This window comes from Streptomyces changchenzhani, from assembly GCF_039766235.1.
Classification (GTDB): domain Bacteria; phylum Actinomycetota; class Actinomycetes; order Streptomycetales; family Streptomycetaceae; genus Streptomyces.
On record NZ_JBDHNH010000003.1, the window covers coordinates 1 to 57,671 of the forward strand.

Below are 57,671 nucleotides of genomic sequence, written 5' to 3' on the forward strand. Positions count from 1 at the left end.
GAAAAGATCGACGCGAAGAAGGAATCGGACGACGCCAAGGCCGAGGCGAAGAAGGAGAGGGACGAGGCCAAGGCCGAAGCCGACAAGGAGAAGGCGGAAGCCAAGGCGGAACAGGCCGAGGAGAAGGCTGCCGCGAAGGAGGAGCAGGCCGCGGCGAAGGCTGAGGCCGAGAAGGAGAAGGAGGAGGCGAAGGCGGAGCAGGCCGCGGCGAAGGCGGAGGCGAACAAGGAGAAGGACGAGGCCAAGGCCGAGGCCACGAAGGAGAAGCAGGAAGCTAAATCTGAGGGCGCCGCGCAGCAGGCGTTGGCTCTCTCGCAGGCGGAACAGCAGCGGGCCGAGGCCAAGAAGGCTCAGGACGCGGCCAAGAAGGAGCAGGACGCGGAGAAGGCCGCCGCGAAGGAGGAGCAGGCCGCAGCGAAGGCCGAGGCCGGGCAGGAGAAGGCCGCGGCGAAGGAGGAGCAGGCAGCGGAGAAGGCTGCCGCGAAGGAGGAGCAGGCCGCGGCGAAGGCCGAGGCGGAGAAGGCGCAAGAGGCCGCGAAGGCGGAGGCCACGGCAGAGAAGGCCGCGGCGAAGGAGGAGCAGACAGCGGAGAAGTCCGCTGCGAAGGAGGAGCAGACCGCGGCGAAGGCCGAGGCCGACAAGGAGAGGGAAACCGCACTCGCCCGTAACGAAGAGGACCGGACCGAGGCCAAGCAGCAGCAGGAAGAGGCCCGGCGCGAGTCTGTACAGGAACAGCAGCGGGGCAGGCTGGAGGCCGAGCAGGCGAAGGCTGAAGCGCAGTCGGACTACGAGCAGCAGCAGGCCGATGCCCGGGCGGAGCGCGAAAGCGCCGTGCAGGATGCCGACCGCCAGGAGGCGGAGGCGAAGAAGGAGTTCCAGCAGGAGAAGGCCGCAGCCCAGGAGCAGCGGGAGCAGGCGCAGGAGCAGGCTAAAGAGGACCGTGCGGAAGCACGGCAGGAGTACGACCGTGAGGTTGCCGGCGGTGGCGACGAGGAGAAGGCTCGCGAGAGCTACGACCGTCGGATCGCCGAGATCGACGCCACCGAGCGGGACGCCGTAAAAGAGGCCGACGCTGCCGAGGCGAAGGCCAAGGACGAGTACAACCAGGAGAAGTCCGCTGCCCAGGAAGAGCGGGAGCAGGCTCGTACGGAAGCGGATCAGGCGCGGCGGGACGCCAGGGCCGAGTACAACCAGCGCATGGGCGACATCCAGGCTGAGAGCGACCGGCTGGGGGGCGGCGACAAGGACATCGACGAGCAGATTCGCCAGCGCATCGCAGACCTCCCGGTGCCGCCCGATCTGTCGTCCATGCCGAACGGCGACTCGCAGTATTCCTCCGCGTTCAATGACAACCTCTACAACTCGGACGATCTGGCATCTGCGCTGGGGCGTCCCGAGGGTGGCGGCGGCGGCGCGTCCTCCGGTGGCTCCGGGGCCCCCGGCGGGGGAGGGGGGTCTCCGATGCAGCCGATGATGCGCGGCGGGGGCGGCGGTGAGGGCGGAGGAACCGGCGAGCGCGTCCGAAACGTCATCGAGCCTGGTGTCAACCGTGCCGGCCGAGGGGGCAGCGGCGCGTCGACGGTTGAGGGCCAGGAACACAGCGTGGCTCCGAGGGGCTCGCAGCAGACCGCCAGCAATTCGCCCTTCATGCCACCGATGGGAGGAGGCCAACCCGGCGGCGGGGGCGGGCAGCAGACGGAGAGCAGCGACCGGGAGCGGACCACGTGGCTGCCTGAGGATGAGGATGTCTGGGGCACTGATGACGGTGGTGCGCCCCAGGCTCTGGGGCGATGAGAGCGTGACAGAACGTCATAGTCGACGGGCCGCCGCGATACGTGTTCATTGATCCAATTGGCGGCTCGCGCCGAGATGACACGTCGGGTCGTTGCCACGCTCGACCCTCTCACCAGGATGTCCGCCCGCGGCCCCGCCCGTCGATCGTGGCAGCACGAACAAGCGACAGGGGAGTGCGTAGCCATGGCTGGTAACTACTCGGCTGAAATTCAGGCAATTCTGGCTAGTGCGTTGGCCACGAACGTGTGCCGGGTCTGGTCATGCGGCCTTGGGGCGTGGGTGGCCCCAGCGTTGCTGGCGTTCGCTGCGGACCTTGGCGCGTTCGCGGCGCTGGGCGGCCAGGACGTCGGGGTGCCGCGCGTTGGCGTTGCGCCACCGCAGGTAGTCCTGGAGCTTGCGGGCGAGGACTGTGTGGTTGGGGTGGTTCGAGTTGGCCATGACGAAGTTGCGCAGGGGCCCGAACTGCGCCTCGATCGGGTTGGCCCACGACGCGCTCGTCGGCGTCAGGCACAACTCGACCTTGTTCTTCTTCGCCCAGGTCCGGATGGTCGGGGTCTTGTTCGCCGACAGGTTGTCCATGATCACGTAGACAGGGGCGCCGTCGGGGCGAGCGGCCCGGATCGACTTCAGCGCCGAGAGGCTGTGGTCACCGCCCTTGCGGCGGCGGGTCACTCCCCACAGCTGGTCGTCGCCCAGGGAATAGCAGCCGTGGAAGTACCGGATGCCGTGGGTGCGGTGATAGGTGGCCGGCAGCCGGTCCGGTTTCTTCTCCTGGGCCCAGCCGGAGCCGTGGCAGGGCGGATCGACAGCGGGCCGAACTGGTCGAAGGCGAAACACCGGTCCGGGAAACGACTGGTCACGTGCTCGATGCGGTCGAGTTTGGTGTCCTTGTCGGGATCCTTGGACTCCTTCCAGGTGCGGGTCCGCTGGAAGGAGATCCCGTTCTCGCGCAAGATCTGCCGCAGCCGTTCCCGGCCGATCTTCACCGTCCTCACCCGGTTGCGGGCCAGGTAGTCGGTGAGCTTGCGAAGGCTCCAGTGCGTGAAGGGACGTCCCAGCGTGACCGGGCGGGTCCGGGCCGTCGCGATGATGAACTCGCGTTCGTCATCGCTGATCAGGCGGGGACGGCCTCCCGCCCACCGAGGGTCCAGCGCGGCCAGGCCCTCCTCGTTGAACGCGTGGATCACGTCCCGGACTGTGTCCTCGTGCGCGGCGACCAACTGCGCGATCGCCGTCACGGTGGTCCCCGACGCCGACGCCATGATGATCAGTGCCCGACGCACCCGCACGGACTCGTGGCGGCCCCGCCGAACGATCTGCTGCAGCCTCTGCCCCTCTTGATCAGTCAACCGTCGCGCCCTGACCGGCTCTGCCATCTGCGACCTCACTCATCCTCAACAACAACTACGTTGCATCCAGAGTGAAGCCGACCGACCCCAGCACCCTAAACATCGATCAGCGTGTCGCCAGACCCGGCGAACGTTCGTGGCCAACGCACTAGCTCGGGTCATCTCTCCAACGCCGTCGGATACAGCGAGAAGCTCGTGCCCAACTTCGAGCGCGACAACGCCGAGTACGACGGCTGGTGGGGCGAGGAGGGCAGCGACGACCTCTTCGCCAACCAGGTCGGCGAGCAGGTCAGGAAAGAGCAGGAGGACGTGATCGCGACGACGAATGCCATCACCATGGGTTTCATGGCATTGGTCGACGCGGTGGCCGGTGAGGCCGCGAACGTACAGAAGCCGCAGGATCTGGCGATGGAAGACATCCAGACACACAGCGCGGAAAGCGAATCAAAGCGGTAAATGGCGATCATGTTCTCTCCCGCTCTGCGGGAGTTCATCGAGGTGTGGGTAGGCGCCAACGTCGCCACCGGCAATGAGGACAGAGGCTACGGCAGCCGTAATCCTTATCGTCGGCTGGCCGACGACGTCGGGGCGCTCTCCGACGCGATGAAGGCTGCGATCGACACAGCGGGACAGTCGCTTCCGCCGGAGATCGGCCGTGAGTTCGTCGCCGCGATGAAGACCTTCGTCGACGACGCCGGCCACAACCATCTTGATGACTTTTCCAAGGAGCTTCGAGACATAGGCCGCCGGCAGGTGGACCGCTCGATACAGCTCGCGGAGAGCAAGTACCAGATCCTCCTTGAGTTCATTTTCATGAACCTCGAACTTGCTCTGATCGCCGCGCTCGCCATCTTCACCGGCGGTACCTCCATGACCCAGATAGCTGTGGTCAGGTCGCGTACCGCGCTCTCCATCCTGTTGATCCTCCAGCGGATGGGACACGCTGTCCCGACGCCGATCTCGGCGCTGCTCGAAGCGATCCAGGAAGCATTCATCACGTTCGCCGCCCAGGTCATCTCGATGACCGCGCCGGACGAGGGCCGGCGCCGTACCGATTTCGACTGGACGGACATCGGTAAGTCGGCGGTCGTGGGGGCACTTGCGGGGGCCTTCGGCGGCATCTTCTCCCAGGTGACCGCGCCGCTCTTCAAGAACTTCTTCAAGAGGCACCCGGTGTGGAAGGAGGTGTATGAACTTCCCCATACCTTCATCAACGAGGGCCAGGCCGAAACCTTCGCGGAGACGTTCACCAACCTCTTCTTCCTGGGCACGTTCGCCATCAACCCCGCCACGTTCGTGAGCGCCGGACTCAGCGGGGCCCTGTTCGAGGGCGCTTCCGACGTTGCGGAGTACGGCGGGAAGTGGGCCCACAAGAGGTTCTTCCCGGAACTCAACTTCGGTCAGAACGACATCAATTACCAGACGGGCGGCGGTAGGAGCGGGAGTGTGAGCGGGGCCGACAACAGTCCGCCGACCCCCTGGAAGCCCAGCAATGCCGGTCCCGATGCAAACGCCGGTCTCTACCGCGCCCCGGCCGACTACTACTCCGACCCTCCGCCCCGCCCCAACACGGTTTCCACGTACGAGAACTGGGACGCTCCCGATCCCAGCAACTCCGTCGTCGATGATGTCGACGGCAATGGTTACGCTCCCATCCAGACGGCGAACGGACCCGGTGCGGGCCCCTATGTCCCGCCGTATCGGCCCGACCTGGACGACTCCGCATCGCCTATCAGCGATGTCTCATCCGAGTCCGGTTCCGGTTCAGATGCGGACTTCGACTACGACTCCCGCAGCGATACTTCGTCCGTAACGGATTACGACTCCGACTACCCGGGTGCGGCGGCCGGAGTCGGTGCGGGCGGTGGGGTCAAGTACTCCTCCTCCCCGACGAATTACGACGGGGAAGACTCGAATTACACCGGGGGAGACGCCACCACCGGGGACATATCGGGGAATTCGAGCCGCGAGTCCGTCATCTCCGCGCTCAACCCTCTGGATGCTGGGGGCCCCGGGAACAACCCGTCCGCCGACGCGCTGTCGAACCTCCCCACCACTGCGGGCTCTTCGGCTCCTTCGTCGGTGCCGACCCACTCGTCGGGCACCTCCGATTATCAGGAGCCCGACAGCCTCCTCGGCGACAACGAGGGCATCGCCGCTGCGGACGGCGCACTGTCCGCCGGCCAGCAGTCGGCCTCACCGGGTTCGGACACCGTCGAGTCGGCTTCGGGTCGGCCTGCCGGCGCCGGCGGCAACAGCTCCACTGCAGAGGAGTTCGTGCGGGAGCGGACAGCGGACGGCGAGGCTCTCGCACCGTTGGCCGGTGACATGGACATGGGCGAGGACGCGGATGCGCTGTCCTCACTCCCCGCCCGTGCGGAAAACTTGGTCCCGGACTCGGCGGCCCAGCGGTCGCCGGACCTCAACACGCAGGCGGCGAGGGGCCACCAGGCCGGCGACGGCACCGCCCCTGCCCCGCGGACAGGGTCGAGCCCCGGTCCGGGGGAGCAGGCTGAATCGGACCTCGCCGCCGAGGTAGTGGCCCCGGCCGACACCGTGGTGGCTCCGGCGGCTCACGCAGTGGCGACCGACGTCGCCTCCGCCCCTCACCGCCCCGCGGCCGGGGCGCACCAGCCGGCGCCCGGCCCGGTCACCACGCCTGAGAGCGACACGGTCGTGGAGAAGACTTCGTACGTCCCCCAGCAATCGGAGGAGTCGGCCACCGCAACGCCGGTCCCGGCCCCCGTCGGCACCACCGCAGGCATACCCGGCGGCGGCGCCCGCGCGGGCGACTCGCAGGCCGCGGCACCGCAGCACCGGCTCTCGGCCTCTCCCGGCGATGCTGACGGCCCGCCGCAGGTCCGAGAGGAAACGCCGCCGCCGTACCGAGCTGTGCGGACCGAGTCCGAAGCGCCCCCGACCGTATCGACCATATCCACGGGCTCAACCGGCGAGACCCTGATGCAGTCGGAACAGCCCGCCGCAGCCCAGGAGACGGCCTCGGACACGTCCGTGAGGCGTGTCACCAGCGCCCCCGCATCGGATCCGGGGGAGTTGTCGGACGAGCCGGACTCCGCTCCTGCACCGATGTCCGCGACGGTGCCTCCGCCGACTGCCCGGCAGGGGATCGGAGTTGGTCGAGGAGCCGGTCTCGGTGGCAACAAGGTGTGGCGTTCGCCGACGTCGGTCGTCTTCGGGGCCTCGCTCGTTCCCGGGCCGGCTGTCGGCGCCGGCCCGGTGCTGCCCAAGCTGGTGTCCGACAGTGCGGCGGACCGGAGCATGATCGTACTGACGGCGGACCCGGCGCAGTCGAGCGCCGAGGACGACTGGGCACGTACCACTCCTCCGACGCTGGCGGCGGGACGGCCCGTCGCGCACGTCATCACACAGGAGGGCACGGCCGCCCCGTCCGGGAAGGGCCGGGAGACCGGGGCGGTTAGGACCATCGTCGAGTCGAGCGACACCAGCAGCAGCGGCAACGTCCGGAGCCTCCCGTTCGCCTACGGGCGGACCTGGCTGCTCCAGGACTCCAAGAACCCGGCAGCCGCATCGCAGACCTTCACCCCGAAGTTCACGCTGACGCACAACCAGGAAACCGTCGTCGTGACCATCCCGGAAAACTTCACCGCGATGTCCACGCTGGCCTTCTCCTCGGAGCCCTCACGCGCCTACGACTACGGGATGCGGTGGGAGTTCATGGCCGTGCCCGTCGACGGCACCCCATCCACGGACCCGGACAACGACTGGAGCGACGCCGAACCCTCGCCGGGCAGGCTCGCCACGTGGTTCCCCCACTACCTCACCGAGAACGTCCCGGCGCGCCCGTTCGGACCTGTGTCGCCGCACGACATTCCGGCGGACCCGCGGACCTTGATGCATGAATTCCCGCTCTACCGGGTGGACACCGTCCGCGATCCGGACGCGATCCTCGACGCTATCCTCGCGGCCGACCAACTCCGCCCCCACCTGCGCCGACTGTCGAAGGAATCCGCCGACGAACTCCGCGTCTTTCTCGACGAGAACAACCAGCGCACCGGCCTGCCGCTGATGGTGGCCGGGGCGTATCTCTCACCCATACTCCTGGACCGCAGCGGCGAGCCGATCGGCTTCCTGGAGCTCTCGGCAGAACTGCTGGCTCTGTACGCCGACCTGCTGGCGAAGTCGAACAATGTGCTGCTGGAGAGCAGCCTGCTGCACCAGATCGGTGCCAAGAACGCGCTGTCGGTCTCCAACGCCGCCAAGGGCGGATTCACCCTCACCACCAACTTCCTGGGCGACGCGAACCCGGACGGGAAGTTCGTCTTCGGCGGCGGCTACAAATTCCAGCAGACCCGCAGCCTCAACTCCGGCGGGACGGCGTACGACTGGTTCAGCCTGCTCAGCGAAAACCACCTCCTGGTGGACTCGGACATCGTCTTCCGGGCGACGCTCGTGCTCGCCAACGGCGGCAGGACCGAGCCGTTCGAGCTGCCGAGGCCCAAGGGCCAGACCATGCGGGTGCCCAGCCAGGCCGACGCGCAGGGAGTCCCGCCGCGCCCCGGCGAGGAGCTTCACCTCCCGCCGGAACTGGTGGCCCTGCGCTCGCTCGGCATCTCGGCCACCCCGCTCAGGGTCACCGGCACCGAGCCGCTGTTCGACCAGCTGACGACCCTGCTGCGCCGCAACGGATTCCTGGCACCCTCCGAGCCTCAGCGTCTTGACTGGCTCAACGACAGCGCCATCCAGTACGCGTGGCTGGCCAACGCCCGCAAACTCACCATGGCCCGCTCGCAGATCGGACTGCGTGGCGCACTCGGCCAGATCATGGACGGCGGCCACCCCCTCTACTTCGACCTGCCGTTCAAGTACGACACCTGGCGGATCAGCGCGCACCTGACCGTGGCGCCGCAGGCGGGCACCTACCCCACCCACCGGAAGAATCTGCCGGGCCTGTTCTCGATGAACGCGAACGGCATGTCCGTCGCGGGCAGCGAAGGACACAGCTCCAACCACTCGCTCTACGGTGACATCTCCGCCGGGCTCGGCGGCGAGGCCCCCGACGACTGGACCGTGACAGGCGGTATCCCCTACAGCGCGAGCGGCACGCAGCAGATCATCGGCAACACCGCGGGGTCGTCGTCCGGGTTCAGCCTCGACATGCTCACGGTCTCCGCCGCCGGGCTGGCCCTGTTCGACATGCCGGCCACCTTCGCCATGGGGGTGTTCCAGGGCAACGGCGACACCCCGCTGACGACTTTCGATCCGACACACGGAAACATCTCCCTCACCGTTCCCCCGGCCCGGACCCTCGATACGCGGCCCGCCCCGCTCGCCCCGGCCAGCAGCCGACCGGCGACCGATGAAGACTTCCGCAAGGCACGGATGCTGCCGGACGCGGGCGGCGCCCGGCCGCAGGATCTGCTGCTGCTCCCCGCCTCGGCCCATGTGAATCTGGTGGCGGGCAGCGCCGCGCTGACCACGGCGTTCAAGCAGCTCGTGGCGGGCACCCAGCCGGGGCATCCGGAGCCCGGCGCGTTCGCCCAGATCGTCCAACGGGCGGCCGAGCGGGGCTCCAGCCTGGCCGACGTACTGCCGATGGCCGTCACCTGGCCCGCGGGGATGCTCAAGGAGGGCGCGGGGTGGCTGAAGGACCTGACCGTCGGCAAGCCCATGTCGGACGCGGAGAGCACGGCGCAGGAGGTGGCGCAGAACGTACTGTCGTCGACCGGCCTGCTCTCCCGCGGCCCCCAGATCTTCCGCGGCGTCTACATCTTCGACGCCGAGGCCGCGGGCTCCCTGGTGGGCACCGACATTCAAGGAGAGGTACGCGGTTACCTGCACGGGGCGGTCTACGAGGGGCCGGGCCACCCGCACGAGGACCCCAAGGCCACCACATACATCGAGAACGACCTCACCACGACGGACTCCGCCTCGCGCGGGACCACCTTCAGCCGCTCGGGGCAGGCGGCCTTCAGCGTGACCGGCACCCACGCCGGCGACGGGAGCGTCACCCTCCTGGGGAGCGGCGGCCGGAGCTCGACACGGTCGGGGGGCGCGTCGGACACCGACTACGCGTTCACCGACCGGATGCACTCCGAGGCCCATCCCGAGAACAGGCTCCACGGGTTCCGGGCCGACGCCACGTACGTCATCGTCCTGAACAAGGGCCACCGCAACGCGGTGGCGAACAGCGTCGGGCTCGGCCCGCACAACACGGTGGCGACCGCCGTGCACGTACCGGGCGCCGTGGTCTTCTGGGTCAGCGAGACGGCGGTCAGGAGTGATCCGCAGCTCGCCCGCCTCGCGGGGATCGCACCGGCCCAGCTGCCCATGGACCGGCTCCTGCCGCCGTACTTCGCCCGGTCGGGCGGCAGGTCGCTGGGGTTCGGGACCGTGCCCGACGCACTCCCCACAGGCGGGCTTGACGACTTCACCCGGGCCATCCGGGCGGCGGTGGAGCGGGAGGCGCCCGGCTCCCTCACACCGGGCAGCGGCGCCCACGTGCGCGGGCTCGGGCAGCGCATCGCGGACGTCAGTGGCGTGACCGGCCTGCGCTCACTCGCGTCGGCCGGCGCGAACCACTGGCAGCGTTTCCATATCCCCTACCGAGGCCGTACGGGCCTGCACCTGGTGGAGGTGGCGCTCAACGCCCGCCCTGCGCCGGGCACCGATCTGCGGGGGGTACACGGCCAGCTGCTGCAGTGGTCGGGCCAGGAGAACATGTTCTCCGTCGCACCCAGCGCGGTCACGCGGATCGCCTCACAGTCAACGGCGTTCACCCTCAACCTCGAAGGGGACGGCGGATATACGTCCCTCCCTGGCGTAGGCAGGACGGGCAGCGCGGGGGCCGCGCCCTCCTTCTCCACCGCGAGCACCCGGAGCACCTCCGAAACCAAAACCCGGCACAGCCAGACCTGGCCGCGCACCTTCCGGCGCGCCGCGGACTTCCAGCTCACGTACGAGTACCAGGTGGACGTCTCCTCGGTGCGCCTGAACGACTCGGCCCTCGGCTTTCTGGCCAACCGGGTCGCATCGCTGGGCAAGCTGACGGAACTGCTGGCCGACGGCGTGGTCTCGGCGAGCGACACCGTCGGCCTGACGAGCTGGATGGACAGGAACCTCGGCCGGACAGGGGACGGGCAGAACACGCCTGCGCTCCCCGTCCCTGTCACCAACTCCGGGCAGCCCCCTGCGCCGCTCCCCGCACCCAGCCCCGCCCCCGCAGCCGCCACCCCGGTCACCGTCACCCTCAGGTTCCCCGGCAGCGAAGCCCCGGTGGTGCGCGAGGACGGCACCGTGGAGCTCCCCGCCCCGCCGCCGGTCCTGATCACCCTGCATGTCCACCCGGCCGACCCCCGCGACCCCCGGTACTCCGCCTCACCGGCAGGCGTCGCGGCCGGCTCGGGCTCCGACCCGCGCGCGCACCTGGACCGGCTGGGCGAAACCGCGCGGTGGACGCCGACCCAGCCGCTCGCCGTGTACGACTTCGACGCGCTGGACGAACTCACCGCCGCGCTGAACACCGTCGACCCCGGCCTGCGCGGCAAGGGCCTGCCGAAGACCTCGCTCTCCGCCGAGGCCACCATGCGCCGAATCGCCCACCTCATCCGGCGCGGCAAGGTCACCCTGACCCCGGCCCAGGCGTCCAGGTTCACCGGCAGGGAATCCTCCGGTGGCTCCGCGCACCTCGTGACGACGCTGTACCGGCCCCAGCTCGAAAGCCTCAGCAGGGACGTCGTCTCCCAGGGACTCCGCACGACGACCCACAACATTGCCACCAGCTCCAGCCGTCCCTGAACGCCGTCCGGCAGGTGCTGAAGGACGGCGGCACCCTCGGCGGCGCCCTGGACGCTCAACAGGCTGCGCTTCCCACCGACATCGTGCTTGCGCTGCACGCGGCGGACCGCGCGGCCGACCTCTCCTATCGGCCCGTCGAACTTGTCCTGCGCACCGTCGGCGGACGGGTCCATCTCCCCTTCACACCGGCGGTCCCGGTTCCGACGGTGCTGGTGATGCCTCCGGACGACGAGCCGTCGTCGGACGCGGCGCGTGACACGGGGACGACTGCACCGCCGGTGCTCGACGGGACCCGACTGAGCGTGCCGGAGGGTTCTGAGGCGCCCGCGCGAGGTGCCCCGCCGGCCATGGCAGGGTCTGGCGCGAGCTTCGCCGAGGCCTTGGCGGACGTACTGCGCCGGGGCGAGCCCCAGCTGTTCGACCAGATCCCGGCCCTACATCCGTTGAGCGGCGCTGATACCGTCCACGAATGGCTCGGCAGCCAGATCGCCGAGGACGACATTCCGGAGGACGCGCCTCTGCCGAACGCGCGGGACAGCGCGACGGTTGACGAACTGGTCCGCATAGGAATGGAAATGACGACCAGCCGACGCACCCAGGCCGAGATGCTCGGCGGCTCGCTCCAGATCGCCGATGCCGGACGCACCCGGCTTCAGCGGTTCCTGCTGCTGCTCGATCGGTCCTCGGCCCGTAATGACTACCTCTTCGAGGTGTACGCGGCCGTGGCGGCACGGGTGCTCGGCGTCCATCTCGTGATCCACCACCCGGACGGGGACATCACCCACTTCGGTACCGGGAACGAGCCCACCCTCGCCGTGTCCATCGGGGTGCCCGACCGGAGCGTGGGTGGCTTGTAACCAACGAAGTGCCCGCAGGCACATCAAGCACCCCCCAGTACATCGAGCGCGCCGGACAGACCAAGCAGTGAGCCGGTCGGTGAGTGAGGAGGACAGAATGACTGAGCCCAGCGGTGCAGCCCCCGCCATGGTCGACGAGTCCGAAATGCCGGAGCCGCCGAAGGAGTTCGTCGACGCGGCCAAGCTCGCGCCGGACCACTGGCTGTATTCGATCGACCCCGCCTGGCAGGGCGAAGGCCCGCCACCGGACTGGGCCGTGGTGGGCCAGTGGCGCTCCGACCTCGACGGCGTGATCGTGGAGTGGGAGGACAACGAGAACTACCAGCCTTCTCCGGAGGCGCTCGGCTGGCCGGAGCCCGCCGACGACGTGGACGCGGCCATCCAGCTCGCCACCACGGGCTACGGCCCCGCGGAAGGCGTCACTTCGGACCTGGTCAAGGCCGAAGTGGCCGTGTTGGTCACGGCGAGCGGCGAACCGGTGAGTGCGTCGGCGCCCGACGGCACCCCGATAGTCCCGGTCTTCACCTCGCCGCGTTACCTCCACCTCGCCGGGCGACTGGGATACGAGCAGGTGTACGTTCCCGCGCTCCTCGGGCGCATTCCGGAGGGGCACAGCCTCTGCATCAACAGCTCGGCGCCGGTGAGCATGATCATGACGGCCGAAGGTCTGGCGGAGATCGCCGCCGCGGCTGCGAAGGCAGCCGAGGAGGAGACTGCCGGTGGAGAGACATCCGGAAGAGATACACCCAAGGTCGAATGGCCCACGACGGTCAATGCCGGAGAGCACGCGACACTCCGGGACGCCCTGGCCGCGGAGGTTGACGGCGAATCCGACGGCGAATCGGACGGCAAGTCGGACGGCGACCCGGACCGTGAACCGGATGACGAACCGGACCGTGAAGCGGGAGTCGTCGACCTCCCCCTGCCGGAGCCCGACGCCAGAGACGCCCGGTGAGCTGCGGCACCGGAGAGTGGACGAACATGCCCTGGTGGACGGCGTGTTCAGGCGCGAGATGGACGATCCGGCCGTCGTCCATGTGAACCCGCCCTGCCACTACGGCCGGATCCGGCTCACGGCCGGACAGCCGGTGGCCGTCGTGGCACGCCGGAAGTTCGCGGACGACACGGGCTGCGCCGTCCTGGCCGCGGCCTCGGCTACACGACCTGGCAGTAAGAGGAACTGGCAGCCCCCGCCCAGGTGTTGGAAAGCGGTGCCTTCGCCGTGGCCGTCCAGGTGCGCAACACCGGTGGTCGGCGCGGCCGGGAGGTGGTCCAGGTGTACCTGGCGAACCCGGCGTCCAAGGTGGAGCGCCCACAGCGGTGGCTCGCCGGGTACGCGTCGGTCGAGGCGGATCCCGGCGAACAGGTCACGGCGACGGTACGGATCCCGGCTCGGCTGCTGCGCCACTGGTCGGGGAGCGACCGCGGCTGGTGCGTGGAGCCCGGTCCGTACAGCGTGCTCGCAGGCCCGTCGGCCGATTGGGGGGAGAGAAGTGGGGGAGAGTGCTCTCCAGCAAAGTGATGCTTGTCTGCCCGCGCCGGGAGGGTCAAGGGGGAGGGCATGGCTTTCTGGTTCCGGAACGCCGGCCGCGCACCGCTCGTAGCCGGACGGCCGACAGCCTCAAAGCCGTTCTACACAAACGCTGGTGATGGAGTGTCAGGAGTGAAAGCCCTCTGCCCACCCGTGGGGGCCGGTCCGGGCGGCGCGGATCAGGTCCGCGCGCTCTGCCCTTCGGCGGGCGGGTCGACCCGCCTGTCCCGACTGAGCGATCCGGGCCACCAGGCGAGGCGCCCGATGTCACGCACCAGGGCCGGCACCAGCAAGGACCGTACGACAAGAGTGTCCAGCAGTACGCCGAAGGCGACGATGAACGCGATCTGGAGCAGGAAGGCCAGAGGGATCACCCCGAGCGCGGCGAACGTCGCCGCGAGCACCACGCCCGCTGAGGTGATGACCCCGCCCGTCGCGGTGAGCCCACGCAGCACACCCTGGCGGGGGCCGTGGAGCAGGGACTCCTCACGGACCCTGGACATCAGGAAGATGTTGTAGTCCACGCCCAGGGCGACGAGGAAGACGAAACCGTACAGCGGCACGGAGGAGTCGGTTCCGCCGAATCCGAGTACGTGCTCGAAGACGAGTGAGGAAACCCCCAGGGTGGCCAGGAAGTTGAGGGCGACCGTGGCCACCAGCAGCACCGGCATCAGCAGCGAGCGGAGCAGGCCGATCAGGATGACGAGGATGATCGCGAGGACGACCGGCACGATGAGCAGGCGGTCGTGTTCCGCGGTGATCCGGGTGTCGTACTGCTGCGCGGTGTACCCGCCGACCAGCGCGTCGGCGCCGGGCACCGCGCCCACCGCAGAGCGCAGCCGTTCGACGGTGTCCTTGGCTTCGTCGCTGTCGGCGGCGTCCAGGAGAGTCGCGTCGATGCGGGCGCGACCGTCGACGACGAGGGGCGCGCCCGAGCCCGGCCGGCCCGAACCGGTGACGGGGGAGGCCGTGGCCACGCCGTCCGTCCGCTTCGCCGCCGCTGTCACCTGGGGCAGCCGCCCGGCCCGCGTGATGATCACCGCGGGGTTTCCGGAACCACCCGGGAAATGCTCGCCCAGCGTCTGCTGGGCGGCCACCGAAGGGGCGTCGTTGACGAAGATCTCGTCGAGCGGAACACCCTTCGCCGTCAGCGTCGGTGCGAAGGCCGCGCAGGCGAGAAGTCCCGCCAGGGTGATGGCCCACACCTTCCGCGGGGCCCGGTCGACCAGTTGGGCGACCCGGTTCCAGATGGTGTGTCCGGATGCCTTCTGGGCGGCGGACTTGGGCCGGGCGGGCCAGTACGCCGCCCGGCCGAGCAGAACCAGGACCGCCGGCAGGAAGGTCAGGGCGCTGAGTACGGCGCAGACGATACCGATGGCGCCGACCGGCCCCAGGGCCCGGTTGTTGGTGAGATCGCTCAGCAGCAGGGCGAGCAGGCCGAGGGCGACCGTGGCGGCGCTCGCGGTGATGGGCCCGAAGGACTGCCGCATCGCGGCGCGCATGGCCGCCGTCCGGTCGCCGCGGGACGCCAGTTCCTCACGGAAGCGAGCGGTCAGCAGCAGCGCGTAGTCCGTGGCGGCGCCGATGACGAGGATGGACAGGATGCCCTGGACCTGGCCATCGACGCGGACGATGCCGTGATCGGCGAGCGCGTACACGATCGCGCAAGCCAGACCGAGGGCGAGGACCGCGCCCAGGATGATGACCAGGGGCAGCAGGACGCTGCGGTAGACCAGCAGCAGAATCAGCAGGACGGCCGCGAGTGCGACACCGAGCAGCAGGCCGTCGATGCCGGCGAACGCCTCCGACAGGTCGGCCTGGCTCGCCGCTGGACCCGCCGTCTCCACGACGGTGCCGGGTACCGTTTCCGCGGCCTTTTTGATCTCTTGGAGTGTGCTGGGCAGATTCTCGCCCAGGTCCGGCCGCAGTTGTACGACGCCTTGCAGGGCCAGCCCGTCCTTGGAGGGCAGCGCGGGGGAGACCTCACCCACCACGCCGGGACCGCCGGCCAGCGAAGCCAGCGCACGGGTCGCGGAGGTCTGCTGCTCCGGTCCGAGCCGACGGCCCCGGCTGTCACCCTGACCACTGGCCCCGCTGCCGCTGCCGTCGTCCGCTGTCCAGATCACGATCGCCGGGAGCGTCTCCTCCTGGCGGAAGTCCTGCTGGGCGTCGATGACTTGGGTCGACTCCGCGTTGCGCGGCAGGAAGGCCGCCTGGTCGTTGGTCGCGACGTCGCCGAGTTTCCCGGCGTAGGGGCCGAGCATCCCGCCGATACCGATCCAGGCAATGAGCAGAACGACCGGGACCAGCAGGCGTGCCGACCGAAGGGCGGTGAACATCGGACTCCCAGGGGTGCGGAAAGTAGCTCGCGGAAAGTAGCTCAATGAATAGTAATCTCAATGATTGAGAGAGTGTAGGGCGCCGGACACTAACAGGCAGGAGAAGGGCGGACGAGGGGAGGCCGATCGGCTCCACAACACCCCTACCGCGCAAGCCGGCGGTTCGGATGCGCCAGCACCCGGAGAATTCAGCGGCGGAGCACGCGCAGCCCGGCCATCTCGTCGTTCATCGCCGCGAGGAAGCGCAGGATCACCGACTGCTCGTCCTCGCTGAACCGGCTGCGGGCACCCTCGGTCGCCTCGGCCAGCGGCAGGAAGTAGGCGCGCGCAGCCGACCTTGCGCCTTCCACATAGTGCAGATGGATCACGCGCCGGTCCGTGCTCTCCCGTGACCGGCGGATGTGCCCGGCCCGCTCCAGACGGTCGAGGCACGCGGTCACGGCGCCCGAGGTCAGCCCCAGATGCTCCCGGAGCCGGCCCGGCGTCAGCGGCGCGTCGGCATCGAGGATCGCCGCGAGCGCCTGGACGTCGGTGGGGTGCAGGCCCTGACCGAGTGCGAAACCGTGGACCAGCCGGTTGATCTCAGCGTTCATTCGGCGCAGTTCCACCGCGAATCGCTGAAGATCCGCTGCCGGACGGACCGGGGCTGCGCCCTGGGACTCGGGATCGTCTGTGCTGGCCACACGCTCAGCCTATAGAAGCCCGGAGCGTTGTCTCCAGCGCCAGGTGGGCCCGTCAGCTCTGCGCTCGGCGCGTCATCCCGATGGGTGAACATGCTTCGTCCCCACACGGGCACCCGATGGCGATGGGAATCCTGGGCAACTTCGAACGGATGATGGAGCGTCGGGTCACTGCCCTGTGGGCCTCGCTGGCCCGGTCGGAGCGGGAACGGGAACCGGTCGAGGTCATGGTGATACTGCGCCGGGAGTGCGACGTAAACGCCATGATCCTGGGCTTGGGGCGCACCCTTGTGCCCAACGCGTTCACTATCGAGCTGCCCGAGGAAAGGTACCGGCAGCTCGATGTGCACGCGGCGCAGCTGGGCCGGAGGCTGTCGGTCACGGTCCGCAAGCACGCCGCCGAGCAGTGCTACAGCTTCGCCGGGCCTGTGACCGTGAGCTTCCGGACGGCCCCCGAGTCCGACGTCACGCGCTACCGCATCCGCAGCCGCGTTGTTCCGGCCCCACGCAGAGAGCGTTGAGCGACCCCGTCCCGGCGCGGCCCGCCGGCCCCACCTCGGCCCGGCCGCTCATCCTCGCCCGCACAATGCCCACCGGCCCGACCAATCCGATCGACTCCGCGCTTCGAATAGTCACTGATCGGCGCGCGCGCCAAGAGCGCGGTGCCCGGCAGGACTCAAAGGGCGGGAGACCCATGAAGCGGCGGAGCGTAGCAGTGGTGGGCGGGGGTGTGGCCGGCCTCACCGCTGCCTACGTACTGCAGCGGGCCCACGACGTCACCCTGTACGAAGCGGACAACCGGCTCGGGGGGCACGCGCACACACACGATCTGTCCACCGCCGACGGACGGCCGCTGCGGGTCGACAGCGGTTTCATCGTGCACAACGAGCGGACCTACCCCCTGCTGCTCCGGCTGTTCGCCGAGCTCGGCGTCGCCACCCAGGACTCCGACATGAGCATGTCGGTACGGTGCGACGGCTGCGGCCTGGAGTACGCGGGCGCCCGCGGCCCCGGAGGCCTGTTCACCGGGCGCAGGACGGGGCGTGCCGCGTACCTGCGGATGCTCGCGGAGGTGCCCGCGTTTCACCGTGCCGCCCGCCGCGTCCTCGGCTCCGCGACCTCCGGGGGAGAGGCGACGTACACCCTCGGACAATTCCTGGCGGACGGTGGCTACTCCCGCTACTTCGTCGCACACTTCGCCGTCCCGCTCGTCTCGTCGGTCTGGTCCTGCGCGGCCGACACCGCCATGCGCTATCCCGCCCGCTACCTGTTCCGCTTCCTGGACCACCACGGTCTTCTGTCCATCAGCGGCTCGCCCCAGTGGCGGACAGTGACCGGCGGCTCGGTGGAGTACGTCGAGCGGATCGCCAAGGAGCTCAGCACCGTGCGTACCGGCACCCCCGTACGCGCGGTGCACCGGTTCGACGACGGGGTTCGCGTGGTGACCGACGACGGTGTCGGCCAGGACCACGCGGCGGTTGTCATGGCCGTCCACCCGGATCAGGCGCTGCGTGTTCTGGCCGCCCCCACGGACGATGAGCGAGACCTGCTCGGCGCGTTCACCTACTCCCGCAATCCGACGATCCTGCACACCGACACCACGCTGCTGCCCCGCGCCACGAGGGCACGCGCGTCGTGGAACTACTTCATGCCCTCCTGCGAGGCACCGGCCGACGCCGTGCACGTCAGTTACGACATGAACCGTCTGCAACGCCTGGGAGCGGGCAACGACCATGTCGTCACCCTCAACGCGGACGGGCGCGTGGACCCGGCCAAGGTGCTGGCCCGCATGGTGTACGAACACCCCGTCTACACACCGGAATCCGTCACCGCGCAGCAGCGACTGCCGGAACTGAACACCGGGGTGACCGCGTTCGCCGGTGCCTACCACGGCTGGGGATTCCACGAGGACGGCTGCCGGTCGGGCGTCGAGGCCGCCGCCGCGCTCGGTGTCCGGTGGTGACGGCCGTGAACGGCGCGAAGGCCAGGCAGTCGGTGCCCGCCCTCTACGACTGCGTCATCTCCCACGCCCGCACCGCCCCCCTGCGCCACAGCTTCCGGTCCCGTACCTACCTGTGGCTGGTCGACCTCGACCACATACCCGTGCTGCCCCGCGCCCTGCGCCCGCTGGCACGCTTCGACCCGGCCGATCACTTCGGTGGCACGGCCCCGTCCATCCGCGCGGGACTCGACGCCTTCCTGGCCGCCAACGGTGTGCGGCTGGACGGGGGACGCGTGCTCATGCTGGCGCACGCCCGGGTGCTCGGCTATGTCTTCAACCCGATCACCGTGTACTGGTGCCACGACCGCGCCGGATCCCTCGTCCGGGTCGTCGCCGAGGTCCACAACACCTACGGCGAGCGCCACTGCTACCTGTTGCGGACCGACGAGGACGGCAGGGCCGAGGTGCCGAAGGATTTTTACGTATCGCCCTTCTTCCCCGTCGACGGCAGCTACCGCATGCTCCTGCCCGAACCGCGTGAGGATCTGGGCCTGACCGTCCAGCTGCGGCGCGCCGAACAACGGCCGTTCACCGCCACCGTCCGCGGAATCCACCGACCGGCCACGATCCGGCGACTCCTGGGCGCGGCGTTGCGACGCCCCTGGTCCACGGCGGTGGTCGCCGCCGGCATTCGCCACCACGGCATCCGTCTGTTCCTCCGCGGGCTCCCCGTACAACCCCGCCCCCCGCACCGAACACAAGAAGGCATGAAGTGACTGTCTCAGCAGAGCGCGCCACCGACCGGGATCTGTTCGCGCCGACGCACAGAGCGGCGACGGATGCGGACAGGTGGCCGGACGTCGCCCGGCTGCCGCCCGGCTCCCGCGCGCGGACCGCCGCCACCGCTCGCATTCTGCGCCGCGCCTTCGCCCGGCTGCCACTGCGCGTGCAGTGGGGCGAGACACCTGCGGCAGGCAGCGGCCCGGTGCTGCGCGTGCGGGATCCCGACGCGTTCTTCCGGCGCATCGGGACCACCGGGCTTGTTGGATTCGGCGAGTCGTACATGGCCGGTGAGTGGGACGCGGACGACGCCGTCGGCGTACTGACCGTGCTGGCCACCCACGTCGACGACCTGGTCCCCGGACCCCTGCGACGGCTGCGCGCACTGTGGGTGCGCCGACGGCCGGCCGAACAACGCAACACCGTCACCGGCGCGCGGGACAACATCCGCCGCCACTACGACCTTTCGAACGACCTGTTCGCGCTGTTCCTCGACCCGACGATGTCGTACTCCTCCGCGATGTTCCCCACACTCCCCGCGAGCGGGGCGGACTTCGCGGCCGCCCAGCACCACAAGATCGACCGGTTGCTCGACCTGGCCGAGGTGGGGCCGGGAACGCGCCTGCTGGAGATCGGTACGGGATGGGGCGAGCTGGCGCTGCGGGCCGCGAAGCGCGGCGCCACTGTGGTGACGGTGACCCTGTCCGCCGAACAGCGACACCTCGCCATGAGCCGCCTGCGGGACGCCGGTGTCGCCGACCGGGTCACCGTCGAACTGTGCGACTACCGGCACGTCCAAGGAACGTACGACGCGGTGGTGAGCGTCGAGATGATCGAGGCCGTCGGCGCCGACTACTGGCCGGTCTACTTCTCCACCCTCCGGGAGCGCCTGGCCCCCGGCGGCCGGATAGCTCTCCAGACGATCACGATGCCGCACGAGCGGATGCTGGCCACCGGCCGCACCCACACCTGGATCAGCAAATACATCTTCCCCGGCGGCCTGATCCCCTCGATGACGGCCGTCGAACGGGAGTCGGCCGCCGCGGGCCTGACCATCGGATCGGACCACGGCTACGGCGAGCACTACGCCGAGACGCTGCGGCTGTGGCGTGAGCGGTTCTCCCAGCAGGAGCTGAGCGTCGACGCGCTGGGCTTCGACGGCACCTTCCGCCGCATGTGGGACCTGTACCTGGCGTACTCCGAGGCAGGGTTCCGCGCCAAGTATCTGGACGTACGGCAGCTGCTGCTGACCGCGAGCACCACAACCCGAGGAGCTGCCCGATGACGCCCGTCGCCACGCAGCCGGGCGAACTCGGCCTCGCCGAGGCCTATATCGCCGGTGACATCGACGTGGAGGGAGACCTGGCGGCCGGCCTGAGCGCCGTGTGGGGGCAGCTACGCGACCGCGGGCCGGGCGCTCCACGCCCGCGCCCGGCCGACCTGGCCGAATTCGCCGCCACCGCGTTCCGGCTCAAGGCCGTGGGCCCGCGCCCACCCGCACCGGGAGCGGCACGCGCCCGGCTCCGGGGCACCCTGCACAGCTCGTCGCGCGACCGGGCCGCCATCAGCCACCACTACGACATGTCCAACGAGTTCTACGCGATGCTCCTCGACGAGACCATGGCGTACTCCTGCGGCTACTGGACCCGGCCCGAAGACCCCACGTATGGCCTCGCCGACGCCCAGCGCGACAAGCTCGATCTGATCTGCCGCAAGCTCGGTCTCACAGCCGGCGCCCAGTTTCTCGATGTGGGCTGCGGGTGGGGTGCGCTGAGCCTGCATGCGGCGCGCGAGTACAAGGCCCAGGTCACCGCGGTGACCCTGTCCGCCGAGCAGCGCGACTTCATGGCCGCGCGGATCGAGGAGCAGGGCCTTGGCGGTCTTGTGGAGGTGGAACTGCGGCACTACCGCGACATCGAGGGCGGCGGCTACGACGCGGTGAGCGCGATCGAGATGGGCGAACACGTGGGTGACGCGGAGTACCCGGCGTTCACCGCGCGCCTGCACGGGCTGCTGCGCCCGCGCGGCCGACTGCTGGTTCAGCAGATGTCCCGCGGAGCCAACGCGCCGGGAGGCGGAGCCTTCATCGAAACGTACATCGCTCCCGACATGCACATGCGGCCCGTCGGCCGCACGGTCGACCTCCTGGAATCAGCGGGTCTGGAAGTCCGCTCGGTGGAGTCGCTGCGCGAGCACTACGCCCGCACCATCACCGCCTGGTACCGGACACTCGAAGACCGCTGGGAGGACTTCGTCGCCCTGGTCGGCGAGCCCACCGCGCGGGTCTGGCGGCTGTACCTCGCGGGCAGCGCACTGGCCTTCACCGAACGCCGGATGGGCGTCGACCAGATCCTGGCGGTACGCCCCACCCGGGACGGGGTCGCGGACCTGCCCGCCACCCCGCAGGCCTGGTACGGACAGGACGCGGCGCGATGAGCGGCTTCCCGTGGGCGGCGTTCGCCGCCAACCTGGCGGCGGCCGCGGGCGCCGCACTCGCCGTCATGCTCGTCGTGTTCGCCGTCGCCACCCGCAAAGGCATGCACCGGCTCGTGGACGTCGCCTGGGGCCTGGCCTTCACCGCGGTGGCCGTCGTCTCGTACGCCATGTCCGCCGGACACGGGGACGACGTCGGGCGCCTGCTGATCACCGTGGCGACGGCCGCGTGGGGCGTGCGGCTCGCCGCCCACATCGCCCGGCGCGGACGCGGCCACGGCGAGGACCCCCGCTACGAACGCATGCTGGCCAAGGCGTCCGGCAACCGGACCCTGTACGCACTGCGCACGGTGTACCTCCTCCAGGGCGCACTGGTATGGCTGATCTCGCTGCCCGTCCAGGCCGCGCAGTACGTTCCCGTACCCGTCGGCCCCCTGGCTGTCGTGGGCATCGTGATCTGGGCCATGGGTCTCACCTTCGAGGCGGTCGGTGACCATCAGCTCGCCCGGTTCAAGGCCGACCCGGCGAACCGGGGGCGCATCATGGACCGCGGACTGTGGAGCTGGACCCGCCACCCGAACTATTTCGGTGACTTCCTGATCTGGTGGGGCCTGTTCCTCATGGCCTGCGGCAGCTGGCAGGCCGCGGCCGTGTCCGTGGTCTCGCCGCTGGTGATGACGTACCTGCTGACCCGCGGCAGCGGCAAGCGACTGCTGGAGGACCATATGGCCGACCGCCCCGGTTTCGCGGCGTACGTGGCAAGGACGAGCGGATTCTTCCCGCGCCCGCCCCGCCGCCCTGCCGCACACGGACAGCGGGGACCTCGATGACCCTGCCCGGCGAGCAGCACGTCGAGACCCGCGAGGACGGCCACAGTGCCCTGCGGCTCCACTCGGCCCCGTACTCGCCCCAGGGGGCCGTCCTGCTGCTGCACGGAGGCCGCGCGGACGCCCTGGGGCCGCCACCGCTGCTCAACCTGCCCGCCGCCCGCCTGCGGCCGTTTCGCGGCGCGATCCGGCGGGCGACACGCGACCACGAGGTGCTGCTCGCGGCGGTGCGCTACCGCCACCGCGGATGGAACGGCTCGCGCCAGGACCCGGTGCGGGAGGCGCGTGAGGCACTCGACGAGCTGGCACGGCTTGCGCCGCTCAAGCCGGTCGTCCTCGTGGGCCACTCCATGGGCGCCCGCGCGGCGCTCCGCGTGGCCGAGCACCCCCAGGTGAACGGGATCGTGGCGCTGGCCCCGTGGTGCCCGCCGGGAGCGCCCGTCTCCCAGCTCCGCGACAAGCACGTGATCGTCCTGCACGACAACCAGGACCGCGTCACCGACGCCCGCGAGTCCTGGGACTTCCTGCGCAGGGCCCGGCGCGCGGGCGCACACGCCTGCGGTATCGCCATGCCGCACGGCGGGCACGCGATGCTGCGTGACGCGGGCGCCTGGCACCGCCTCGCGGCCTCCCTGACCGAGGGCGTTCTGGGGACGGCGCCTCTGCCGCCCGGCGTGATCGCCGCGCAGCTGAGCACCGACAGCGCGGTGCTCAGCGCCGAGAGCGTCCTTGAGGAGCTGTCCCGCCTTTAGGGGGAGTCCAGGGTGTGTCCAGGGGGCGGCCAGTAGGGCGGCCAGTGGGGCGGCCAGTGGGGTGCCGACGACCAATCCGGGGTCCGTTCCGCAACGAATCACAAGTGAAGGGCTCCTCAATCAGCACCTGTCGGACCGTTTCGGCACCAGCGCTGCCACCGGGGCCATCGTGACCCAGGGAGCTCGTCGCGCAAGGGACTGATTCGGATGACCGACCAGGAGTTCGACGAGATCATGGCGGAGGCCGCCGAGTGCCGACGCCGCGTATCGTTCCCGGCGTCCTCGTCCGCGGACGACGACCCGTACGCGCAGCATGCCCAGCACGCCGAGTACGGAGGCTCCGCCCACTGACGACGGCCACCGGGGCCGAAAGGCAACGGTCGAAACTGCCGCCCCACGGTCTGTAAGGGGATGGGGAGACGGTGCGTCAGTTCAGAACGCACGGCAAGACCGGGGGCATCCGGAGCACAACGGAGCGGAATATCAAGTGCGGTGGCGCTGATCGGCGCCACCGCACTCGTCGTTCCGGGGCAGCCCGCCGAGGCGACGACGGGAGCGCCGCCGCCGAGCCCGGGAGAGGTGATCCCGGGACAGAACACGGCAACACCCGCACTGGTGACGGGTGTTCATGAGCAGGCCCCGGCCACGGGGAGCGCGGCGGGCGCCGCGCGTACGTCGTACGCATGGAAAAGAAGGGTGGCAGCCGCACCGTCACCGGAACCTCGGGCAAGTACTTCACCGGGCTGACGACGGCCACAACGGCCGAGGCCGGCTCACCCAAGGACGACGCCACGCGCAAGGGCCGGGTCTCCTGTAACCGGGGTGAACAGCTCTCGGCCGCGGCGGCCGGCAGTCAGGTGCTGTGGATCGACGCGACCACCGGCTCCAGCGAGATGGTGACGCGCACCCGGCCCACCGGCAAGTGCGCCTGACCTGACCCCGCAGTGAGCGAAGCGGCCCGCCGGACAACAGTCCGGCGGGCCGTCGGCTTTGTCCGCCCCGGACTCCGACGGTGACCTCGGCGGAGACTTCGGCGAGTGCCCGGCGAGAACACGAATGAGAATCCGACGGGCCGCACTCGAATGGCTGTAGGAATCGGCTGCCCCCGACTCGGGAAAGAATTCGAAGCATATCGGCATTCAGATGACCCTGCGGGCGAGTCTGGCATGATTCCCGACGGCTGTCTGAGAAGGTTCACTCCTGTTTTATTGCTTGAACAAACATGGAGAGCCAAACATGTCGAAGTCGGCGGGCTTCGCTGCGCGCGGCGTCCCGGGAGTGCCGTTCCACCTGGTGCCTCCGTTCACTCCGCTTCGCAGCGCAGCTTCCTCGGACCTACGGGAATTGGTCGGAGATTCGCTCAGACTTTTTGAAGTTCACCCGTATACCCCAGTTCGACGCCGAAAGGCGCGGGTGATTTCCGGCGTACTCAGGGTGCAGGCAGAATGTCGCTGATTTCCCTTCCGGCGTTACTCGGCCGGGTCAGTTCGAACTTCCACGTACGAAGAGAGCCGCACGTGCTGCAGAGAAGTTGGACCGGGAAGAGCCAACTGACGGTTTTCCACCTGGTTCAGCCGGTGGAGGGGGGAGTCGCACGCGTGGTCACCGACCTAATCCGGGCACAGGTCGGTGAAGGTCTGCGGACCTTCGTGGCCTGCCCGCCCGACGGCGAGTTGGCAGCACGGGCCGCCGAAGCCGGAGCGCGCGTGCACACCTGGCCCGCCGAGCGGGGTCCCGGACCCCGGCTGGCCCGTGAGGTCCTGACCGCCGCCCGGCTGATTCGCGAGAGCGGAGCCCATGTCGTGCACGCCCACAGCGCCAAGGCCGGGCTAGCCGGCCGGCTCGCCGTGCGCGGTCGCGTGCCCACGGTCTTCCAGCCGCACGCCTGGTCCTTCGACGCCGTCGAGGGGCGCGCCGCAGTAATGGCCCGGAAATGGGAGCGGTACGGAGCTCGTTGGAGCGACCGCACCCTGTGCGTCAGTGAGGCCGAACGCCGGGCGGGGGAGGAGGCCGGCATCGCCGCCCACTGGTCGGTCATCCGCAACGGCATCGACCTCGGACACTTCCACCCCGACGACGGCACGAGCCGCACACCGGCCCGCGCCTCCCTGCCCCTGCTGTCCGAGGTGCCGACGGGCGCCCCGCTGGTGGTCTGCGTCGGCCGGCTGTGCCGGCAGAAGGGGCAGGACGTCCTGCTGCGAGCCTGGCAACAGGTGACCGCAGCCGTCGCCGGGGCCAGGCTGGTCCTGGTCGGCGACGGGCCGGACCGGGAGCGGCTGAAGGACCTCGCCCCGCCGGGCGTGCTGTTCGCCGGTGCGAGCGGCGACACCCGGCCGTGGTTCCACGCGGCGGACGTCGTTGTGCTCCCCTCCCGCTGGGAAGGCATGGCCCTGGCTCCACTCGAAGCCATGGCCTGCGGCAGGCCCGTCGTGATGTCCGACGTCAGCGGGGCCAGGGAAAGCCTGCCCCCCGGCCACGCGGCCCAGTGCCTCGTACCCCCCGAAGATCCGTCGGCGCTCGCGACGGCACTCGCCACCCTGCTGACCGACCCGAAGCTGCGGGAGGCCCTGGGCCGACAGGCCCAGACCCACACCCGATCGGTCTTCGACGTGCGAAACACCGCCGCAGCAGTCTCCGGCGTTTACCAGGAACTCCTCAACTCGCCCCGACCCATGACGAGGAAGTGCGCTCAGCGATGACCATGGAGAGTGCGCACGCGCCCCAGCCCGCCGCTCAGGCAACCGCCGCGCAGGGCACGGCGCTCTTGATCCATCCGCCACGGAGATCCGTCGGCCGTCGTTCCGCCCCACTCGCCCGCCGGAGCATCCACCGGCACGGCTCCGTGGCGGGGCTGCTCACCGCCGACGGGCTCGCCCTGGCCTCGGCCCTGCTGCTGGTGCCGGAACTGCCGTGGCCGGCGGCAGCGTTCATCCTGCTCGTAGGTGTGCAGGTGTCGCTGCACACCTTCCGCGGCCTCTACCGGCCGCGGCTGTCCCCGTCCGCCCTCGCCGAACTGCCCGTGCTGCTCGGCCTCCTCCTCATCCAGTGGTTCGCCACCACGGAAGCCCTCACGGCGTACGACTCCCGCTACGACATCGGCTGGCAGACCCTGGCCGGCCTGGCCGCCGCGCAGACACTGCTCGGCGGCGTCGGGCGGGCCATGGTCTACCAGACGTGGCGCTGGTCGGCCGCCAGGCACCCGCAGTCGGCCCTCATCGTGGGCCGGGAGCCCCTCGCCCGGAACATCGCGTCCGCCCTGTACGAGCGTGCCGAGTACGGACTGCGGCCGGTCGGCCGGGTCGACCCCACGCACGTCCAGCCCGCGGAGAGCGCGTCGGCGGACACCGCGCCGCTGCCCGTCCTCACCACCCCGGAGGACGTCACCCGCGCGGTCAGACAGAACACCGTGCGCCATGCCGTCTTCACCCACCCGCCCGAATCGTCCCCCGAAACAGCCGCCCTCGTCGGTCTGCTCACCGCGCACGGCTGCCGCCTGTGGCTGGTGGACGGCGCCGTGGCCGGCACCGTCGCATCCCTCCGGACCCCGGACGCCGACCACCTGTGGGGATTCGCCGCACGCCCGCTGAGCAGCGGCCCGCACCGGCCGGTGGCGCGCGCGGGCAAGCGGGTGATGGACGCCTCGCTGGCCGCCGTCGCCGTGCTCGCGGCAGCGCCCGTGATGGGCGTCTGCGCCCTCGCCGTGCGCATCCTCGACGGACCGGGAGTCATCTTCCGTCAGGAGCGCATCGGCCTGCACGGCCGGCCCTTCGTGCTGCTGAAGTTCCGCACGGTCCGTCCGGCCGACGAGCACGAGTCCGACGTGCGCTGGAGTGTCGCCCTCGACCAGCGGATGAGCGGCATCGGCAGGCTGCTGCGACGTACCTCCCTCGACGAGCTGCCGCAGCTGTGGAACGTACTGCGCGGCGACATGAGCCTGGTCGGCCCCCGACCCGAACGCCCCTACTTCGTGGCGAAATTCCGCACCCTGCACCCCGGTTACCAGGCCCGCCACCGGATGCCCGTCGGTATCACCGGGCTGGCCCAGGTCAACGGACTGCGCGGCGACACCTCCATCGAGGATCGCGCGCGCTTCGACAACCACTACATCGAGACCTGGTCGCTCTGGCAGGACGTGTGCATCCTCGCGCGCACCGCCGCTTCCCTGTTCCGGCTCGGAGGCAGCTGAGGATGACAGCCACGTGGACCGACACGCCCGTTCCGCGGGCCGTGTCGTACCCCGGCCTCCGGCGGCAGGCGGCCCGTTGGGGCCCACTGCTGCCGTTGATCGTGACCGTGCTCCTGCTGGCCGCGCCCATCCAGGCCGAGCTCGCCGGATCATCGAGCAGCGTTAGTCCCGCCGACATCGCGTCCGGCGTACTCGTGGCATTCTGCGTGGGGCGCGCACTGCGCAGCCGGCTGCGGCCCCTGACACCCGCCGCCGTCGTGGTCCTCGGCATCCCCGCGGTCGGCTTCGCCGTGGCGACGGTCACCGCGGCCGACCCGGTGGCAAGCCTCCCGGGCTTCGTCCGCTACCTCCAGGTCTTCGTGCTGGTCCCGGTCGCCGTGGTGCTCCTGATCCGCGATGCCGGGGCCTTCAGAGTCGTCACGGGCTGCCTGGTGGCCCTCGCCCTCGTCCAAGGCGCCATCGGGGTCTACCAGTACGCCACCGGCACCGGCGCGTCGTACATGGGCGAGGACATCCGGGCCGTCGGCACCTTCGGACCCACCGACGTCATGGGCATGGCCACCGTCGTCGCGTACGGGCTGCTCGCCGCCGTCGCGCTCGCGCTGTGCACCCCCCAAGACGCGCCCCGATGGCTGCGCCCGTGCGCACTCGCGGCGGCCGTGGCGCTGGTCGTACCGCTCGCGCTGTCCTTCAGCCGGGGCGCCTGGATCGCCACCGTGTTCGCAGCCGTCGCCATGGTAGTGCTGACCGGATGGCGGCAGGCGGTGCGCGCCCTGACCGTGGTGACCGCCGCGGCTGTCGTGCTGGTCGGCGGCTTCGGCGTCGGCTCGGAGATGATCTCGCAACGCCTCACCAGCATCACCGACGTGACCGAGGCACCCGACCAGTCCGTCAACGACCGGTACACGATGTGGGCCGCGGCGGCGAGCATGTGGCGCGAGCAACCCGCCACCGGCGTCGGCCTCAAGGGCTTCCCCGCCCACCGTGACGGCCACGCCTCGATCGGACTCTCCTCGGGCAGCGACACCGCGGGCGCCGGCCAGGCCTTTCAGAAACAGCCCCTCCTGTCGCCGCACAACATGTACCTGCTCGTACTCAGCGAGCAGGGGCTCATCGGCGTCACCGCGTTCGTCGGCAGCTGGTCGGCGATCCTGGTGGGCGCGGTACGCAGACTGGCCCTCGCCCGCAAGAAGCGCCAGGCAGCCGCCGACTGCGGCCTCGCCGCGGTCGGGCTGATGACCTGGCAGACCGTCGACTTCCTGTACGCCGACATCGGCGGCCCCTCGACGGTGCTCGCCGGAGTCGTGCTCGGCCTGGCCGCCTGGTGGGCGTTCGCGCGGCACGACGAGGCGATCGCCGCGTGAACAACACCACCACCGGCGCCAGCGCGGATCCGGCCGGGGCCCTGCGCCCCACCACAGGCCCGCCGACGGCGACCGCCGGCGGCGAACCGCCGAAGCTCGGCCGGTTCCTGGCACGGGCCGCGGCGGTCACCGCCGGGCTGACCGCGGTCGGGGCGCTGCTCGGGCTCGTACGCGACCAGGCCATCGCCCACCTCTTCGGCGCCAGCGTCGAAAGCGACGCCTTCCTGATCGCCTGGACCGTGCCGGAGATGGCGTCCACGCTGCTCATCGAGGACGCGATGGCGTTGCTGTTGGTCCCTGCCTTCAGCTACGCCATCACCCGGCGCGCCGCGGCCCTGCCGCACGACCGTGCCCTCGGCCCGGACCCGGTCCGGGCACTGGTCACGGCGACCTTTCCCCGGCTCTTCATCCTGCTGGCCTGCGTCGCCGGGCTGCTGATGCTCGGTGCGCCCTGGGTCGTACGGATCCTCGCACCCGGTTTCAGCGCCCCGCAGTTGGCCGTCGACTGCACCCGCCTGACGGCGGTGACCGTCCTCACCTTCGGGATCACCGGCTACTTCAGCGCGGCGCTGCGCGCGCACCGCAGCTTCCTGCCGCCAGCCGGTGTCTATGTCGCGTACAACCTCGGCATCATCGCCACCATGCTCACCCTGCACTCACTGTGGGGGGTACGGGCCGCAGCAGCCGGGGTGGCGGTCGGCAGCCTGCTCATGATCCTCGTTCAACTGCCCACCTTCGCGAGGCTGGTGACCTCGGTGCGCATGAAGCCCAGGTCGCGCCGGCTCCGGCTGCCCGGCCGGCAGCGGACCGCGGGCACCGCCCAGCTGGGCCTCGCCGTGCTCGCGCCCGTCATCCTCTTCGCAGTCACCAGGCAGTCCCAGATCCTGGTCGAGCGCTTCTTCGCGTCCGACCTGCCCGCCGGAGCCATCTCACATCTGAACTACGCGCAGAAGGTCGCGCAGATGCCGATGGTCCTGTCGCTGATGATCTGCACGGTGACCTTCCCGCTGGTCGCCCAGGCCATGGCGGACGGCGACCGGGACCGGGCCCGCCACCGGGTCGAACGCGACCTGGCACTGGCCGGCATGGTCGTCCTGTTCGGCACCGCCATGGTGATCGGATACGCCCCCCAGATCATCGAAGTCCTCTTCCAGCGCGGCGCGTTCGACGCGCAGGACACCGGGACCACCGCCACCGTGATGCGGGTCTACGCGACCGGACTCCTCGGCCACTGTCTCGTAGGGGCGCTGGGCAGGCCGTTCTTCTCCACGGCCAGGCCCCCCTGGTACCCGGCCGCCGCCATGGCCGCCGGGCTCGTGGTCACCACCGCGGCCGTCGCGGCCACCGTCGGCCACTGGGGTGTCTACGGCATCGCGGCGGCCAACGCCGTCGGCATCAGCACCACGGCGGTACTGCTGCTCAGCGGCCTCGGCTCACGGGTCGTGGCCATCGACGTCCGCGCCGTCGCGCTCACGCTCGGCCGGCTGACGGCCGCCGCCACGGTGGCGGGCACCGTGGGCTGGGCCGCCGGACCGCTGGTGGCGGACCCCCTGCTGAGCGTGGCCGTCGGCTGCCCCCTTGTCCTCAGCGCCTTCGTCCTCACCGGACTCGCAGTCAGAGCCCCGGAGATCGTCCACCTGCTGGCCCTCACCCGACAGAGGTTCTCCCATGGCCGCTGACACGGCGACCCGCACCACCCGACTGCCCGCCCTCCGGGGGCTCTTCGCGCGCCCCGCCCAACCGTGGATCCTCATGTACCACTCGGTCGCCGACCCGACGGACGACCCCTACGGCATCACCGTCGCCCCCGACCGACTCGACCAGCAGCTGCGCTGGCTGCGCGGCCGAGGGCTCACCGGCGTCGACATCAGCACACTCCTGCGCGCCCACGCGGCCGGCCGCTCCAAGGGCCTGGTGGGACTGACCTTCGACGACGGATACGCCGACTTCCTCGACGAAGCGCTGCCGGTGCTGCGGCGCCGCGAGTGCACCGCGACCGTGTTCGTGCTGCCCGGAAGGCTCGCAGGCTCCAACGCATGGGACCCGCTCGGCCCGCGCAAGCCGCTGCTGACACAGGACGGCATCCGGGCCGTCGCCGACGCCGGAATGGAAGTCGGCTCCCACGGGCTCGTCCACCAGGACCTGACCGAGGTCTCCGACGACGTACTGCGGCAGGAGACGCGCCGGAGCCGGGAGTTGATCCACGACATCACCGGCACGGCTCCCGAGGGATTCTGCTATCCGTACGGCACCGTCGACCGGCGCGCGGTCGACGCGGTACGCGACGCGGGATACGCCTACGGCTGCGCCATCGCCCCCGGCCCGCCGGCCGGGCCGTACGCCCTCTCCCGTACGCACATCAGCAACGCCGACCGGGGCGCCCGGCTCTGGGCGAAGCGCCTTCGCCCCGGCTTCGAACGCCGGACGGCCTTCGCCCCCGCCGCGATCCCGGCCACTGTCGCCCCGGTCGGCGACAGCCGGTGAAGGCGCTGCACATCATCACCGGGCTCGGCGTCGGCGGCGCGGAGCAGCAACTGCGGCTGCTGCTGCGTCATCTGCCGGTGCCCTGCGACGTCGTGACGCTCACCAACCCGGGCGCCGTGGCCGACGGGCTGCGCGCGGACGGGGTGCGCGTCACCCATCTGGACATGCGGGGCAACCGGGACCTCAAGGCACTGCCCAGGCTCACCCGGCTCATCCGTCAGGGCAAGTACGACCTCGTCCACACCCACCTGTACCGCGCCTGCGTCTACGGGCGGATCGCCGCACGGCTGGCCGGGGTCGGCGCCACCGTCGCCACCGAACACTCCCTGGGGCAGGCGGAGATCGAAGGACGCCCGCTGACCTGGGGGACCCGCGCGCTGTACCTGCGGACCGAACGGCTCGGGGCGGCGACCGTCGCCGTCTCCACCACCGTCGCCGGGCGGCTTCGCGACTGGGGTGTCCCGGCCGCGCGCATCCGCGTCGTACCCAATGGCATCGACGCCGAACGGTTCCGCTTCGACCACGCGGACCGCGTCACGACCCGCGCACGCCTGGGGCTCCCCGAAGACGCCTTCGTGGTGGGCGGCGTGGGGCGGCTCGTCCCCGGGAAACGCTTCGACGTGCTGATCCGCGCCGTCGCGGCGCTGCCGGGCGCCCGGCTCCTGCTGGCGGGCGACGGGCCCGAGGCGAGCGCGCTGCGGGCCCTCGCCGTCCGGCTGGGAGCCGTGGACCGCATCCGGTTCCTCGGCGAGTGCGACGCCGTCAACGCCCCGGCCGGCAGCGGCCCGCCCGGCATCCCCGCACTGCTGTGCGCCATGGACACCTTCGTCTCGACGTCCCGCGAGGAGGCCTTCGGGCTCGCGGTCGTCGAGGCGCTGGCCGCGGGACTCCCCGTACTGCACACCACATGCCCGGCCATCGACGACCTGCCCGCCGACCGCGCACCCGGCGCCCGACGCGTCGGCAGTGGCCTCGACGAACTGACGGCGGCCCTGCGCCGCCTGATGGACGACGGCGCACCCCGCCTGCCGCCGCCCCCTGCCGTCAGCCACTACGACATCGCGCGCTGCGCCGAACGCCTCATGGACGTCTACACGCACGCCCTCGCCACCACCCCTTCGACCAGGAGATCACGCTCATGACCGAGAAGCCCGAGCAGCGGCCCGCCGACCCCGGACACATCAGTCGGCTCGTTGCGAAGATCACCCCCCTGCCCGTCTGGTGGCCCCTGCCGGCCTGCGCGCTCATCGGCACCCTGTGCGCGGGCTCGTACGGCATGCTCAAGGCGCCCGAGTACACCGCCACCAGCTATGTCGTCGCCGCCCCCGTCAAGGACGCGGACCCGGGCGCGGCTCTCGGCTACGCCCAGGCCTACGGGCGCATCGCCACCAGCGACTCCACGCTCGCGTACGCGCGCGTGGCCGCAGGAATCTCGGCGCAGACCCTGCGCACCCACGTCCAGACGGAGACCTCCCCCGACTCACCGATGATCGCGATCACCGGCACCTCGACCAGGCCGAGCCAGGCGGCGGACATCGCCAACGCCGTCGCCGACGCCGTCTTCGTGAGCAGCAACGGGGTGTCGAAGAACACCGGCGTCAAGCTCCTGCACTTCTCCCAGGCCATCACGCCGACCCAGCAGGTCTCGCCGTCCGTCCCGATCAGCGTGGCCGTGGGCGCCTGCGCGGGTGGCCTCATCGGCGGTCTTGTGCTCCTGGTACGCCCGCGGCGCCACCAGTGGACCGCGTCGACCTCGGTACCGGCCCCCGCCCACGCTGTCGGGTCCGCCACCGCGGAGCGGGAGCGGGTGTGATGGCCGGGGAGCAGCGGGGCCTCGCCGTCACGCTGTGCCGCGACCCGCGCCGGTTCGCCGAGCTGCGCGAGGAGTGGGACGCACTCCACCGCCGCTGCGCCGCCTCCACCCCCTTCCAGAGCCACGCCTGGCTCCACTCGTGGTGGCTCTCGTACGGAACGAACGGGCGCCTCAGGGTCGCCCTGGCCCGCCGTGACGGACGTCTGATCGGCGCGGCGCCCCTGATGCTCGTGCACCGCCCGATGCCGCTGCTCGTGCCCGTGGGAGGCGGGATCTCCGACTTCTTCGACATCCTTGTCGACGACGAGGATGCGAAGAGCGCCGTTGTCGCCCTGGAACGCGGCCTTGACCGCGCCGCACGGCACGCGGTGATCGACCTGCGGGAAGTACGCCCCGGGGCGGCGGTCGAGCAGCTGTACGACATGTGGGCGGGTGCCCGTTGCCGGCTCACGGACTCGACCTGCATGGAACTTCCGGCCGAGCCCATCGAAGAGCTCGTCAAGCGCATGTCCAGCAGCCGTGCGCAGCGCGTGCGGGCCAAGCTGCGCAAGATCGACGCGCTGAAGATCGAGGACCGCGTGGTCCCGGAGCACGAAGTGCCGGACGCGGTCGGTCAGCTGCTGCGACTGCACGAACTGCAGTGGCGGGGCCGCGGCGTCAACGTCGAACACCTCAAGCCGCGTTTCGCGCAGCACCTGGTACGTGCCGCCCGGCGCATGGTGCGCGACGGCGAGGCCGCCGTCACGGAATTCCGGCTGGACGGCCAGGTGGTGGCCTCGAAGATGACGCTTCAGTCCGGGCATCTGACCGGCGGTTATCTCTACGGAGCTCATCCGGGACTCAGGGACAAGAAGGTGGACGTGGCGACGATGCTGCTGCGCCACGACGCGCACCTGGCGGCCAGCTCGGGCCGCAGCGTTCTGAGTCTGCTGCGGGGCTCGGAGTCGTACAAGGGCCACTGGCGCCCGGAGGCGGTCACCAATCAACGGCTGCTGCTGTCCCGGTCCGACCTGGAGCCGCTGCTGCGTCTGCGCGAGTCGCAGGTGACGGCCAGGGACTGGGCCGCCGCGACCGTGAACAGCCGTTTCCCCGTGGTGCGTGAGTGGCGTGAACGGCTGAACAGCCTGCGGGTGGACGGTACGAGGCGCTGACACACCCCGGACCGCCCGCCCGCTACGGCTCTAGAACTGCCAGCTCGTCGGCCAGCGGTACTTCGTGCAGATCCTGGTGTCCGCCACCCACTGATTGATCCAGTCACCCAGGTCCACGGGCACGCACCACTCGTCGGAGTTGGGCACGGGGGTCGGCTTGACCGGTGTCGGCCTGGTCGGTTTCGGCGTCGGAACCGTCGGTGTCGGAACCGTCGGAACGGCCGGCGTCGGAACCGGTGCGGGCACGACGGGCGCAGGCTGCGCGAACAGCTTCGAGCGGAACACCTGGGACGACTTCGGGTTCTCGTCGCACTGCCAGACACCGTGCGGGCAATAGTCCGTGATGGTCTGGTAAAGCGGCTTGTGCTTGGCGATCCATTCGAGCATGCGACGCATGTACTCGGGGTTGTCGCCGTTCCTGAAGAGGCCCCACTCCGGATACGAGATCGCCTTGTTGTGGGCGGCCGCGAAATCGACCTGCTTTTGCAGGCCGTAGGGAGTATTCACCTGGTCGTCGAACGTCCCGCCGGGCGGCTGGTCGTACGAGTCCATTCCGACGATGTCGACGACATCGTCACCGGGATAGCACTCGGTCCACGGCACGGCGTCCCGCCCGCGGTTCGGGGCGAAGTCGAAGCGGAATTTCTGGCCGGGGACGGAACGCATCGTGGTGATGATGCGCTTCCAGTACGTTTTCCAGGATTCCGGATCGGGGCCGCAGCGATGCGTGTATGTGGTGCCGTTCATTTCCCAGCCGAGCACGATCACCGTGTCCGACGCGCCGGCGTCCACCAGGTTCGCGGCCAGCTTCCTGAAGTGGTGGTCGAACGCGCCCCGCGCCCCGGACCGCAGCATGCCGCGCACCTCGGCGTCGGAGACATGTGCCTCGTTCCGCTCCAGCATGGGCACATTGAGCACGAACATCCGGTCGTGCGCGCCGCGCCGCCAGTTCGCCCAGGGGCGGAGGAATTCCGGGCGGCCCTCGATGTTCGACCAGAGGTCGCCCGGCAGGTAGGTGTGACCGACCTTCAGTTCGGTACCTCCCAGCCAGCGGGACAGTTCGGTCATCCGCTGCACACCGGCGGGCCCGTAGTGCAGATAGGCGCCGACGGCGACGGAGGGCTCCGCCGGTGGAGCGCCGGCCGGCGGCTTCGGAGCGCTGGGGCTTGGAACGGCTGGACTCGGGACTGCGGGGCTTGGAGCGGATGGAGTTGGAGTGTCCGTCCCCACGGGCGTGGGACCTGGCGTCTCGTCACCGGAAGCACTACTGCCTCCGGCAACGAGGAGACCGGCGACGACTGTCCCGATGCAGGTGCCGGTGATAGGGCGCCGTAGGGGCATGGGACCCTCCTTGTCTGTTGTTCGTACTGACGATTCCGAGAGTAGGTGGAAAGTCCTACTAAGGGGCTGCCTGAGTGCTCGTCAGTAGGCCATTGGCGACGCGGCGCGGCTCAATCAGGGCCACCCGGGTGAAAGATGGAAATCGAATACCGGGTGATGAGAGCGTGACGAAGTCCCGTCATGATCGTTGACCTTGGTGTCGCATGGGAGTACGCCTTCCCAACAGTGCAGCCCGATGCCGGCCAGGTGTCGGGCTGCATCGTTGTGCGGAACTCGGCGACATTGTGGAGACACCTGCCCGCCACCCCGGACGAGAACCGTTTCCTCGTCGCCTCGTTGTCAATATCGAGGCACGAACGTGTCGGGAGAGCGGACCAACGGGAGGGACGTACGTCATGGGTCGGACCACCAGAAGCAGCGCCACGCTCGCGCGAGGGGGCCGGGTGACCCGCCGCATCGTGTTGCGCGCGGCCTTCGCCCTGGGCGTGATCGCGGGCACCGCCGGGGTGCTCGCGCCGATCCTCACCAGGAGCCCCCGAGGGGGCGTACCGGCGAACAGTGGCCCCGAGGCAACGTCGGAGCGCTCCGCCGAGATGTACCGCGGCAGGCACATCCAGTGGACCGAGAAGAATACGGTCGTCGGGAAGAACGCGGCGTCCACGAGAAGCTCCGGCCGGGCCGAAGGCTCCGGACGGCCCGGCGGGACCATGACCGCCGTGGACGACCCGGCCGTCGAGGTCCTCATCGACGGCCGGCCGCTGCACGTCATGAGGCGCGCCGACGGCAGCTATCTGAGCCTGGTCAACCACTACGAGTCGTTCCCGACGCTGCTGGACGTGGCCCGCGCCGCAGTCGACGAGCTGGGGTCCGCCCACCTGTCGAAGTCGCCTCCGCACAGAATCTGAGCCAGGAGGGCCAGCACCGGTGTACACCCGCAAGAATCAGCGCAACCTGACCAGTACGGAGAAGAAGCGCCTGGTCAACGCGTTCCTGGAAGTGAAGCGCTCGGGCAGGTACGACGACTTCGTCTCGATGCACGGGCAGTACTACGTCTCCGACGGCGACGAGGGGCCGCGGGTCGGGCACATGACCCCCTCCTTCTTCCCGTGGCACCGCAGGTTCCTCCTGGAGTTCGAGCGGGCCCTGCGGGCCGTCGACTCCTCGGTGTCGGTTCCCTACTGGGACTGGACGACGGACAACACCCCCGCCGCGTCGTTGTGGGCGAAGGACTTCCTCGGGGGCAACGGCAGGAGCGGTGACCGGCAGGTGATGACAGGCCCGTTCGCCTACGCCGGCGGCAAGTGGAGAATCAACTCGCGGGTCACCGACGGCAAATTCCTCACCCGTGACTTCGGCAGGCCCGACGACCCGGTCAAGCTGCCCACCAAGCGGGATGTGGCCAAGGCGCTGAGCGACCCTGTCTACGACACGGCCCCGTGGGACAGCACGGTGGCCAGAGGGTTCCGTAACAAGATCGAGGGGTGGGGGGCCGGGGGAGACGACAGATGGTTGAACCACAACCGGGTCCACCGCTGGGTCGGAGGCCAGATGATGGGCGCCACATCGCCGAACGATCCGGTCTTCTGGCTCCACCACTCCTTCATGGATCTGCTCTGGACGCGCTGGCAGAGGGCGCACCCTCGCGCCGGTTATCTCCCGCGCAAGAAGCTGTCGGAATCCGACGAGCAGCAGGGGCGCGTCTTCAGCCTCCAGGACCCGATGCCGCCGTGGGGCGTCACCCCCGCGCAACTGCTCGACCACAGCAGGTACTACCGCTACGTCTAGTACGTCCAGCGGCAGCAGGGCTGTCGCACCGGACACCGAATCTTTCGCACCGCACAGCACTGCGGCCTCCCCCGGGCGTATGGGGGAGGCCGCAGTGCTGTGCTGGGGGCGAGATCAGCCGCCGTAGCCGCCGTGGTGCTTGTCGTGGCTCGAGCTGTTGATGCAGGTGTTGCCGAACGCGGGGTTGAGCAGGCCGATCACGTTGACGGTGTTGCCGCAGACGTTGACCGGGATGTGGACGGGCACCTGGACGAGGTTGCCCGAAAGGACACCGGGAGAGTGTGCGGCAACACCCTGCGCTCCGGCGTCGGCGGTGGCCATGCCGGCTCCGCCGGCCATGATGGCACCCGTGCCGGCGATGACTGCGGCTGCCTTCGCGATACGCGACATCAGTTCTCCTTATATGACGAAAGGTCGGCCGCAGGACTTGCGGCCTTCACGCTCCTTCAACGCGGGAACAGTCAGGCGGTAACGGATCCCCGCCAAAGTCGCCGATCCGGGCGTATCCGAACGGCTCCGGGCCTGCTCGGCGTCCACGAATGCCCTAACGGCGTGCGGACCATCCGAAGATCGTTCAGTAGCGGAAGCGGCGCACGGCCCTCAAAGATCCCGCAACGCTGTGCCGATGGCGGCGATGCCTTCACCGATGTCGGTCGGTGTGCTCGCGGCGTATCCCAGGACGAGCCCGGGGGCGTACGGACGCAGGCTGTGCCACGAGAGCGGCTGCACCTTGACGCCGTGCCCGAGCGCGGCTGTCGCGAGGTCGGTGTCGGCGAACGCGGCGTCAAAGGTGATCGTCAAATGCAGACCCGCCGCGGCGCCCCGCACCGCCGCGCCGGGCAGGTGCTCCTCGATCGCCTTCATCATCGCGTCGCGGCGCATGCGGTGACGTCTGCGCATATGGCGCAGTCTGCGTTCCATCTCGCCCGAGTCCATCAGCCGCGCCAGGGCCAGTTGCGGCAGCACGGCGTTGCCGAGGTCGGTGAACCTCTTGGCGTCGACGAGAGCCTCGTGATACCTCGGGGGTGCGACGACCCAGCCCACCCTGAGCGCAGGGGCGAGGAGCTTGGAGATGCTCCCGGCGTAGCAGACGCGCTCGGCGAGCATCGAGCGCAGCGCGGCGACCGGCGGCCGGTCGTAGCGGTGCTCGGCGTCGTAGTCGTCCTCGATGATCAGCCCGCCCCCGTCGGCCCACCGCATCAGCTCCCGGCGCCTTTCGCCGTCGAGCACCACCCCGGTGGGGAACTGGTGGGCGGGCGTCACCAGGACGGCCGGGGCGCCGCAGGCGTGCAGCTCGTCGACGCTGATTCCCCGGGAGTCGACCGCGACGGGCGGGGTCCGCATCCGCCAGTGCTGGAGGTGCTGGCGAGCGCCGAGCGATCCGGGATCCTCCACCGCGATCTCGGAGATCCCCTCCTGTCTGAGCACCTGCGCGAGCAGACCCAGCGTCTGCGCGGTGCCGGCCACGACGAGTACCTGATCCGGACGCACCATGACGCCGCGGTTGCGGGCCAGCCAGTTCGCGACGGCCAGCCTCAGCGCCGGTGCCCCGCGGGGGTCTCCGTATCCGAATTCGGTCGGCGCGGCGCTGCCGAGGACGGCGCGTTCTGCGCGCAGCCATGCCGCGCGCGGGAACGAGGCCAGGTCGGGCACACCGGGGGTCAGGTCGATCCTGGCCGGCGCCGCCCGCACCGCGTCGAAGGCGTCCGACCCCGGCTCGCGGGTGAACGGCGTGGCCGGCGGCGATCCGGCGGGCGCGAGTGGTGCGCGTGACGTGTGTGATGTGCGGGATGTCGGCGCCGTCACGGGCGCGGCTACGACGATCGTCCCGGCCCGGCCGTGTCCGGCGACGTGGCCGTCCTCGGTCAGACGCTGGTACGCCTCGGTGACCACACCGCGGGACACCCGCAGTTCCGCCGCGAGCGTGCGCGTGGCCGGGAGTTTGCTTCCGACCGGAAGACGGCCGTCGGAGATGGCGAGCCGCAGACGGCGGGCCAACCAGGCGGACAGCTCGCCCGCCGGGGCGTCGTCAACGGTCAGTTGGAGAAAGTCCGTTCCGGAGGCCGACCTTATGGACTGGTCGGAAGTAGATCCTTTGGACCTGTGCATCGGACCATTGTGGCGTCACGGTGGAGACATGAACAGAGCGACGAGATCATCCGCCGATGCCCGCCACATGGAGCACGAGCTCGCCCCGGGCGTGGGCGACGGGACCCCGGCCCCGGTGGCGAACGGTTACGTACATGGGTACTCGGACCACGAGGCCCGTCGGTTGAGCGACCAGGCGGACACGTTGGCGGCGCTGCTGCACGCCGGCACCGTGTACCCCGCCGGAAGCCGGGTGCTGGAGGTGGGCTGCGGGGTGGGGGCCCAGACCCTGCACCTCGTCGAGTCCAGTCCCGGGGCTCGCATCACCGCGATCGACGCCTCCGGGGTCTCCCTTTCCCAGGCGCGCGCCCGCTTCCGTGACCACCCGCGAAGGGGACAGGTGGGCTGGCAGCAGGCCGACTTGTTCCAACTGCCTTACGGTGAAGGGTACTTCGATCACCTGTTCATCTGCTTTGTGCTGGAGCACCTGCCCGATCCCCGGCGCGCGTTGACCTCCCTGCGGCGCGTGCTGAGACCGGGGGGCACCATCACCGTGATCGAGGGAGATCACGGGTCGGCGTTCTTCCACCCCGACAGCGCCGATGCCCGAGCGGTGATCGGCCACCAGATACGGCTCCAGGCAGCGGCCGGCGGCAACGCGCTGGTGGGGCGGCAGGTGCAGCCGCTGCTGACCGCCGCCGGGTACGAGGATGTCGCTGTCCGCGCCCGTACCGTCTACGCGGACTCGACCCGGCCCGGCCTGGTCGAGGGCTTCACCCGCAACACCTTCATAGCGATGATCGAATCCGTCCGCGACGACGTACTGGCGGCGGGGTTCACCGGCCTGGCGAGCTGGGACCAGGGCATCGCCGGCCTGCACCGGGCCGCGGACGGCGGCGGCACGTTCCACTACACGTTCGCCAAGGGCCACGCCGTGAACCCCGGCCCCGCCCCGCGGGAGCCCTAGCTAGGGGGTGTCCGTCGGGGGCTGGTGCAGACCGAAGGGCGAGCCCTGGTCGTCGTGGCAGAGCTGGAAGCGGCCGAACCGGGCGACCGAGGCCTCGTCGCCGCCCAGGTCGATGTCGTCGACCGTCCCGCCGAGCTCGCGGACCCGCTCGACCGCGGTCTTCATGTCGTCGACCTTGAAGAACAGGTACGGGTTCGCGCCCGCGTCCCCGCCGTGCAGGCCGCCGGGAACAGTGGGAGTCCGGATGGCGAACCCGCCACCGTCGGACGGACCCGGATCGAGGGTCCAGCCGAACAGGCCCGTGTAGAACGTGCGGGCCTGCTCGGCGTCGCCGACGCCCAATTCGAAGAAGGAGATCTCGCCGGCCATCACTGGCTCCCGCCGTCCGTACGGAGACTGTCCTGTCCGTTCACGGTACGACCGACCGCGCTCCACCGCACCGAGGGCACGCGACCGAAGCGCGCGACCAGCCAAGTTGGTCTAGACGATTGACATGCCATGCTCACCACGCAACTCTGAGAGCGCTCTCAAGAACTCTGGAGTACCGCCCCCACGCCACGCGACCGCCGAACACGAGCGTCCTGCGTGCGACGCCGGTACTTCGCACTCTGCTCCAACGGGAATTGCCTCGAGGAGGAAGAACGTGCTTGCCAGATGGAAAACACTGAGGTCGTTCGTGGCGGCTGTGCTCTTCGCCGCAGGGTTCACGGCTGTCGCCGCCGCGGCCCCCGCCCAAGCGGTCCCTGCGACCATCCCGCTCCAGATCACCAACAACTCCGGTCGCAGTGAACCGATCTACATCTACAACCTGGGGACGCAGCTCTCCACGGGCCGGCAGGGCTGGGCCGACGCGAACGGAACGTTCCACCCGTGGCCCGCCGGCGGCAACCCGCCCACGCCGGCGCCCGATGCGTCGATTGCCGGACCGGCCGGCGGCCAGACCCGGACGATCCAGATGCCGAAGTTCTCCGGCCGGGTCTACTTCTCGTACGGTCAGAAGCTGGTGTTCAAGGTGACCACCGGCGGCCTTGTGCAGCCGGCGGTGCAGAACCCGACCGACCCCAACAGGAACATCCTGTTCAACTGGTCGGAGTACACCCTCAATGACTCCGGGCTGTGGCTCAACAGCACACAGGTCGACATGTTCTCCGCGCCGTACTCGGTCGGTGTCAGGCCGGTCGGTGGAGCCGTAAAGACCACCGGTCGCCTCAAGCCGGGCGGCTACAACGCGTTCTTCAGTGCCCTCAGGGGCCAGCCGGGCGGCTGGGGCAATCTGATCCAGACACGCTCCGACGGCACCGTTCTGCGCGCGCTTGCTCCAGGTCATGGCGTCGAGGCCGGCGCTCTGCCCGCCTCGGTCATGGACGACTACATCAACCGGGTGTGGAGCAGGTACAGCTCCTCGACGCTGACCGTGACACCCTTCGCGAACCAGCCGAACAACAGGTACTTCGGCCGGGTCTCAGGCAACGTCATGAACTTAACCAACAGCTCTGGAGCGGTCGTCACCTCGTTCCAGCGGCCCGACGCCGACAGTATCTTCGGTTGCTACAAGCGGCTGGACGCGCCCAATGACTTGGTGCGCGGCCCGATCTCACGCACCCTGTGCGCGGGATTCAACCGCTCCACGCTCCTGACCAACCCCAACCAGCCCGACGCGAACAACGCCAACTTCTATCAGGACGTGGTGACCAACCACTACTCCCGGAAGATTCACCAGCAGATGGCCGACGGCAAGGCGTACGGCTTCGCCTTCGACGACGTCGGAGCGCACGAGTCACTGGCGCACGACGGCAATCCGCAGCAGGCGCTCATCTCGCTCGACCCGTTCAGCTAGTCCGTCGGCCCTCCTCCTCCCCGGCAGTGGCCCCCCACTGCCGGGGAGTTGCCCTGTCGGGTGGGGAAGTTCCTCACGCGGGACGGCCTTGGAGTCGTTCCGGGCGACACCTCACTTGGGTTACGAAATTGTGCCAAGTCGCCGCATTGCGGTCCTCGCCGTATTGCTTCGTGGCTGCCTCCGGCGGTGACGCAGCCGCCCCGCACCGGGCGAAGCTGCGGCTCGACTGAGGTACGGTGCCTGACATGGGAACGACGTACGAGAACCACCGCGCAGGGGAGCTCCGCCACAGCGGTCCCCGCGGTGAGTGCGCTCCTCGCGGTCTCAGCTTCCTGCGCCGCCGCGGCCGGGTGGGATCCCCGCCGGTCCGTTCCTGTCGCTGAGCACCGCCGCCCCGTACAACGCCGGGCCCCGTTGTCTCTTCAGCGTCGTACCTCTTCGTCTTATTCGCGAGGCCTCCGCACGTCTGCTGCCGGCTCGCTCTCCAGAGGAGACCCATGACCATCACATCCGCAACATCCGCGACATCCGTATCCGCCCCTGTCACGTTGCGGGACCATCGCATCCCCGCCGACGGCCTCCACGAAGGCCCCCGTGAGCTGCGTCGTGTCCCGGAGGGGTGGACGGACCGTCCCTACGAGCTCTTCGAGGTTGTCCCGCAGGGGCGCACCATCGGCGCGGAGATCCGCGGCCTGGACCTGTCGGAGCCGCAGCCCTCCGCGGTGCGCGAGGAGATCAACCGCGCCCTGTTGGAGTGGAAGGTCTTGTTCTTCCGGGGGCAGCACCTGTCCTGCGACGCGCAGCGCGCCTTCGCCCGCAACTGGGGTGAGCTGGAGACCAATCCGCTGCTCGCCTCCGGTGACGCCCCGGACGTGGTCCGTCTCGACCGCACCGCGGTGCCCACCTTCGAGAACGTCTGGCACACCGATGTGACGTTCCGCGAGCGGCCCGCGCTGGGCGCTGTGCTCCAGCTGCGCGAGGTGCCGCCGGTGGGTGGCGACACGATGTGGGCCGACATGGCGGCGGCGTACGACAATCTGCCGCTGGAGGTGAAGGACCGCATCGACGGTGCCCGCGCCGTCCATGACTTCCTCCCGGGCTTCGCCCGCTTCTCTTCGGCCGCGCAACTCGCCCCGTTCCAGGACCTGTTCCCGCCGGTCGAGCACCCCGTCGTGCGACGCCACCCGGAGACGGGGCGCCGGATGCTGTTCGTCAACTCCTCCTTCACCACCCGGATCACCGGGTTCGAGCGGGACGAGAGCGACCGGCTGCTTCGGTTGCTGTTCCAGCAGGCCCATGTGCCCGAGTTCCAGGTGCGGTTCCGCTGGCAGGCGGGCGACATCGCCTTCTGGGACAACCGCGCCACTCAGCACTACGCGGTCAACGACTACAGCCCGCACCGCCGGATCGCCGAGCGTGTCGCCATCTCGGGCGACCGGCCGTTCTGACCGGGGGACGGTCCGTTCCGAGTGGGTGATGGTCCGTTCCGCCCGGGCGGCGGTGTGCCGCCGCCCGGCGGGTCATGCCGCGGGACGGCGGCCGATCCTCTGCCCGGGGTTGTGCCGGAGAAGGGACTCCACCAGGCCCGAGCGGGTGTTGGGGAAGTCCAGCGGGACCACCCCGAGCCCCGTCCACCCCGTCGCCTCCGACCCGTCGATGAAGCCGTGCACCCTGGGGTTGAGCCGGTCGGAGTTCCAGCGGGGCGGCAACAGCGCAGATGTGCTCACATAGTTGAGGAACAGTTTCCCGGGTTCCCGAGCGGCCTGGCGGAACTGCGCCTCGATCTGTGGGTACTTGGCGCCCGGCTCGGCCATGTAGTCGTCCTGGATGTCGAAGAGGGCCGAGTCGCCGTACCGGACGCCGGGCAGTCCGCCGTTGTCGGCGAGCAGCACGACCTTCCCTCTGGCCTGTCCCAGCGTCGGCAGGCCGGAGTCGATCCGGAAGAGCGGCCGCCAGCCCTTCCGGTCGAGGTAGAGGTCGAAGACCCGGCGGAACTCCGCGTCGGCCACCTCCGAGTACTCCTGCTTGACGCGCATCAGGACCGTCTCCGAGGGGCGGGCCCGCAGGAAGTCCTGGCAGGCGATGAGGACATCGCCGAACATCAGGTTCTGGTAGTACGCGCCATGGTGGATGGCGAAGGAGTCGCCGGTGGCGCGGCAGCGTACATCCAGAAAGCGGACACCGCTGTTCAACTGCTCGGCCACAGAGGTGTTCTGGCATGCCACCCAGGGGCCGCCGACGCGGGCGCCCGAGTCGTGGGTGCCCGGGATAGTCAGTCGCTGCAAGGGTGTGGAGTCACCGGTGCCCGCCATCCAGTCCTGCACGGAGAGGATCCGTGGCGCCGCGAACGCGCTCGGTGCTCCGAACAGGGCGGTCGCGGAAAGGGTCGTCGCCCCCGCACCCGCGAGAAAGCTCCGCCGGTCCATGCTCATGTACGTGTCCCCTCGGTCGGCCATCGACCCCCGCAGTATGACGTGGACAGATCACTCCCGATAGGTCGCGACCGGTGAGGGCCCGGTCGAGGTCCTGTGGAGCGGAGCTGTTGGAACGGGCAGCGGAACCACGACACTTGGGCGCATGGCTGTCAAGTTTTCACACGTGACGCAACCACTCGCCGTCGCCGCCACCGTGCTCGTCGCCACGGTCGCCCTCTATAAGGCTCTTGTCGCCTTCGGCAACATCACCGACTTCGGTACGAACCAGGAGTTCGTACGACACGTCCTGGCTATGGACACCACCTTCAAGGACGAGGACCTCATGTGGCGGTCCATCGACTCCAAGGCGGTGCAGGACATCGCGTACATCGCCGTCATCGCGTGGGAGACGGTCACCGCGCTCGTACTGATCGTGGCGGCCGTCCACTGGGTGACGGCCCTGCGTGGGGGCGACCTGGGCCGCGCCAGGCGCCTGGCGACGTACGGGCTGCTCATGGTCCTGCTGCTCTTCGGCGCGGGATTCATCGCCGTCGGAGGCGAGTGGTTCGCCATGTGGCAGTCGGAGACCTGGAACGGACTCGACGCCGCCGCCCGCAACTTCCTTGTCGCGGGCGTGGCCCTGGTGGTCGTGCTGCTGCCGGGCGACGACAGGCAATCGCACTGAGGGCCGGGTGGTACCGCTGAAGGGTGGTAGCGCTACAACTGGGCGAAGCGCAGCACGAAGCGGCGCTGCCACGGGGTCTCGACGGCGCGGGTGTCGTAGTCGCGGCGTACGAAGTCGACCGCCCGGTCGGCCGGTACGCCGTCGAGTACCGCGACGCACGCCAGGGCCGTGCCGGTCCGCCCTCGGCCACCGCCGCAAGCGACCTCGACGCGTCCGAACGCGGCCCGCTCCCACGCCTCACCGAGCACGGCGCGGGCCTCGGCACGGTTGCCGGGCAGCCGGAAGTCGGGCCAGCGCAACCACCGTGCCTCCCAGGGGACTTCCGGGGGCTGCTTGCCCAGCAGATGAACGGCGAACTCCGGCGTCGGGCCGGTCGGTAGTGGCCGGCGGAGTGCGCGTCCCCTGATCAGGCGGCCGGACGGAAGCTTCAGGACGCCGGGGGTGGTGGGTTCCCAGGGTTCGGTCATGGGCCCACCGTAGATGGGCACCGGGCGGAGTTCGGTGTGAGGCAGACCTTGCGATGTGCCGCCGCCGGACGTGTGGTCGCGGCCGACGGCGGCACGGTGCCGTCAGTAGGTGTGCGCAGGGTCGTGTCTCAAAGTCAGCTTCCCTACTGCATGGCCAACGGCCTTGCCCGGCTGCCCGGACAGGGTCGGCCCTGAAATCATTTCGCCCGTGCTCGGCTCGTCCGGTACAATCGCGGGATTGTATTCACTGCTGGGAGCCCATGAGGTTCGGGTGTGGTCTCCCCGGCAGTTCCCAGGCTGAGAGCAGGCTTCGTTATGGCATGTCGTATCAGTGAGCTCGTGCTCGGTTGCCGCGACCCTGAGGTGCTGGCGCGGTTCTGGTGCGAGGTCCTGGACTTCGTCGTGCTCGATCGCGAGGACGACGGCTCGGTGGAGATCGGGCCACGCGAAGGGTTCGGCGGTCCGCAGCCGACGATCATCCTCAGCCGCAGGGATGAGCCGGAACAGGGGAAATCCCGGCTGCACATCGACGTCAACGCCACCGACCGCGATCAGGACGCCGAGCTCGAACGCCTTCTGAAGCTCGGTGCGCGCCCGGCCGACATCGGCCAGACAGGGCAGGAGCAGTGGCATGTCCTGACCGACCCCGAAGGCAATGAGTTCTGCCTGCTCAAGGCCCGCCTCAACGCACTCTGATGCTCATCGGTCACGCCTCGGCACCAGGTACCTGGGGTCTGCCTCGAAGCCCGGTGTGACGGGCGTGTCGTGATCGTGAAGTAAGCGAGGTCTCCGGTAGAGGGTTCATCGACCAAAATGAACCTGAACACCGGAGACCTCGTGGCACCCCAGCTATGACGAGACGGCTTGACCTGACCGATGAGCAGGCAGATCGTCACCGCCCGGCAAACCCGGGCGGACGCGGCCCAACTGAATCACCTGGGACGTCAGCGTGGACTCAGCGATCGCCCGGGCGCACCAGCACGCCGCAGGCGCCCGCCGACACCCCGGCCAGCAGCAAGAGCTGCCCGGTGGCCTCCCGGCAGAACCAGGCGACCACGCGCTGGGACGCTCCCGCGGCGGGCTGACCACCAAGATCCACCGGGCTTCTGACCAGGGCCAGAAGGTGCTGTCCCGGGTCGTGACCGCCGGGCAGCGCGGCGATTCGCCCCTGTTCCAGGCCGTCCTGGACGGCATCAACGTCCCGCGCATCGGCGCAGGCCGTCCCCGTACACGGCCCGACAAGGTCCGGGCGCCCGGCACGCCGTCGACTGCGGAATCAACCGACTCAAACGCCACCGCGCCGTCGCTACCAGATACGACAAACTCGCCGTCCGGTACGAAGCCGTCCTCTCCATCGCCGTCATCAACGACTGGCTCCTGACCTCACTTTGAGACAGCCCTCAACAAGATCTTCATCGGCCTTCTAGTCGCAGAACTCGGCCTCGATCACCGCTCCGCTGTCACCGGACCAGTCGCCGTTGAAGTTGAAGGCGAGGGAGTGGTCGGCGTCCCGCGTGACGAGAGCCTCCGACGACGAGCCGTGGATGCCGCCGCCGTGGCCCCACACCTCCTTGCCGCACTTCAGCTTGAGCTGCATCAGCCCCAGCCCGTAGCGGCCCTCGGGGAACTCGTCGCCGACGGCCACCGTGGTCGTCATTTCCTTGAGCTGCTTGTCGGGAAGGAGCCTGCCCCCCAGCAGTGCGCGGTAGAAGCGCTGCAGGTCGGAGGAGTTGGAGATCATCTCGCCGGCCGCTCCGGCGGCGGACGGGTTCAGCTCGGTGACATCGTGGACCTTGGCGTTCAGGTCGGGGGACAGCTTCGAATAGGCCCGCCCAGTGGGCCGGGGCATCCGCGCGTCGGTACCGGGGACGGTGGTCGCCCGCAGCCCGAGCGGCTTGATGATGCGCCGCTCGATCTCCTTGCCGTACGAGCGGCCTGTCGCCTTCTCGATGACCATGCCGGCGACGATGAAGTTGGTGTTGGAATAGTTCCAGCTCGTGCCGGGGGCGAAGTCGGGCTTGTGCCGCATCGCCGTCTTCACCAGCTGTCCGGGTGTCCAGGTGTCGTAGCGGTGCTTGAAGAAGCCGTCGCCGAAGACGCTCTTCAGGAAGTCGGCGTCCTCGGTGTAGCTGTAGATCCCGCTGGTGTGGTTGAGCAGCTGACGGACGGTGATCCGGCGGCCGTCGTTGCCGTTTCCGCGTATGACGCCGGGCAGCCACTGGTCCACGGTGTCGTCCAGGTCCAGCTTGCCCTCGGCCTGGAGTTGCAGCAGGACGGTGGCGACAAAGGTCTTGGTTATCGAGCCGACCCGGTAGCGGTCCGGCGCCTCCCGCTCCCGCCCGGTCTTCAGGTTCGCGACACCGGCGGTCCCGGTCCAGCTGCCGTCGTCGTCCCGGGCCTGGGCCACCACCCCGGGTACCCCGGCCTTCACCGCGGCCTCGATCGCTTCCTGGGTGCGGTCGTGTCCCGTGGTGTCCCGGGCCGCGGCGGGTGTCACGAAAGCGGTGGCGACGACTGCTGCCGCCACTACGGCTCCGGTCAGCCCGGTTCGGATTCTGCGTACCGACATATTGAACTCCCCTGTGTCCGGCTGGTGTCGGCGGACAGGACACAGGGGAGAAAGATCGAGTTGCTCAGGTTACTGGGGTTGAGCGGGAATCAGCCCCTCCTGGCACTGCCCTCTCTCAGGGGCCGCGCACATGTACTGAGCTGGTGCTTTTCACGAGGATCCGGCGCGAACCCGGGTGTATCGGCATGTGTGAATACGGTGGATGTACCGGCAGGAATGACCGGAAGTGAAGGTCGTGGTCAGGTCCGGTACCGCACCGGCCCACAGGTGAGGGCCCGGTGCGGTACGGCCCGAAGGCCGTACCGCACCGGGCCCTCGGCCCGCGCGTGGTCAGGAAGGGGGTGTGGGCGGCCGGTCCTGGTCCGGGTTCGTGCCGAACTGCTCGTTGACCTTGTCCTGGGCGGTGTCGACCTGGCCGCTGTACTTACCCTTGGTCTTCCCGTCGACGAAGTCGCCTGCCTTGTCGATGCCCTGGCCGGCCTGAGCCTCGTGGCCCTTAAGCATTCCCTTGAGCTTGTCCATCATGGACATGGGTGTTCCTCCTCGCGCTTCGCCCCCGCATCTACAGGGTCCGCGCACCTCACGGGATCCGCATCCGGGCGGGACCCGGCGCGGCGCTAGCGGACCTGCAGGCCGGCCTCCATCAGGGTGATCATCCGTTGGAGCTGTGCGGCCCTGGCGCCCGGTGTCCTGGCCCTCAGCAGGCGCAGAATCACGGTGTATTTATCCGTCTTGCCGAGCTGCTCGAAGGAGTCCCGCGCCGCCTGGTTCCGCTCCAGTGCGGCTGCGAGATCGGGTGGTGTGGTGGAGTCGCGCTGCGACTCGTACGCCGCGTCCCAACGGCCGTCCGCCTTGGCGGCGAGGATTTCCGCGAAACCGGGCTCCCGCATACGACCGGCGGCCACCAGCCCCTCGGCCTTGCGGATATTCACCTTCGACCACAGGCTCCTCGCTCGCCGGGGCGTGAATTTCTGCAGGTAGTACGTGTCGTCGCAGGACTTGCGCTGACCGTCGATCCAGCCGTGGCACAGGGCGACATCAAGAGCTTCCGGATGGGTCACCGAGGCGACTCCTGAATTCTTCTTGGCGATCTTCACCCAGATGCCGCACTGCACCCCGTAGTGGTCGGCCAGCCAGGCCTCCAGCCGGGCCGAGTCCTCGAAATGGATGATCTGGGGAGTCGGCTGGTCGGTCATGGCTGCCGCCTTCGGGTGGGAACCTCAGTGGAGTGACCACGCTAGATCCCCAGTAGGTCAGATCAGGGCCTAGTCCCTAGTCCCTGGTTCCTGGTTCCCACTGAATGGTTCCGCCGGATTCCCGGTCCCGGTCCCGATCCCGGCTCAGCCGGCCAGCCAGCCCCGCGTACGCAGCTGGGCGACGAATCCCTCGTACGACTCGTGCAGCGCCGCCCGTTCCCCTTCCACCGGATCGACCAAGTGCCCAGGGCCCGTCATCGCCGCCGCGCTCGCGGACAGGTCGGCGTGCAGGGTGCCGGCCGCCGCCAGTAGGGCCGCGCCGAACGCTGTTTCGGCCCGGTCGGCGACGCGCAGCTGCCGGCCCAGGACGGTGGCTCGGATGCGGGTCCACAGGGCGCTGCGGCTGCCGCCGCCCGCCGCGTGCAGGGGGCCCCGCACTTCGACGCCGAGCGCCTGGACGCGTTCCAGTGCGAGGCGCTCCAGGAAGGCCACGCCCTCCAGCGCGGCCCGGTGCTCGTCGGCCTCGTCACGTGGCGCCCCGACGGCGAAGCCGCGCGCGTCGCCGCGGACGAAGGGGAACCGCTCGCCCTCGCGGCGCAGCGGGTAGTTCAGGTACGAGGCCGGGCCGCGGGCGTCCGCAGCCGCGTCCAGGGCGGGCAGGCGCGCCGGATCGACGGTGGCGAGCGCCTCGCCGCCGGTGTTGGACGCGCCGCCGGGCAGCCACCAGCCGTCGGGGTGGCGATGGCTGTAGAGGGCGCCGGCGGGGTCGATGACCAGCTCGCGGGTGACGCCCTTGAGGACGTACGTCGTCCCCAGCACGCCGACGAACTGGCCCGGCCGCACGGCCCCGGTGGCGATCTGGCCCGCGCACCCGTCCGTCATGCCGAGCCGTACCCGGCAGCCGATGGGTAGACCGGTCTCGGCCGAGGCCGCCGCCGACACCGTGCCGATTTGCGTTCCGGGTGCCTGCACGGCGGGGAGCAGGCGGGACGGGACGGCGAACGCGTCGAAGACCTCGGTGGCCCACTCTCCGGCGCGCGGATCATAGCCGGTCTTCAGCGCGTGGCTCCAGTCGGTTGCGACCGGGTGGCCGGTGAGCCGCAGACCGAGCAGATCCGGGGTGTGCAGGACGAGCCGGCCGGGAAGAGCCTGGGCCGCACACTGGACGAGCTTGCCCAGTGCGGCCGTCGGGCCGACGGTCAGGCCAAGTGCCTTCCACCGCCGCGCGCCCAGCTCCTGCGCCTTGGCGTTGAGATCGGCGGCCCGTCGGTCGTCGTACATCAGCGCCGGACCCACGGGCTCACCATCGGCCTCCGCCAGCACCAGGGTCCCGGAGGTGGCCGAGACGGCGACCGCCACCACCTCCCGGCCTCCGCCGGGCAGTTGGGCGGTGGCCTGTCGCAGCGCGGCGGCAGCGGCGGGCCACCAGGCGCGGGCATCCTGCTCGCTGTGGCCGCCCGCGCCGCGCACCGGCTGGGGGAGCGGCGCCCGCCCCTGCGCGAGAACCCGCCCGTGGGCGTCGGCGCACACCACTCTCACCGCGGCGGTGGCCACATCGATACCGGCCACGACGGGGACGGGGGAGCGGGGTACGTCGGTGATGCTCATGCGCGGGACGGGTCCTTTCACGTACGGAGTGTTCTTGGCCGGTCAGGTGGTGGCGCGGACGGTGAGTGGTTCGGCCGCCTGGTGGAGGGACTTGCCCTGCTCGATGGCTTCCTCCGACGCCCTGGGCAGCTTCAGGAAGAGCGTGAGCACGGCGGCGACGACGTACAGACCGGCGAAGATGATGACGACGCCGTCCCGGCCCAGCGGGCCGAGGAAGACCGAGACGATGGCGGGCCCGACGAAGGCCGCCCCGCCCGCGCCCAGGTTGAGCAGCGCCATCGCGCCGCCCTTGTTCTCGGGGGCCAGCGACGGCATCAGTGCGGAGATCGGGACGAACCCCGCGAGCGTGGCGCCGTAGATCATGCCGACACCGACGGCCACCCAGTAGTTGTCGGTCATCAGCTTGGGCACGAAGTACAGGGCGAGCACGCTCAGCGCGCAGCCGACCGCGCCGAACCAGCCGATGGTCGTCCGCCAGCCGATGCGGTCGCTGACCACACCGAAGAGCAGGTTGAAGAAGATATTGGTGGCGAACATGATCGACAGCAGCCGCAGCCAGTCGCCGTCGGTGAAGCCCATCTCGTCGGTGAAGAAGGCAGGCAGGATCACCCACAGGCCGAACTGCGGGGCGGTATTGATGATCCGTACGACGCAGCCGATGGCGACCTTGGGATTGGTCCAGGCGATGGACAGACTGCGGGTCAGCGACTGGACCGGCCTGACGCCGGGCGGCGCGAGCCGCGAGTACCCGGTGCGCTCGCGCACGCCGAGCAGGCAGAAGGCGCCGCCGATCACGATCAGGGCGAGCGCCACCCAGAGCGTGCCGAACTTGCCGAACAGCGGGTTGGTGACGGAGGCGGTGAGGGAGCCGAGAGTGGGCAGACCGCCGGTGAAGGCGAAGTAGAACCAGCCGACCGCCGCGCCGAGCCTGGCCACCGGTGCGGTCGCGGTGACCCACACCAGGAAGGAGAAGGCGAAGAGGGGATAGCCGAAACCGCGCAGGCCGTAGAAGAGCAGCATCAGCGTGTAGTTGTCCTGGGCGGCGCCCAGGGTGAGGAACAGGATGTCGAAGACGATCCAGACGGCGAGGCCGATCTGCATCACCCGGCGTGGTCCCCACAGCTCGGACAGCGCGCCCGACAGCCAGGACGCGAGCATGACCGTGACGCCGTACGCCGTGATCACATAGCTCGCGCGGACCTCGCTGCCCGCGCCGTTGCCCTCGATGAAAGGTGCGATGAAGCCGGACTCGACCCCGTCGCCGATCATGAAGATCAGGACGCCGATGAAGCCGAAGAGGAGGGGTCGGGGGATACCAAGACGGTCCCAGACCGTCCCCGCCCCCTTGCCTGTCCCCGGTCCCGGTACCGGTCCCGTTCCCGTGTGCGCGGCGGGTGCGGCGGTGCTGCTCATTGCTTGTGCCTCCACAGTGAGGTGCCATGGGCTCGCGGACGTACTGCCGCGACGAGAACGCATCATGGTCTCTGTGAAATTAACACGCAAGACTTTAAGAAATCTTGTTGTCAGTCGGTGACCGCCACTCGGACATCCGTGCGCTCCTTGAGCGCCGCGAGCAGTTCCCCGCCGACCCGGTCGTCCACCACCAGGTGGTCGAAGTCCTCGACCGGGCCGAGCCGGTGGAGTGCGGTCCTGGCCGTCTTCGTGCGGTCCATCAGCAGCACCTTGCGGGTCCCGGAGGCCAGCATCGCCCGTTTGACCAGCACCACGTCCTGCTCCTGGTGGTACGTCATCCGGGCGTCCATCGCCGAGGTGGAGACCAGCACCATGTCCACCGAGAGGGCCTCGATGGCCTCCAGGCAGGGGACGCCCAGGAAGGAGTCGTGGGGCTGTGAGTACTCGCCGCCCAGCGAGATGAGCCGGATGCCGTCCCGGCCGACGAACAGGTCCATGACCCGCCGGGCATTGGTCACCACCGTCAGCGGAGCCTGGTCGACGAGCAGCCGGGCCAGCGCGAGTGCGGTCGTGGAGTCGTCCAGCATCACCGACATGCCCGGCTCGACCAGCTCGGCTGCGGCCTTCGCGATGGCCTCCTTCTCGACGGTGTTGACGCCCAGCCGGTAGTCGAGATTGGACTCGAAGACCGTCGAGGGCAGAGCGGAGGCGCCACCCCGGAAACGGCGCAGCACCCCGCGCCTGGCCAACTCGTCCAGGTCCCGGTGCACCGTCATCAGGCTCACCCCGGTGAGCTCCGCTAGCTCGGCGCCGGTCGCCGTCCCGCGCTCCAGGACATGCTCGGTGATGATCTGTCTGCGGGTCTGTGCGCCGTTCGTCTTCATGCGCCCAAGTTTCGCGCACCGCCCTGGGCGGACGCCCAGGTGGGAACGTTGAGTGAACGCAGGGCGGTGCGGTCGCCGGTCACCTCGATCTCGGTCACGGCCGCGTTGTCCAGCCGGGGGAACACCAGCCGGTAGCGGCCCACGGGGATGCCGAGCATCGCGCACAGCGCGATGCGCAGCAGCGTGTTGTGCGCCACCACCAGGACCGTGGCCCCAGCGTGATCCTCGGCCAGGCGGCGCAGCGCGGCCGAAGCGCGGGCCGCCGCGGCGGACGGCGGCTCCGAACCGGGGAAGGCGCCGGTCTCGGCGTCCGCGCGGAAGCGCCGTACGGCCCCGGGGTCCTCGGCGGTCATCTCCGCGACGGTGCGGCCCTCCCCCCAGCCGAAGTCGACCTCGCGCAGCGCCTCCACGACCTCGGGCTCCATGCCGAGGGCGCGGGCGGCGGGCGCGGCGGTCAGCAGGGCCCGGCTCACCGGGGAGCAGGCCACGGCGTCCACGCCGCGGTGCTTCGCCCAGGCCCCGAGCTCGTCGGCCTGCCGCAGCCCCTTCACGGTCAGCGGCACGTCGGAGACACCCGCGTACCGGTTCTCCGCGTGCCATTGGGTCTCGCCGTGCCGAGCCAGCAGCAGCCGGGATGCCATCAAAACTCTCTCCGCTCGATCGACTCTCATTGATTCTTCAAAACAATGATGTTAAATCTATCAGCGCCAGTGATAGTGGTGCTGCGGCGACGTCCCCGCGCAGCGCCATGTGACCCGAAGAAGGGCCCCGCTCCATGCGCATCCTCGCCGCCGGCGATCACTTTGTCCGCTCCGGTCTCCTGTGCGCAGCCCTGCGCGAGGAGCTCGGCACCGCCCCCGAGATCACCGAACTCACCCTGCCCTGGCCACACGAGCCCTTCGGCCCGGTCGGCGACGTCCATGAGGCGAGCGGTACGGAGGACGAGATCATCGCGGCGCTGGACGGCGCCGCGATCTGCGTGACCCAGATGGCTCCCTTCACCGAGAAGGTCTTCGCGGCCTGCCCGGACCTGCGCATGGTCGCCGTCTCCCGGGGCGGCCCGGTCAACGTCGACCTCGCCGCCGCCACCCGCCACGGCGTCGCCGTCTCCTTCGCACCCGGCCGCAACGCCCCGGCCGCCGCCGAGTTCGCCATCGGCCTGATGCTCACCGCGATGCGGCGCATCACCACCGCCGACGCCGAGCTCAAGCGCGGCAAGTGGCGCGGTGACTTCTACGCCTACGAGGAAGGCGGCATCGAACTCGACGGCGCCACCGTCGGGCTCGTCGGCTACGGTGCCATCGGCCGCATCGTCGCCCGCGTCCTGCGCGCCTTCGGCTCCCACGTTCTGGTCGCCGACCCCTACACCGACGCCGAGGCTGCCCGCGCCGACGGGGTGGAGCCGGTCGCCCTCGACGAACTCCTGCGCCGCAGCAGCGTGGTGAGTCTGCACGCCCGCCTCACCCCGGAGACCCACCACCTCATCGACGCCGAGAAACTGGCGCTGCTCCCCCCGGGCGCGGTGCTGGTCAACTCCGCCCGCGGCGGCCTCCTCGACTACGCGCCGCTGCCCGAACTGCTGCGCAGCGGCCGCCTCGGCGCGCTCGCCCTCGACGTGTACGACATCGAACCGCCGCCCGCCGACTGGCCGTTGCACCACGCCCCCAACGTGGTCACCGCCCCGCACCTGGCCGGCGCCACCCGGCAGACCGCGCACCGAGCCGCAGACATCACCGCCGCCGAGGCGGGCCGCTTCGTACGCGGGGAAAAGCTCGCACACCCCGCCAACCCCGAGGTCCAGGAGGCTGCGCGGCCATGAGCGTGATCATCGGCGTCGACATCGGCACCTCCGTCACCAAGGCCGTCGCCTTCGACAGCGAAGGGACCCCGCTGGCCTCGGCCGCCCGCCGCAGCCGACTTGACCGGCTGTCCGGCAGCCGCGTCGAGCAGGACATCGACGACGTGGTCCGTACGGTCGCCGAGGTCGTACGGGAGACCGCCGCCGCCCTGCCCGAACCCCCCGTCGCACTCGCGCTGACCGGTCAGGGCGACGGCCTGTGGCTGCGCGACGCGGACGGCCGCGCGGTCCGCCCGGCCATCTCCTGGATGGACGGCCGGGCCTCCGAGCGTGTCGCGGCCTGGCTGCGCGACGGCACCGTCCGGGAGGTGTACGGGCACACCGGCTCGGGCATGTTCCCCGGCTGCCACGCGCCGCTCCTGGCTCACCTCCAGGAACACGAACCGCAGACCCTGCGGCGCGCGGTCACCGCGGGCTACTGCGTGGACGCCGTGGCCCAGCGCCTCACCGGCCGGGTCAGCGTGGACGCCTCCGACGCGACCCTGCCCTTCCTCGACCCGGTGAGCCGTACGTACTCCCGCGAGGCACTCGCCGCCTGTGGGATCGAGGACCTCGCCCATCTGCTGCCGGCCCCCGCCGAGCCCGGAGCCCTCCTGCCGCTCGACGCCATCGGCGCCGGGCTGCTCGGCCTGCCCGAAGGGCTGCCGCTCACCGCGGGCCCGTACGACCTGCCGGCCTGCGCCCTGGGCAGCGGTGTACGCGAGGTGGGTGACGGACTGCTGATCGTCGGCACCACGCTGGCCTGCCAGGTCCTCACCGATGAGGTCCGCAGCGACCCCTCCGCCGAACCGGCCGGCATGTGGCTGTGCACGCCCGATCCCGGCCGCTGGCTGCGCTCCATGCCCGCCATGGTCGGCACCGCCGCCCTCGAATGGGTCCTGGCCCTCACCGGTACCACCACGGCCGACCTCGACCGACTGCTCGCCGACAGCCCGCCGGGCGCGAACGGCGTCACCGCGCTGCCCTTCCTGTCCGACGCGGGGGAGCGCGCACCCTTCGTCGACCCCGCCGCCCGGGGCCGCCTCGACGGGCTCAGCCTCGCCCACACCCCCGCCGACGCGGTACGGGCCATGTGCGAGGCCATCGGGTACGCCGCGCGGCACTGCCTGGAGTCCGCCGGTCTCACCGGGACGCTGGCCGCCTGCGGCGGTGGCACCCGCTCCGGGCCGTGGGCGCAGCTGTTCGCCGACATCCTGGGCCGCCCGGTGCGTATCCCGCAGGAGAGTGAGGTGGGGGCGCTCGGCGCGGTGCGGGTGGCGCGTCGCTTCCTCGGCGAACCGCCGGAGACGAAGGCGCAGTTGTTCCGAACGGTGGAGCCGCGCCCGGCCTCACGCGCCGTGTACGAGGACGGCTACGCGACGTACCGCTCCGCGCTCGACGGTGCGCGGGCGCAGTGGGGCGACGCCACTTCTCGCTAGCGCGCAGTCCCGATCGCCGGGCCGGCCTGGAAACAGGCCGACCCGGCGATCTCTGTTTGCGGCCGGTCGACGCAAACCGCTTGCGGCTTTTACGGTGCGTTTGCAGTGTCGCTCGCAAGCCTTGCAGGCGCCGCAGCTCGGGGCGCCGATGGCACCGGAACCGCAACCTTCCCGCGGTGCGGCAGCGCTGTCGAAGCTGTAGACGCATTGGCATACCTCTGCAACTCTCCTACCGCAAAACGCAAAAGACTCCGTTCTGCCGTGCGGAAACGCTGATTCGCTGAGCACTCACACAGAGCCGCGCCCTCGCTGCCTCGTGCGCCGGGCCGACGATCGGGGACCAATGAGAAGCCAACGCTGGAGAAGGAAGCCGCGCACTGGCGGCCCTCGTCACCACAAGCCTGTTACTGATCGGCTGGCCGTCGATGACCGCCTCGGCGGCCGGCGGTCCCAACCTCGCCGCGGGCAAAACCGCGGCATCGAGCAGCGCCGCCACGGACTACGGCGCACCCAACCTGACCGACGGCAGCCAGGGAACGTACTGGCAGAGCGCCGGCAGCAGCCTTCCGCAGTGGGCCCAGGCCGACCTCGGCGCCACCACCCGCGTCGACGAGGTCGTCCTGAAACTCCCCGCGGGGTGGGAGAGCCGCCGCCAGACCCTGTCCGTCCAGGGCAGCGCCGACGGCACCAGCTTCACCACGCTGGTCACCTCCGCCGCGTACACCTTCAGCCCCGCCGACGGCAACGTCGTCACCATCGCCTTCCCGGCCGCCCAGGCCCGCTTCGTGCGGGTGAACATCACGGCCAACACGGGCTGGGCGGCAGCCCAGTTGTCCGAACTGGAAGTGCGCGCGCCGGGCGAGAGCACCGACAATCTCGCCCGGGGCAAGCAGCTGACGGCGAGCAGCCACACCGAGGTGTACGCCGCGGACCGCGCCAACGACGGCAACAGGTCCAGCTACTGGGAGAGCAAGAACAACGCCCTGCCCCAGTGGATCCAGGCAGACCTCGGCGCCTCCGTACGCGTCGGCCGTGTGGTGCTGAGGCTGCCGGACGGCTGGAGCACCCGGACCCAGACCCTGA

The 57,671-nt window shown here is 70.1% G+C and carries 48 protein-coding genes and 2 pseudogenes (1 of these 50 running past the window's edge); 34 read left to right on the forward strand and 16 right to left on the reverse strand.

The window, feature by feature from the left end; genetic code table 11:
* Positions 1-1,794, forward strand: a pseudogene (locus ABCR94_RS11505) (hypothetical protein); the annotation flags it as partial.
* 258 nt (positions 1,795-2,052) lie between these two features.
* Here ABCR94_RS11505 and ABCR94_RS11510 read toward each other — a convergent pair.
* A pseudogene (locus ABCR94_RS11510) lies at positions 2,053-3,170 on the reverse strand (IS630 family transposase).
* A gap of 168 nt (positions 3,171-3,338) precedes the next feature.
* Between ABCR94_RS11510 and ABCR94_RS11515 the strand changes: the two are divergent.
* The 5 genes from ABCR94_RS11515 (at position 3,339) to ABCR94_RS11535 (ending at position 13,298) form a co-directional block, all read left to right on the forward strand.
* Complete coding sequence (locus ABCR94_RS11515; RefSeq protein ID WP_347119156.1) at positions 3,339-3,599, forward strand: hypothetical protein; 261 nt, start codon at positions 3,339-3,341, stop codon at positions 3,597-3,599.
* A 9-nt stretch (positions 3,600-3,608) separates the two neighbouring features.
* Positions 3,609-10,919, forward strand: coding sequence for a hypothetical protein (locus tag ABCR94_RS11520; RefSeq protein WP_347119157.1), 7,311 nt, complete (start codon positions 3,609-3,611; stop codon positions 10,917-10,919).
* A 14-nt stretch (positions 10,920-10,933) separates the two neighbouring features.
* Positions 10,934-11,776 carry a hypothetical protein gene (locus ABCR94_RS11525; protein ID WP_347119158.1) on the forward strand — a complete coding sequence of 281 codons (843 nt, stop codon included), beginning with the start codon at positions 10,934-10,936 and terminating at the stop codon, positions 11,774-11,776.
* Between the two features lie 97 nt (positions 11,777-11,873).
* On the forward strand, positions 11,874-12,731 hold the full coding sequence (locus ABCR94_RS11530; protein WP_347119159.1) for a type VII secretion system-associated protein: 858 nt from the start codon (positions 11,874-11,876) through the stop codon (positions 12,729-12,731).
* A 243-nt stretch (positions 12,732-12,974) separates the two neighbouring features.
* Entirely contained in the window at positions 12,975-13,298 is a 324-nt protein-coding gene (locus ABCR94_RS11535; RefSeq protein WP_347119160.1) for a fibronectin type III-like domain-contianing protein, read from the forward strand.
* 188 nt (positions 13,299-13,486) lie between these two features.
* Here the strand turns inward: ABCR94_RS11535 and ABCR94_RS11540 are convergent, their stop codons facing one another.
* Positions 13,487-15,646 (reverse strand): MMPL family transporter, encoded by a 2,160-nt coding sequence (locus ABCR94_RS11540; protein WP_347119161.1) that lies wholly within the window; start codon positions 15,644-15,646, stop codon positions 13,487-13,489.
* A 188-nt stretch (positions 15,647-15,834) separates the two neighbouring features.
* Positions 15,835-16,329 (reverse strand): MarR family winged helix-turn-helix transcriptional regulator, encoded by a 495-nt coding sequence (locus tag ABCR94_RS11545; protein ID WP_347119162.1) that lies wholly within the window; start codon positions 16,327-16,329, stop codon positions 15,835-15,837.
* A 116-nt stretch (positions 16,330-16,445) separates the two neighbouring features.
* Between ABCR94_RS11545 and ABCR94_RS11550 the strand changes: the two genes are divergently transcribed.
* From ABCR94_RS11550 to ABCR94_RS11630, 17 genes are all read left to right on the forward strand, one after another.
* Positions 16,446-16,847 carry a DUF3662 domain-containing protein gene (locus ABCR94_RS11550; RefSeq protein ID WP_347119163.1) on the forward strand — a complete coding sequence of 134 codons (402 nt, stop codon included), beginning with the start codon at positions 16,446-16,448 and terminating at the stop codon, positions 16,845-16,847.
* 173 nt (positions 16,848-17,020) lie between these two features.
* Positions 17,021-18,289, forward strand: coding sequence for an NAD(P)/FAD-dependent oxidoreductase (locus ABCR94_RS11555; RefSeq protein ID WP_347119164.1), 1,269 nt, complete (start codon positions 17,021-17,023; stop codon positions 18,287-18,289).
* 32 nt (positions 18,290-18,321) lie between these two features.
* Positions 18,322-19,044 (forward strand): DUF1365 domain-containing protein, encoded by a 723-nt coding sequence (locus tag ABCR94_RS11560; protein WP_347119617.1) that lies wholly within the window; start codon positions 18,322-18,324, stop codon positions 19,042-19,044.
* Entirely contained in the window at positions 19,041-20,333 is a 1,293-nt protein-coding gene (locus ABCR94_RS11565) for a class I SAM-dependent methyltransferase (RefSeq protein ID WP_521976762.1), read from the forward strand. The genes ABCR94_RS11560 and ABCR94_RS11565 overlap by 4 nt, the downstream gene beginning before the upstream one ends.
* Positions 20,225-21,484, forward strand: coding sequence for a class I SAM-dependent methyltransferase (locus tag ABCR94_RS11570; RefSeq protein ID WP_521976764.1), 1,260 nt, complete (start codon positions 20,225-20,227; stop codon positions 21,482-21,484). Before ABCR94_RS11565 ends, ABCR94_RS11570 begins: the two co-directional genes overlap by 109 nt.
* Positions 21,481-22,311, forward strand: coding sequence for a DUF1295 domain-containing protein (locus tag ABCR94_RS11575; protein WP_347119166.1), 831 nt, complete (start codon positions 21,481-21,483; stop codon positions 22,309-22,311). Before ABCR94_RS11570 ends, ABCR94_RS11575 begins: the two co-directional genes overlap by 4 nt.
* Complete coding sequence (locus ABCR94_RS11580; RefSeq protein ID WP_347119167.1) at positions 22,308-23,060, forward strand: alpha/beta hydrolase; 753 nt, start codon at positions 22,308-22,310, stop codon at positions 23,058-23,060. Before ABCR94_RS11575 ends, ABCR94_RS11580 begins: the two co-directional genes overlap by 4 nt.
* A gap of 207 nt (positions 23,061-23,267) precedes the next feature.
* Entirely contained in the window at positions 23,268-23,411 is a 144-nt protein-coding gene (locus ABCR94_RS11585) for a hypothetical protein (protein ID WP_347119168.1), read from the forward strand.
* Positions 23,412-23,743: 332 nt separating this feature from the next.
* Positions 23,744-23,992, forward strand: coding sequence for a hypothetical protein (locus ABCR94_RS11590; RefSeq protein ID WP_347119169.1), 249 nt, complete (start codon positions 23,744-23,746; stop codon positions 23,990-23,992).
* 585 nt (positions 23,993-24,577) lie between these two features.
* A complete protein-coding gene (locus ABCR94_RS11595) occupies positions 24,578-25,759 on the forward strand; it encodes a glycosyltransferase family 4 protein (RefSeq protein WP_347119170.1) in 1,182 nt (393 codons plus the stop codon).
* Complete coding sequence (locus ABCR94_RS11600) at positions 25,756-27,246, forward strand: sugar transferase (RefSeq protein WP_347119171.1); 1,491 nt, start codon at positions 25,756-25,758, stop codon at positions 27,244-27,246. Before ABCR94_RS11595 ends, ABCR94_RS11600 begins: the two co-directional genes overlap by 4 nt.
* A gap of 2 nt (positions 27,247-27,248) precedes the next feature.
* Positions 27,249-28,610, forward strand: a complete 1,362-nt coding sequence (locus ABCR94_RS11605; RefSeq protein WP_347119172.1) for an O-antigen ligase family protein — start codon at positions 27,249-27,251, stop codon at positions 28,608-28,610.
* Entirely contained in the window at positions 28,607-30,289 is a 1,683-nt protein-coding gene (gene murJ / locus ABCR94_RS11610; protein ID WP_521976769.1) for a murein biosynthesis integral membrane protein MurJ, read from the forward strand. Before ABCR94_RS11605 ends, murJ begins: the two co-directional genes overlap by 4 nt.
* Entirely contained in the window at positions 30,279-31,094 is an 816-nt protein-coding gene (locus ABCR94_RS11615; RefSeq protein WP_521976771.1) for a polysaccharide deacetylase family protein, read from the forward strand. The genes murJ and ABCR94_RS11615 overlap by 11 nt, the downstream gene beginning before the upstream one ends.
* Positions 31,091-32,236: a glycosyltransferase gene (locus ABCR94_RS11620; protein ID WP_347119173.1), complete on the forward strand. Its 1,146-nt coding sequence runs from the start codon at positions 31,091-31,093 to the stop codon at positions 32,234-32,236. Before ABCR94_RS11615 ends, ABCR94_RS11620 begins: the two co-directional genes overlap by 4 nt.
* On the forward strand, positions 32,233-32,907 hold the full coding sequence (locus ABCR94_RS11625) for a YveK family protein (RefSeq protein ID WP_347119174.1): 675 nt from the start codon (positions 32,233-32,235) through the stop codon (positions 32,905-32,907). Before ABCR94_RS11620 ends, ABCR94_RS11625 begins: the two co-directional genes overlap by 4 nt.
* Positions 32,907-34,058, forward strand: coding sequence for a GNAT family N-acetyltransferase (locus ABCR94_RS11630; protein ID WP_347119175.1), 1,152 nt, complete (start codon positions 32,907-32,909; stop codon positions 34,056-34,058). The genes ABCR94_RS11625 and ABCR94_RS11630 overlap by 1 nt, the downstream gene beginning before the upstream one ends.
* Before the next feature lie 30 nt (positions 34,059-34,088).
* Here the strand turns inward: ABCR94_RS11630 and ABCR94_RS11635 are convergent, their stop codons facing one another.
* On the reverse strand, positions 34,089-35,399 hold the full coding sequence (locus tag ABCR94_RS11635) for a glycoside hydrolase family 26 protein (RefSeq protein ID WP_347119176.1): 1,311 nt from the start codon (positions 35,397-35,399) through the stop codon (positions 34,089-34,091).
* 443 nt (positions 35,400-35,842) lie between these two features.
* Between ABCR94_RS11635 and ABCR94_RS11640 the strand changes: the two genes are divergently transcribed.
* Positions 35,843-36,304 carry a tyrosinase family oxidase copper chaperone gene (locus tag ABCR94_RS11640; protein ID WP_521976775.1) on the forward strand — a complete coding sequence of 154 codons (462 nt, stop codon included), beginning with the start codon at positions 35,843-35,845 and terminating at the stop codon, positions 36,302-36,304.
* 19 nt (positions 36,305-36,323) lie between these two features.
* The gene (locus tag ABCR94_RS11645; protein ID WP_347119178.1) at positions 36,324-37,184 is read left to right on the forward strand and encodes a tyrosinase family protein; all 861 of its coding nucleotides are present in this window, start codon (positions 36,324-36,326) and stop codon (positions 37,182-37,184) included.
* Between the two features lie 114 nt (positions 37,185-37,298).
* On the opposite strand, the gene ABCR94_RS11650 is transcribed toward ABCR94_RS11645, so the two are convergent.
* Both ABCR94_RS11650 and pdxR read right to left on the reverse strand, forming a co-directional pair.
* A complete protein-coding gene (locus ABCR94_RS11650; protein WP_347119179.1) occupies positions 37,299-37,574 on the reverse strand; it encodes a chaplin in 276 nt (91 codons plus the stop codon).
* Between the two features lie 210 nt (positions 37,575-37,784).
* Positions 37,785-39,293 (reverse strand): MocR-like pyridoxine biosynthesis transcription factor PdxR, encoded by a 1,509-nt coding sequence (gene pdxR, locus ABCR94_RS11655; RefSeq protein ID WP_347119180.1) that lies wholly within the window; start codon positions 39,291-39,293, stop codon positions 37,785-37,787.
* Positions 39,294-39,321: 28 nt separating this feature from the next.
* Here pdxR and ABCR94_RS11660 point away from each other — a divergent pair, with 28 nt between their 5' ends.
* Positions 39,322-40,239, forward strand: coding sequence for a class I SAM-dependent methyltransferase (locus ABCR94_RS11660; protein ID WP_347119181.1), 918 nt, complete (start codon positions 39,322-39,324; stop codon positions 40,237-40,239).
* On the opposite strand, the gene ABCR94_RS11665 is transcribed toward ABCR94_RS11660, so the two are convergent.
* Positions 40,240-40,608, reverse strand: coding sequence for a VOC family protein (locus ABCR94_RS11665; RefSeq protein ID WP_347119182.1), 369 nt, complete (start codon positions 40,606-40,608; stop codon positions 40,240-40,242).
* A gap of 274 nt (positions 40,609-40,882) precedes the next feature.
* Between ABCR94_RS11665 and ABCR94_RS11670 the strand changes: the two genes are divergently transcribed.
* Complete coding sequence (locus tag ABCR94_RS11670; protein WP_521976779.1) at positions 40,883-42,076, forward strand: glycoside hydrolase family 64 protein; 1,194 nt, start codon at positions 40,883-40,885, stop codon at positions 42,074-42,076.
* A gap of 497 nt (positions 42,077-42,573) precedes the next feature.
* Positions 42,574-43,524 (forward strand): TauD/TfdA dioxygenase family protein, encoded by a 951-nt coding sequence (locus ABCR94_RS11675; RefSeq protein ID WP_347119183.1) that lies wholly within the window; start codon positions 42,574-42,576, stop codon positions 43,522-43,524.
* Positions 43,525-43,596: 72 nt separating this feature from the next.
* On the opposite strand, the gene ABCR94_RS11680 is transcribed toward ABCR94_RS11675, so the two are convergent.
* The gene (locus ABCR94_RS11680; RefSeq protein ID WP_347119622.1) at positions 43,597-44,502 is read right to left on the reverse strand and encodes a phosphatidylinositol-specific phospholipase C; all 906 of its coding nucleotides are present in this window, start codon (positions 44,500-44,502) and stop codon (positions 43,597-43,599) included.
* 151 nt (positions 44,503-44,653) lie between these two features.
* Here ABCR94_RS11680 and ABCR94_RS11685 point away from each other — a divergent pair, with 151 nt between their 5' ends.
* Complete coding sequence (locus tag ABCR94_RS11685) at positions 44,654-45,175, forward strand: DUF2165 domain-containing protein (RefSeq protein WP_347119184.1); 522 nt, start codon at positions 44,654-44,656, stop codon at positions 45,173-45,175.
* Between the two features lie 32 nt (positions 45,176-45,207).
* Here ABCR94_RS11685 and ABCR94_RS11690 read toward each other — a convergent pair whose 3' ends face one another.
* Complete coding sequence (locus ABCR94_RS11690; RefSeq protein ID WP_347119185.1) at positions 45,208-45,642, reverse strand: protein phosphatase; 435 nt, start codon at positions 45,640-45,642, stop codon at positions 45,208-45,210.
* 315 nt (positions 45,643-45,957) lie between these two features.
* Between ABCR94_RS11690 and ABCR94_RS11695 the strand changes: the two genes are divergently transcribed.
* Together ABCR94_RS11695 and ABCR94_RS39035 are read left to right on the forward strand one after the other, a co-directional pair.
* Positions 45,958-46,338 (forward strand): VOC family protein, encoded by a 381-nt coding sequence (locus tag ABCR94_RS11695; RefSeq protein ID WP_347119186.1) that lies wholly within the window; start codon positions 45,958-45,960, stop codon positions 46,336-46,338.
* Positions 46,339-46,591: 253 nt separating this feature from the next.
* The gene (locus tag ABCR94_RS39035; RefSeq protein ID WP_521976783.1) at positions 46,592-47,023 is read left to right on the forward strand and encodes a hypothetical protein; all 432 of its coding nucleotides are present in this window, start codon (positions 46,592-46,594) and stop codon (positions 47,021-47,023) included.
* Positions 47,024-47,065: 42 nt separating this feature from the next.
* Here the strand turns inward: ABCR94_RS39035 and ABCR94_RS11705 are convergent, their stop codons facing one another.
* The 7 genes from ABCR94_RS11705 to ABCR94_RS11735 all read right to left on the reverse strand — a co-directional run bounded on the left by ABCR94_RS11705 (position 47,066) and on the right by ABCR94_RS11735 (position 53,953).
* Entirely contained in the window at positions 47,066-48,211 is a 1,146-nt protein-coding gene (locus tag ABCR94_RS11705; RefSeq protein WP_347119187.1) for a serine hydrolase domain-containing protein, read from the reverse strand.
* A gap of 330 nt (positions 48,212-48,541) precedes the next feature.
* Positions 48,542-48,742, reverse strand: a complete 201-nt coding sequence (locus ABCR94_RS11710) for an antitoxin (RefSeq protein WP_347119188.1) — start codon at positions 48,740-48,742, stop codon at positions 48,542-48,544.
* Between the two features lie 86 nt (positions 48,743-48,828).
* Positions 48,829-49,407 (reverse strand): YdeI/OmpD-associated family protein, encoded by a 579-nt coding sequence (locus tag ABCR94_RS11715; RefSeq protein WP_347119189.1) that lies wholly within the window; start codon positions 49,405-49,407, stop codon positions 48,829-48,831.
* Between the two features lie 144 nt (positions 49,408-49,551).
* Positions 49,552-51,015 (reverse strand): FGGY-family carbohydrate kinase, encoded by a 1,464-nt coding sequence (locus ABCR94_RS11720; protein ID WP_347119190.1) that lies wholly within the window; start codon positions 51,013-51,015, stop codon positions 49,552-49,554.
* Positions 51,016-51,057: 42 nt separating this feature from the next.
* A complete protein-coding gene (locus tag ABCR94_RS11725) occupies positions 51,058-52,428 on the reverse strand; it encodes an MFS transporter (protein WP_347119191.1) in 1,371 nt (456 codons plus the stop codon).
* Positions 52,429-52,538: 110 nt separating this feature from the next.
* A complete protein-coding gene (locus tag ABCR94_RS11730) occupies positions 52,539-53,312 on the reverse strand; it encodes a DeoR/GlpR family DNA-binding transcription regulator (protein ID WP_347119192.1) in 774 nt (257 codons plus the stop codon).
* Positions 53,309-53,953, reverse strand: a complete 645-nt coding sequence (locus tag ABCR94_RS11735) for a histidine phosphatase family protein (RefSeq protein WP_347119193.1) — start codon at positions 53,951-53,953, stop codon at positions 53,309-53,311. The genes ABCR94_RS11730 and ABCR94_RS11735 overlap by 4 nt, the downstream gene beginning before the upstream one ends.
* Before the next feature lie 134 nt (positions 53,954-54,087).
* On the opposite strand from ABCR94_RS11735, the gene ABCR94_RS11740 reads away from it, so the two are divergent.
* The 3 genes from ABCR94_RS11740 to ABCR94_RS11750 all read left to right on the forward strand — a co-directional run.
* Positions 54,088-55,131 carry a 2-hydroxyacid dehydrogenase gene (locus tag ABCR94_RS11740; protein WP_347119194.1) on the forward strand — a complete coding sequence of 348 codons (1,044 nt, stop codon included), beginning with the start codon at positions 54,088-54,090 and terminating at the stop codon, positions 55,129-55,131.
* Entirely contained in the window at positions 55,128-56,588 is a 1,461-nt protein-coding gene (locus ABCR94_RS11745) for an FGGY family carbohydrate kinase (protein ID WP_347119195.1), read from the forward strand. The genes ABCR94_RS11740 and ABCR94_RS11745 overlap by 4 nt, the downstream gene beginning before the upstream one ends.
* Positions 56,589-57,013: 425 nt before the next feature.
* Positions 57,014-57,671 carry the 5' end (the start) of a discoidin domain-containing protein gene (locus tag ABCR94_RS11750; protein ID WP_347119196.1) on the forward strand. The gene runs 3,275 nt beyond the window's last position, so the window shows 658 of its 3,933 coding nt (coding positions 1-658); the start codon lies at positions 57,014-57,016; the stop codon falls past the right edge of the window.

Excerpts from the sequence above, each read along its gene's own strand:
- ABCR94_RS11520 (WP_347119157.1), top strand. The coding sequence starts at position 3,609 with ATGTTCTCTCCCGCTCTGCGGGAGTTCATCGAGGTGTGGGTAGGCGCC.
- ABCR94_RS11530 (WP_347119159.1), top strand. The coding sequence starts at position 11,874 with ATGACTGAGCCCAGCGGTGCAGCCCCCGCCATGGTCGACGAGTCCGAA.
- ABCR94_RS11540 (WP_347119161.1), bottom strand. The coding sequence starts at position 15,646 with ATGTTCACCGCCCTTCGGTCGGCACGCCTGCTGGTCCCGGTCGTTCTG.
- ABCR94_RS11550 (WP_347119163.1), top strand. The coding sequence starts at position 16,446 with ATGGCGATGGGAATCCTGGGCAACTTCGAACGGATGATGGAGCGTCGG.
- ABCR94_RS11555 (WP_347119164.1), top strand. The coding sequence starts at position 17,021 with ATGAAGCGGCGGAGCGTAGCAGTGGTGGGCGGGGGTGTGGCCGGCCTC.
- ABCR94_RS11575 (WP_347119166.1), top strand. The coding sequence starts at position 21,481 with ATGAGCGGCTTCCCGTGGGCGGCGTTCGCCGCCAACCTGGCGGCGGCC.
- ABCR94_RS11580 (WP_347119167.1), top strand. The coding sequence starts at position 22,308 with ATGACCCTGCCCGGCGAGCAGCACGTCGAGACCCGCGAGGACGGCCAC.
- ABCR94_RS11585 (WP_347119168.1), top strand. The coding sequence starts at position 23,268 with ATGACCGACCAGGAGTTCGACGAGATCATGGCGGAGGCCGCCGAGTGC.
- ABCR94_RS11590 (WP_347119169.1), top strand. The coding sequence starts at position 23,744 with ATGGAAAAGAAGGGTGGCAGCCGCACCGTCACCGGAACCTCGGGCAAG.
- ABCR94_RS11600 (WP_347119171.1), top strand. The coding sequence starts at position 25,756 with ATGACCATGGAGAGTGCGCACGCGCCCCAGCCCGCCGCTCAGGCAACC.
- ABCR94_RS11605 (WP_347119172.1), top strand. The coding sequence starts at position 27,249 with ATGACAGCCACGTGGACCGACACGCCCGTTCCGCGGGCCGTGTCGTAC.
- ABCR94_RS11615 (WP_521976771.1), top strand. The coding sequence starts at position 30,279 with ATGGCCGCTGACACGGCGACCCGCACCACCCGACTGCCCGCCCTCCGG.
- ABCR94_RS11625 (WP_347119174.1), top strand. The coding sequence starts at position 32,233 with ATGACCGAGAAGCCCGAGCAGCGGCCCGCCGACCCCGGACACATCAGT.
- ABCR94_RS11630 (WP_347119175.1), top strand. The coding sequence starts at position 32,907 with ATGGCCGGGGAGCAGCGGGGCCTCGCCGTCACGCTGTGCCGCGACCCG.
- ABCR94_RS11635 (WP_347119176.1), bottom strand. The coding sequence starts at position 35,399 with ATGCCCCTACGGCGCCCTATCACCGGCACCTGCATCGGGACAGTCGTC.
- ABCR94_RS11650 (WP_347119179.1), bottom strand. The coding sequence starts at position 37,574 with ATGTCGCGTATCGCGAAGGCAGCCGCAGTCATCGCCGGCACGGGTGCC.
- pdxR (WP_347119180.1), bottom strand. The coding sequence starts at position 39,293 with ATGCACAGGTCCAAAGGATCTACTTCCGACCAGTCCATAAGGTCGGCC.
- ABCR94_RS11660 (WP_347119181.1), top strand. The coding sequence starts at position 39,322 with ATGAACAGAGCGACGAGATCATCCGCCGATGCCCGCCACATGGAGCAC.
- ABCR94_RS11665 (WP_347119182.1), bottom strand. The coding sequence starts at position 40,608 with ATGGCCGGCGAGATCTCCTTCTTCGAATTGGGCGTCGGCGACGCCGAG.
- ABCR94_RS11675 (WP_347119183.1), top strand. The coding sequence starts at position 42,574 with ATGACCATCACATCCGCAACATCCGCGACATCCGTATCCGCCCCTGTC.
- ABCR94_RS11680 (WP_347119622.1), bottom strand. The coding sequence starts at position 44,502 with ATGGACCGGCGGAGCTTTCTCGCGGGTGCGGGGGCGACGACCCTTTCC.
- ABCR94_RS11685 (WP_347119184.1), top strand. The coding sequence starts at position 44,654 with ATGGCTGTCAAGTTTTCACACGTGACGCAACCACTCGCCGTCGCCGCC.
- ABCR94_RS11690 (WP_347119185.1), bottom strand. The coding sequence starts at position 45,642 with ATGACCGAACCCTGGGAACCCACCACCCCCGGCGTCCTGAAGCTTCCG.
- ABCR94_RS11695 (WP_347119186.1), top strand. The coding sequence starts at position 45,958 with ATGGCATGTCGTATCAGTGAGCTCGTGCTCGGTTGCCGCGACCCTGAG.
- ABCR94_RS11705 (WP_347119187.1), bottom strand. The coding sequence starts at position 48,211 with ATGTCGGTACGCAGAATCCGAACCGGGCTGACCGGAGCCGTAGTGGCG.
- ABCR94_RS11710 (WP_347119188.1), bottom strand. The coding sequence starts at position 48,742 with ATGTCCATGATGGACAAGCTCAAGGGAATGCTTAAGGGCCACGAGGCT.
- ABCR94_RS11715 (WP_347119189.1), bottom strand. The coding sequence starts at position 49,407 with ATGACCGACCAGCCGACTCCCCAGATCATCCATTTCGAGGACTCGGCC.
- ABCR94_RS11720 (WP_347119190.1), bottom strand. The coding sequence starts at position 51,015 with ATGAGCATCACCGACGTACCCCGCTCCCCCGTCCCCGTCGTGGCCGGT.
- ABCR94_RS11725 (WP_347119191.1), bottom strand. The coding sequence starts at position 52,428 with ATGAGCAGCACCGCCGCACCCGCCGCGCACACGGGAACGGGACCGGTA.
- ABCR94_RS11730 (WP_347119192.1), bottom strand. The coding sequence starts at position 53,312 with ATGAAGACGAACGGCGCACAGACCCGCAGACAGATCATCACCGAGCAT.
- ABCR94_RS11735 (WP_347119193.1), bottom strand. The coding sequence starts at position 53,953 with ATGGCATCCCGGCTGCTGCTGGCTCGGCACGGCGAGACCCAATGGCAC.
- ABCR94_RS11740 (WP_347119194.1), top strand. The coding sequence starts at position 54,088 with ATGCGCATCCTCGCCGCCGGCGATCACTTTGTCCGCTCCGGTCTCCTG.
- ABCR94_RS11745 (WP_347119195.1), top strand. The coding sequence starts at position 55,128 with ATGAGCGTGATCATCGGCGTCGACATCGGCACCTCCGTCACCAAGGCC.